Source organism: Microcosmobacter mediterraneus (genome assembly GCF_031846265.1).
Lineage (GTDB): Bacteria > Bacteroidota > Bacteroidia > Flavobacteriales > Flavobacteriaceae > Microcosmobacter > Microcosmobacter mediterraneus.
Window position 1 is genome coordinate 519,045 of the sequence record NZ_JAVRIA010000002.1, and the last position, 57,671, is coordinate 576,715.

52 protein-coding genes and 1 tRNA gene (1 of these 53 only partly in view) are annotated in these 57,671 nt (G+C 32.7%); 24 read left to right on the plus strand and 29 right to left on the minus strand.

What is annotated here, in order from left to right:
- Nucleotides 1–26 carry the 5' portion of a transcription-repair coupling factor gene (gene mfd / locus RM697_RS05765; RefSeq protein WP_311426911.1) on the minus strand. Its footprint begins 3,406 nt before the window's first position, so 26 of the gene's 3,432 nt are visible here — the first part of the coding sequence; the start codon lies at nucleotides 24–26; its stop codon lies beyond the left edge, outside the window.
- A gap of 103 nt (nucleotides 27–129) precedes the next feature.
- Between mfd and RM697_RS05770 the strand changes: the two genes are divergently transcribed.
- The gene (locus RM697_RS05770; RefSeq protein WP_311426912.1) at nucleotides 130–561 is read left to right on the plus strand and encodes a TerB family tellurite resistance protein; all 432 of its coding nucleotides are present in this window, start codon (nucleotides 130–132) and stop codon (nucleotides 559–561) included.
- A gap of 72 nt (nucleotides 562–633) precedes the next feature.
- On the opposite strand, the gene fbp is transcribed toward RM697_RS05770, so the two are convergent.
- Nucleotides 634–1,641 (minus strand): class 1 fructose-bisphosphatase, encoded by a 1,008-nt coding sequence (gene fbp / locus RM697_RS05775; RefSeq protein WP_311426913.1) that lies wholly within the window; start codon nucleotides 1,639–1,641, stop codon nucleotides 634–636.
- 115 nt (nucleotides 1,642–1,756) lie between these two features.
- On the opposite strand from fbp, the gene RM697_RS05780 reads away from it, so the two are divergent.
- Genes RM697_RS05780 through RM697_RS05800 form a run of 5 tightly spaced genes read left to right on the plus strand, consistent with a single transcriptional unit; the run spans nucleotide 1,757 to nucleotide 7,078 of the window.
- Nucleotides 1,757–2,239 (plus strand): GNAT family N-acetyltransferase, encoded by a 483-nt coding sequence (locus tag RM697_RS05780; RefSeq protein WP_311426914.1) that lies wholly within the window; start codon nucleotides 1,757–1,759, stop codon nucleotides 2,237–2,239.
- Between the two features lie 29 nt (nucleotides 2,240–2,268).
- Nucleotides 2,269–3,519: an aspartate kinase gene (locus tag RM697_RS05785; protein WP_311426915.1), complete on the plus strand. Its 1,251-nt coding sequence runs from the start codon at nucleotides 2,269–2,271 to the stop codon at nucleotides 3,517–3,519.
- A 21-nt stretch (nucleotides 3,520–3,540) separates the two neighbouring features.
- Nucleotides 3,541–5,370 carry a GNAT family N-acyltransferase gene (locus tag RM697_RS05790; RefSeq protein ID WP_311426916.1) on the plus strand — a complete coding sequence of 610 codons (1,830 nt, stop codon included), beginning with the start codon at nucleotides 3,541–3,543 and terminating at the stop codon, nucleotides 5,368–5,370.
- The gene (locus RM697_RS05795) at nucleotides 5,360–6,376 is read left to right on the plus strand and encodes a carboxypeptidase-like regulatory domain-containing protein (RefSeq protein ID WP_311426917.1); all 1,017 of its coding nucleotides are present in this window, start codon (nucleotides 5,360–5,362) and stop codon (nucleotides 6,374–6,376) included. Before RM697_RS05790 ends, RM697_RS05795 begins: the two co-directional genes overlap by 11 nt.
- A 27-nt stretch (nucleotides 6,377–6,403) precedes the next feature.
- Nucleotides 6,404–7,078 (plus strand): lipoprotein signal peptidase, encoded by a 675-nt coding sequence (locus RM697_RS05800; RefSeq protein WP_311426918.1) that lies wholly within the window; start codon nucleotides 6,404–6,406, stop codon nucleotides 7,076–7,078.
- Here RM697_RS05800 and RM697_RS05805 read toward each other — a convergent pair.
- From RM697_RS05805 to rimK, 3 genes are all read right to left on the minus strand, one after another.
- A complete protein-coding gene (locus RM697_RS05805) occupies nucleotides 7,032–7,595 on the minus strand; it encodes a 5-formyltetrahydrofolate cyclo-ligase (protein ID WP_311426919.1) in 564 nt (187 codons plus the stop codon). The two genes, RM697_RS05800 and RM697_RS05805, sit on opposite strands and share 47 nt — an antisense overlap.
- On the minus strand, nucleotides 7,592–8,560 hold the full coding sequence (locus tag RM697_RS05810; protein WP_311426920.1) for a succinylglutamate desuccinylase/aspartoacylase family protein: 969 nt from the start codon (nucleotides 8,558–8,560) through the stop codon (nucleotides 7,592–7,594). Before RM697_RS05810 ends, RM697_RS05805 begins: the two co-directional genes overlap by 4 nt.
- Before the next feature lie 64 nt (nucleotides 8,561–8,624).
- Nucleotides 8,625–9,500, minus strand: coding sequence for a 30S ribosomal protein S6--L-glutamate ligase (gene rimK, locus RM697_RS05815; RefSeq protein ID WP_311426921.1), 876 nt, complete (start codon nucleotides 9,498–9,500; stop codon nucleotides 8,625–8,627).
- 137 nt (nucleotides 9,501–9,637) lie between these two features.
- Here rimK and uvrC point away from each other — a divergent pair, with 137 nt between their 5' ends.
- The 5 genes from uvrC (at nucleotide 9,638) to hppD (ending at nucleotide 16,650) form a co-directional block, all read left to right on the plus strand.
- Complete coding sequence (gene uvrC / locus RM697_RS05820; RefSeq protein ID WP_311426922.1) at nucleotides 9,638–11,431, plus strand: excinuclease ABC subunit UvrC; 1,794 nt, start codon at nucleotides 9,638–9,640, stop codon at nucleotides 11,429–11,431.
- On the plus strand, nucleotides 11,428–13,659 hold the full coding sequence (locus RM697_RS05825) for a patatin-like phospholipase family protein (RefSeq protein ID WP_311426923.1): 2,232 nt from the start codon (nucleotides 11,428–11,430) through the stop codon (nucleotides 13,657–13,659). Before uvrC ends, RM697_RS05825 begins: the two co-directional genes overlap by 4 nt.
- Before the next feature lie 169 nt (nucleotides 13,660–13,828).
- Nucleotides 13,829–14,986, plus strand: coding sequence for a homogentisate 1,2-dioxygenase (locus RM697_RS05830; RefSeq protein ID WP_311426924.1), 1,158 nt, complete (start codon nucleotides 13,829–13,831; stop codon nucleotides 14,984–14,986).
- 14 nt (nucleotides 14,987–15,000) lie between these two features.
- Nucleotides 15,001–15,483 (plus strand): CCC motif membrane protein, encoded by a 483-nt coding sequence (locus tag RM697_RS05835; RefSeq protein ID WP_311426925.1) that lies wholly within the window; start codon nucleotides 15,001–15,003, stop codon nucleotides 15,481–15,483.
- A 6-nt stretch (nucleotides 15,484–15,489) separates the two neighbouring features.
- Complete coding sequence (gene hppD, locus RM697_RS05840; protein WP_311426926.1) at nucleotides 15,490–16,650, plus strand: 4-hydroxyphenylpyruvate dioxygenase; 1,161 nt, start codon at nucleotides 15,490–15,492, stop codon at nucleotides 16,648–16,650.
- 55 nt (nucleotides 16,651–16,705) lie between these two features.
- On the opposite strand, the gene RM697_RS05845 is transcribed toward hppD, so the two are convergent.
- Nucleotides 16,706–17,368: a 50S ribosomal protein L25/general stress protein Ctc gene (locus RM697_RS05845; protein WP_311426927.1), complete on the minus strand. Its 663-nt coding sequence runs from the start codon at nucleotides 17,366–17,368 to the stop codon at nucleotides 16,706–16,708.
- Between the two features lie 60 nt (nucleotides 17,369–17,428).
- Entirely contained in the window at nucleotides 17,429–18,367 is a 939-nt protein-coding gene (locus RM697_RS05850; protein WP_311426928.1) for a ribose-phosphate pyrophosphokinase, read from the minus strand.
- A gap of 145 nt (nucleotides 18,368–18,512) precedes the next feature.
- Between RM697_RS05850 and RM697_RS05855 the strand changes: the two genes are divergently transcribed.
- A tRNA-Leu gene (locus RM697_RS05855) sits at nucleotides 18,513–18,594 on the plus strand.
- Between the two features lie 33 nt (nucleotides 18,595–18,627).
- Here the strand turns inward: RM697_RS05855 and RM697_RS05860 are convergent.
- From RM697_RS05860 to RM697_RS05885, 6 genes are all read right to left on the minus strand, one after another.
- The gene (locus RM697_RS05860) at nucleotides 18,628–19,164 is read right to left on the minus strand and encodes a YceI family protein (protein WP_311426929.1); all 537 of its coding nucleotides are present in this window, start codon (nucleotides 19,162–19,164) and stop codon (nucleotides 18,628–18,630) included.
- 10 nt (nucleotides 19,165–19,174) lie between these two features.
- Complete coding sequence (locus RM697_RS05865) at nucleotides 19,175–19,534, minus strand: hypothetical protein (RefSeq protein WP_311426930.1); 360 nt, start codon at nucleotides 19,532–19,534, stop codon at nucleotides 19,175–19,177.
- Between the two features lie 2 nt (nucleotides 19,535–19,536).
- A complete protein-coding gene (locus RM697_RS05870) occupies nucleotides 19,537–20,385 on the minus strand; it encodes a DUF5777 family beta-barrel protein (RefSeq protein WP_311426931.1) in 849 nt (282 codons plus the stop codon).
- Nucleotides 20,386–20,392: 7 nt separating this feature from the next.
- Nucleotides 20,393–21,145 (minus strand): T9SS type A sorting domain-containing protein, encoded by a 753-nt coding sequence (locus RM697_RS05875; protein ID WP_311426932.1) that lies wholly within the window; start codon nucleotides 21,143–21,145, stop codon nucleotides 20,393–20,395.
- 11 nt (nucleotides 21,146–21,156) lie between these two features.
- The gene (locus RM697_RS05880; protein ID WP_311426933.1) at nucleotides 21,157–21,537 is read right to left on the minus strand and encodes an OB-fold protein; all 381 of its coding nucleotides are present in this window, start codon (nucleotides 21,535–21,537) and stop codon (nucleotides 21,157–21,159) included.
- A gap of 99 nt (nucleotides 21,538–21,636) precedes the next feature.
- Nucleotides 21,637–23,058 carry a hypothetical protein gene (locus RM697_RS05885; RefSeq protein ID WP_311426934.1) on the minus strand — a complete coding sequence of 474 codons (1,422 nt, stop codon included), beginning with the start codon at nucleotides 23,056–23,058 and terminating at the stop codon, nucleotides 21,637–21,639.
- A gap of 111 nt (nucleotides 23,059–23,169) precedes the next feature.
- On the opposite strand from RM697_RS05885, the gene RM697_RS05890 reads away from it, so the two are divergent.
- The 6 genes from RM697_RS05890 to RM697_RS05915 all read left to right on the plus strand — a co-directional run bounded on the left by RM697_RS05890 (nucleotide 23,170) and on the right by RM697_RS05915 (nucleotide 29,905).
- The gene (locus tag RM697_RS05890) at nucleotides 23,170–23,694 is read left to right on the plus strand and encodes an RNA polymerase sigma factor (RefSeq protein WP_311426935.1); all 525 of its coding nucleotides are present in this window, start codon (nucleotides 23,170–23,172) and stop codon (nucleotides 23,692–23,694) included.
- Nucleotides 23,695–23,741: 47 nt separating this feature from the next.
- A complete protein-coding gene (locus RM697_RS05895) occupies nucleotides 23,742–24,656 on the plus strand; it encodes a FecR family protein (protein ID WP_311426936.1) in 915 nt (304 codons plus the stop codon).
- On the plus strand, nucleotides 24,640–27,144 hold the full coding sequence (locus RM697_RS05900) for a TonB-dependent receptor (protein WP_311426937.1): 2,505 nt from the start codon (nucleotides 24,640–24,642) through the stop codon (nucleotides 27,142–27,144). The genes RM697_RS05895 and RM697_RS05900 overlap by 17 nt, the downstream gene beginning before the upstream one ends.
- A 47-nt stretch (nucleotides 27,145–27,191) precedes the next feature.
- Nucleotides 27,192–27,782, plus strand: coding sequence for a HupE/UreJ family protein (locus tag RM697_RS05905; RefSeq protein ID WP_311426938.1), 591 nt, complete (start codon nucleotides 27,192–27,194; stop codon nucleotides 27,780–27,782).
- Nucleotides 27,783–27,881: 99 nt separating this feature from the next.
- On the plus strand, nucleotides 27,882–28,313 hold the full coding sequence (locus tag RM697_RS05910) for a deoxycytidylate deaminase (protein ID WP_311426939.1): 432 nt from the start codon (nucleotides 27,882–27,884) through the stop codon (nucleotides 28,311–28,313).
- Nucleotides 28,313–29,905, plus strand: a complete 1,593-nt coding sequence (locus tag RM697_RS05915; RefSeq protein ID WP_311426940.1) for a S41 family peptidase — start codon at nucleotides 28,313–28,315, stop codon at nucleotides 29,903–29,905. The genes RM697_RS05910 and RM697_RS05915 overlap by 1 nt, the downstream gene beginning before the upstream one ends.
- Here RM697_RS05915 and RM697_RS05920 read toward each other — a convergent pair whose 3' ends face one another.
- From RM697_RS05920 to RM697_RS05930, 3 genes are read right to left on the minus strand one after another with little or no spacing between them, the layout of a single operon-like run.
- Nucleotides 29,906–30,511 (minus strand): FAD-dependent oxidoreductase, encoded by a 606-nt coding sequence (locus RM697_RS05920; RefSeq protein ID WP_311426941.1) that lies wholly within the window; start codon nucleotides 30,509–30,511, stop codon nucleotides 29,906–29,908.
- On the minus strand, nucleotides 30,511–30,711 hold the full coding sequence (locus RM697_RS05925; protein WP_311426942.1) for a hypothetical protein: 201 nt from the start codon (nucleotides 30,709–30,711) through the stop codon (nucleotides 30,511–30,513). The genes RM697_RS05920 and RM697_RS05925 overlap by 1 nt, the downstream gene beginning before the upstream one ends.
- 4 nt (nucleotides 30,712–30,715) lie before the next feature.
- On the minus strand, nucleotides 30,716–31,297 hold the full coding sequence (locus tag RM697_RS05930; RefSeq protein ID WP_311426943.1) for a MarC family protein: 582 nt from the start codon (nucleotides 31,295–31,297) through the stop codon (nucleotides 30,716–30,718).
- Between the two features lie 109 nt (nucleotides 31,298–31,406).
- Between RM697_RS05930 and RM697_RS05935 the strand changes: the two genes are divergently transcribed.
- On the plus strand, nucleotides 31,407–31,976 hold the full coding sequence (locus RM697_RS05935; protein ID WP_311426944.1) for a DUF3109 family protein: 570 nt from the start codon (nucleotides 31,407–31,409) through the stop codon (nucleotides 31,974–31,976).
- Between the two features lie 10 nt (nucleotides 31,977–31,986).
- Here the strand turns inward: RM697_RS05935 and RM697_RS05940 are convergent, their stop codons facing one another.
- Together RM697_RS05940 and RM697_RS05945 are read right to left on the minus strand one after the other, a co-directional pair.
- A complete protein-coding gene (locus RM697_RS05940) occupies nucleotides 31,987–33,915 on the minus strand; it encodes a tetratricopeptide repeat-containing sensor histidine kinase (protein ID WP_311426945.1) in 1,929 nt (642 codons plus the stop codon).
- Complete coding sequence (locus tag RM697_RS05945) at nucleotides 33,916–34,653, minus strand: LytR/AlgR family response regulator transcription factor (protein WP_311426946.1); 738 nt, start codon at nucleotides 34,651–34,653, stop codon at nucleotides 33,916–33,918.
- Nucleotides 34,654–35,491: 838 nt separating this feature from the next.
- On the opposite strand from RM697_RS05945, the gene RM697_RS05950 reads away from it, so the two are divergent.
- Together RM697_RS05950 and RM697_RS05955 are read left to right on the plus strand one after the other, a co-directional pair.
- The gene (locus RM697_RS05950) at nucleotides 35,492–36,781 is read left to right on the plus strand and encodes a ribonucleotide-diphosphate reductase subunit beta (RefSeq protein ID WP_311426947.1); all 1,290 of its coding nucleotides are present in this window, start codon (nucleotides 35,492–35,494) and stop codon (nucleotides 36,779–36,781) included.
- A 3-nt stretch (nucleotides 36,782–36,784) separates the two neighbouring features.
- Nucleotides 36,785–38,584 (plus strand): ribonucleoside-diphosphate reductase subunit alpha, encoded by a 1,800-nt coding sequence (locus RM697_RS05955; protein WP_311426948.1) that lies wholly within the window; start codon nucleotides 36,785–36,787, stop codon nucleotides 38,582–38,584.
- A gap of 68 nt (nucleotides 38,585–38,652) precedes the next feature.
- Here RM697_RS05955 and pbpC read toward each other — a convergent pair whose 3' ends face one another.
- The 11 genes from pbpC to RM697_RS06015 all read right to left on the minus strand — a co-directional run bounded on the left by pbpC (nucleotide 38,653) and on the right by RM697_RS06015 (nucleotide 54,418).
- Nucleotides 38,653–41,001, minus strand: a complete 2,349-nt coding sequence (pbpC, locus tag RM697_RS05960) for a penicillin-binding protein 1C (RefSeq protein ID WP_311426949.1) — start codon at nucleotides 40,999–41,001, stop codon at nucleotides 38,653–38,655.
- A 73-nt stretch (nucleotides 41,002–41,074) separates the two neighbouring features.
- Nucleotides 41,075–41,398 carry an antibiotic biosynthesis monooxygenase family protein gene (locus RM697_RS05965; RefSeq protein WP_311426950.1) on the minus strand — a complete coding sequence of 108 codons (324 nt, stop codon included), beginning with the start codon at nucleotides 41,396–41,398 and terminating at the stop codon, nucleotides 41,075–41,077.
- A 3-nt stretch (nucleotides 41,399–41,401) separates the two neighbouring features.
- The gene (locus tag RM697_RS05970) at nucleotides 41,402–46,981 is read right to left on the minus strand and encodes an alpha-2-macroglobulin family protein (RefSeq protein ID WP_311427032.1); all 5,580 of its coding nucleotides are present in this window, start codon (nucleotides 46,979–46,981) and stop codon (nucleotides 41,402–41,404) included.
- A gap of 41 nt (nucleotides 46,982–47,022) precedes the next feature.
- Entirely contained in the window at nucleotides 47,023–47,886 is an 864-nt protein-coding gene (locus tag RM697_RS05975; RefSeq protein ID WP_311426951.1) for an SH3 domain-containing protein, read from the minus strand.
- 334 nt (nucleotides 47,887–48,220) lie between these two features.
- Nucleotides 48,221–49,024, minus strand: a complete 804-nt coding sequence (locus RM697_RS05980) for a DUF6090 family protein (protein WP_311426952.1) — start codon at nucleotides 49,022–49,024, stop codon at nucleotides 48,221–48,223.
- Nucleotides 49,017–49,733: a DUF6090 family protein gene (locus RM697_RS05985; protein ID WP_311426953.1), complete on the minus strand. Its 717-nt coding sequence runs from the start codon at nucleotides 49,731–49,733 to the stop codon at nucleotides 49,017–49,019. Before RM697_RS05985 ends, RM697_RS05980 begins: the two co-directional genes overlap by 8 nt.
- A gap of 7 nt (nucleotides 49,734–49,740) precedes the next feature.
- Nucleotides 49,741–50,532, minus strand: coding sequence for a DUF6090 family protein (locus RM697_RS05990; RefSeq protein WP_311426954.1), 792 nt, complete (start codon nucleotides 50,530–50,532; stop codon nucleotides 49,741–49,743).
- Complete coding sequence (locus RM697_RS05995) at nucleotides 50,533–51,333, minus strand: DUF6090 family protein (protein WP_311426955.1); 801 nt, start codon at nucleotides 51,331–51,333, stop codon at nucleotides 50,533–50,535. It abuts the gene before it with no gap.
- Nucleotides 51,326–52,123 carry a DUF6090 family protein gene (locus tag RM697_RS06000; RefSeq protein WP_311426956.1) on the minus strand — a complete coding sequence of 266 codons (798 nt, stop codon included), beginning with the start codon at nucleotides 52,121–52,123 and terminating at the stop codon, nucleotides 51,326–51,328. Before RM697_RS06000 ends, RM697_RS05995 begins: the two co-directional genes overlap by 8 nt.
- Entirely contained in the window at nucleotides 52,116–53,177 is a 1,062-nt protein-coding gene (locus RM697_RS06005) for a DUF6090 family protein (protein WP_432277879.1), read from the minus strand. The genes RM697_RS06000 and RM697_RS06005 overlap by 8 nt, the downstream gene beginning before the upstream one ends.
- Before the next feature lie 176 nt (nucleotides 53,178–53,353).
- Nucleotides 53,354–54,418, minus strand: coding sequence for an isoaspartyl peptidase/L-asparaginase family protein (locus tag RM697_RS06015; RefSeq protein WP_311426957.1), 1,065 nt, complete (start codon nucleotides 54,416–54,418; stop codon nucleotides 53,354–53,356).
- 123 nt (nucleotides 54,419–54,541) lie between these two features.
- On the opposite strand from RM697_RS06015, the gene amaB reads away from it, so the two are divergent.
- From amaB to RM697_RS06030, 3 genes are all read left to right on the plus strand, one after another.
- Nucleotides 54,542–56,095, plus strand: a complete 1,554-nt coding sequence (amaB, locus tag RM697_RS06020; protein ID WP_311426958.1) for an L-piperidine-6-carboxylate dehydrogenase — start codon at nucleotides 54,542–54,544, stop codon at nucleotides 56,093–56,095.
- 103 nt (nucleotides 56,096–56,198) lie between these two features.
- Complete coding sequence (locus tag RM697_RS06025) at nucleotides 56,199–57,140, plus strand: OmpA family protein (RefSeq protein WP_311426959.1); 942 nt, start codon at nucleotides 56,199–56,201, stop codon at nucleotides 57,138–57,140.
- 26 nt (nucleotides 57,141–57,166) lie between these two features.
- Nucleotides 57,167–57,655, plus strand: a complete 489-nt coding sequence (locus RM697_RS06030; RefSeq protein ID WP_311426960.1) for a helix-hairpin-helix domain-containing protein — start codon at nucleotides 57,167–57,169, stop codon at nucleotides 57,653–57,655.
- Nucleotides 57,656–57,671 lie beyond the last annotated feature (16 nt).

Below are 57,671 nucleotides of genomic sequence, written 5' to 3' on the forward strand. Positions count from 1 at the left end.
GTTTGCGATAAAAGTGTTTTGCTCACGTATTTTATATTGAGAGTGCAAATATAAAATTTTGTATCCTAGAAAATTGAAAAAACCCTTTATAAAAATTATCTTTGTAGCAGTTAAAATTAAAAACAAAATATGTCAATTTCAGATTTATTCGAAAGCGGATTTAAAAAGCGAAATGAGGATCATTTTGCGGCTATTGTTAGAGTAGCGATGAGTGATGGAGTTATTAATGATGCTGAAAAAGAATTCTTAGATCGTTTAGCTACACGCTTAGATATTACAGAAACAGATTACAAAGAAATATTAAAAGATTATAACAGCCATCCAATCAATGCACCACATTCTTACGATAAACGTTTAGAACGTTTATATGATTTAGCACGTATGGTTTGGGCAGATCATATAGAAGGAACTAACCAAGTAGGTTTATTAGAAAAGTTATGTATTGGTCTTGGATTTAATCAAGATAATGTAAAGTATATAGCAGATAAAGCTTTAACATTGGTACATTATGAAGTTGATTTGGATGAGTTTACAGATAAAATGAAAAGAATGAATCAATAATTGATTCTTTATAATATAAAAAAACGATTGGTCACTGAGGTTATCTAAGTGCCAATCGTTTTTTTATTTATTTCATTCAGCTTTTTGCATAAATTCTTCGGCTTTTTCCACCATATTTTTACTACCGCAAATAAATGGTACTCGTTGATGAAGCTCTGTAGGTTCTACATCCATAATTCTTACAAATCCATCACTTGCTTTTCCATTAGCTTGTTCCGCCAAAAAAGCCATAGGGTTACATTCATATAATAAACGAAGTTTACCATTGTTTGCTTTAGAACTTTTTGGGTACATATAGATACCACCTTTTATCATATTTCTATGAAAATCCGATACCAAAGAACCAATATAACGGCTTGTGTAAGGTCTATCACCTTCTTCCTCTTGACAATATTTAATATAGTTTTTAATTCCTTGCGGAAAGTGAATATAATTACCTTCATTTACAGAATAAATTCGACCGTCTTCCGGGAATTGCATGTTTGGATGTGATAAGTAAAATGTACCAATTGCTGGGTTTAAAGTAAATCCGTTAACACCATCACCAGTTGTATAAACCAACATTGTTGACGTACCATAAACCACATAACCAGCAGCTACTTGTTTATTGCCTTTTTGAAGAAAATCTTCTATAGTTACAGGTGTACCAACAGGTGTAACACGTCTAAAAACCGAGAAAATAGTACCAACAGAAACATTAACATCAATGTTAGAAGAACCATCTAAAGGGTCAATTAAAACCACATATTTGTTTTGATTGTTTTCATCTTGACTATTAATAGCTATAAAATCATCTTCCTCTTCACTAGCAATACCACAAACGATATTTCTTTTGGTCATCGTTTGTATAAATTTATCATTAGCATAAACATCCAACTTTTGCTGATCTTCACCTTGTATATTAGTATCACCTGCAGCACCAATAATATCTACTAACCCTGCTTTATTAACTTCGTGGTTAACTACTTTTGCAGCAAGCCTAATAGAGTTTATTAATCGAGATAATTCTCCAGAAGTGTATTTAAAAGATGATTGGTTTTCAATGATAAATTCACCAAGCGTTTGATTTTTCTGAGACATAAATTTTAAATATACGTGCCGCAAATATCGTATTTTTTATCAAACTACAACGATTTCGTATTGATAATAAAATGTTATCTGTATGCATCTTATAACTATCTTTGAGGTTCAATTAATGAGTACAATTATTCGCAAAGCGACCATAGAAGACATACCTCGAGTTCTTGATCTTATACAAGAACTAGCAGATTACGAAAAAGAGCCAAATGAAGTAGAACTTACGGTTAAAGATTTACAACAAGATGGTTTTGGAAGCCAACCAAAATTTAACTGTTTTGTTGCTGAGGTTAACTCAAAAATTGAAGGCATTGCTTTAGTATATCCAAGATATTCAACATGGAAAGGTGAGGCCTTGCATCTAGAAGATTTAATTGTTAGTGAGTCTAAAAGAGGATTAGGTATAGGTGGTTTACTTTTGGATGAAGTTGTTAAATTTGGTCACAGCAAAGGTGTAAAACGTATAAGCTGGGAAGTGTTAGATTGGAACGAACCTGCAATTTCGTTTTACGAGAAAAAAGGAGCTAAGGTACTTAGAGATTGGGATGTTGTGCAATTAAATGAGCAAGGTATAAAGCAATATATTACAAATATTAATTAAACGATTTCTGCTTTACGCAAGAAGTAACTATGCAAGTATTTAAGTTTGGTGGTGCATCAGTAAAGGATGCAGAAGGTGTAAAAAATTTAGCAAGAGTACTCAATGAGGTAGGTTACAATAATACTTTGGTTATTGTATCTGCAATGGGTAAAACAACCAACGCCTTAGAGCATGTTATCGCTAATTATTTTAATAACAAGAAAGAGTTAAAAAGCTCTATCCAAGATATACTTAAGTATCACAATGAAATATTGTTGGATCTTTTTGAAAACGAAAGTCACCAAGTATTTAAAAAAATCAGAACCTTATTTCTAGAGCTTGAAAACTTTCTAGACAGGAATAAATCACCAGACTACAATTTTGTTTACGATCAAACAATATGTTTTGGCGAGTTAGTATCTACAACTGTAATAAGTGAATACCTTAATCATGTAGCGATAAAGAACTCTTGGATTGATGTTAGAGATTTTATAAAAACAGATGAGTATTATCGAAGAGCTAATGTTGATTGGAAACAAACGCAACAATTAATAGCTGATAATTTTAACACCAAAACATTACATATCACTCAAGGGTTTATTGGTAGTGATCCTAACAATTTTTCTACCACATTAGGACGCGAAGGGAGCGATTATACAGCTGCGATTTTTGCCTATTGCTTAAATGCACAAAGCGTAACCATTTGGAAAGATGTAGATGGAGTACTCAATGCAGATCCTAGACATTTTGAACATACACAACTCATACATCAAATATCCTACAGAGAAGCTATAGAGCTTGCATTTTATGGAGCTTCAGTAATTCATCCCAAAACATTACAACCCCTTCAAGGAAAAGAAATTCCGCTCTACGTAAAGTCTTTTCTTAACCCAAAAGGTAAAGGAACTTGTGTTAGTAAGGGTAAAACTATTGATCCTAAAACACCTTGTTTTATCGTTAAGAAAAATCAGGTTTTAATTTCATTATCATCCTTAGATTTCTCATACATTGTAGAGGAAAACATTAGTGAAATATTTAATTTATTACATCATTATAAAATGAAAGTCGATGTTATTCAAAATTCTGCTATTAGTTTTTCAGTATGTATAGATAACCTTTACGATAACCTAGAGAAGCTTGTTCAGCATTTAAAAGCAAAATTTAAAGTAACAGTTCATCAAAATGTGAGTCTTTATACTATAAGACACTATAATCAAAAATCTATTGAAACTATAGAAACTGGTAAAACCGTGTTGCTGAAACAATTAACCCAAGAAACTGTGCAGGTCGTTACCCAATAAACAATTTATTACATTTGTTAGATGCCAAAAAAGGATAATAAAGGACTCGTTACTGCTAAAGAAGTTGCAAAAGCTATACATGCAGATAAGTATGGTTTTATAGGTACTTTTTTTGGCTGGCTGCTTATGAAAGTGCTCAAAATATCGACCATTAATAGAATTTATAAGCGCAACAAACATTTGTCTGATGTTGATTTTTTAAATGGATTACTCGATGATTTTCAGATTAAGTTCGAGATTCCTGATGAGGATCTAAAACGCTTACCTAAAGATGGTGCTTATATAACCATTTCTAATCATCCCTTGGGCGGAATAGATGGTATTTTGCTCTTAAAATTAATGCTAGAGCAACGCAACGATTTCAAAATAATAGCTAATTTTTTATTGCATCGTATTGAGCCGTTAAAGCCTTATATTATGCCAGTAAATCCTTTTGAAGATCGTAAAGATGTAAAATCTAGCATAACAGGCTTTAAAAATGCCATTTTACATTTAAGAGAAGGGCATCCTTTGGGTGTTTTTCCAGCAGGAGAAGTATCTACTTATAAAGATGGAAAGCTAATGGTAGATAAACCTTGGGAAGATGCTGCGATTAAGTTAATACAGAAAGCCGAAGTGCCTATTGTTCCTATTTACTTTCATGCTAAAAACAGTCGTTTTTTCTATAGATTATCAAAGATTAGTGATACGCTAAGAACAGCTAAATTACCTTCTGAGTTGTTAACACAAAAGCGCAGAATAATAAAGGTTAGAGTAGGACGACCAATCTCAGTTAAAGATCAAAAAGAGCATGGAGAACTTAAAGAATTTTCATCTTTTTTAAGACAAAAAACTTACATGTTGTCACATGCTTTTGAACCTAAAGAAAAAATCTTAAAAAATATACAATCGTCATTAAAAGCGCCTAAAATACCTAAGCGTATTGTTACTCCTGTGAAAACCGATCTTATGGTTAAGGAAGTAGAAACTCTTAAAAAGAAAGATTTTAGACTTCTAAAAAGTAAAAACTACGAGGTGTATTTGGCTCCTGCAGAAGAGATACCTAATATTTTAAGAGAAATAGGAAGACTAAGAGAAATAACTTTTAGAGAAGTAGGAGAAGGTACTAATGAAGCTATTGACTTGGATAAGTTTGATACGTATTATCATCATATGTTTCTTTGGGATGATGACAAAAAGGTTTTGGCAGGCGCTTACAGAATGGGATTAGGATCAAAGATTTATGAACGTTTTGGCATCGATGGATTTTACCTTCAGGATTTATTTAGGTTTGAGCCAGAGCTTTATACTATGATGAGTCAGTCTATTGAAATGGGTCGTGCGTTTATTATCAGTGAATACCAACAAAAACCAATGCCTTTGTTTTTACTCTGGAAAGGCATAGTACATACAACGTTACGTTTCCCTGAACATAAATTTTTAATAGGAGGCGTTAGTATAAGTAATCAGTTTTCTAACTTTTCTAAAAGTTTAATGATTGAGTTTATGAAATCTCACTATTATGATCCTTATGTTGCCCAGTACGTACACCCTAAAAAAGAGTTTAAGGTAAAGCTTAAAGATGCAGATAAAGATTTTGTATTTGATGAAACTGAAGCCGATTTAAATAAATTTGATAAGATTATTGATGAAGTAGAACCAGGAGCATTACGTTTACCTGTTCTACTAAAAAAATACATTAAGCAGAATGCTAAATTGGTAGCATTTAATGTTGATCCATTATTTAATAATGCTGTGGATGGTTTAATGTATATTAAAATTGCAGACTTGCCAGAAAGTACTGTTAGACCTGTTATGGAAGAGTTTCAGGCAGAGTTAGAACGCAAATTTTCTGGTAACCATGATAAATAAATGGCTTTGCATTATTGTTTTATGTTGTTGTTTTGTTTTAAATGCTCAGCAAATAACAGGAACTGTTTTAGATAAAACTACAAAACAGGCTATTGAAAGCGCTTCGATATATTTTGATAATACCACAATAGGAACCTCAACAAATCCTAAAGGTGAGTTTAGTATTCCGTTTAAAGAAGAAATTAAATCACCATTAATTATTTCTTTTTTAGGCTACAAAGATGTTATCATAGGTAATTATAAGAACAATGATAATCTAAACATTCTGTTAGAGGAATCTATTGATAATTTAGGTGAAGTTGTTATTAATTATGATGATGGTTTAACCAGACGACAAAAGCTAAGACTTTTTAGAAAAGAATTTTTAGGCTCTTCAGAATTTGCATCGTCTTGTAAAATTCTTAATGAAGGCGATTTAATTTTACGATATAATAGAGAAGAAAAAGTCTTGTCAGCAAACGCAAGGGCACCAATTATTATCAGAAATAAAAAATTACAATATATCTTAGAATATGATATTATTGATTTTGATATCTATTTTAGATATGCAGATCTTATAAAACAGCAATTTAGTGTTAATGGTGTGACGTTTTCTGGTACTACGTTTTTTAAAAATTTAGAAGATTCTCAAAAAAAGAAGATAATAAAAAATCGTAAAAAAGCATACAAAGGTTCCGTACAGCATTTTATGAGAGCTTTGTATGCTAAAAATTTAGAAAACGAAGGTTATCAAATTTTCCGTGATAAGTTTATAGTAAATCCTTGGGAACACATTACAGTAACGAACCTAGAAGAAAGCGATTGGAGAAAAGTAACATTTAAAAACAAGCTTACTATATTGTTTGATAAAGATGTACAATCTAGTATTCAATTAATCACAGATTTTTTTTATGTGGATAAATATGGAAACTATTCGCCAATTGAAGGTGTTTTATTTAGTTTGGAAATGGGAAACCAACGCTTAGGCGATGCTTTACCTTCGGATTATAATGTAAACTCTAATTAACCTATTTTTGAAATTAGAAGCTATAACATGTCTCTAAAGAAAACACTTTTATTTATTGCTTTTATACTTATAGTAGATCAGATATCTAAGGTATATATAAAAACCAATTTTATGCTGAGTGAAAGTGAATATGTCTTTGATTGGTTTCATATTCACTTTGTAGAAAATGATGGTATGGCTTGGGGAACAAAAATTAGTGATTTCGTTTCTTTTATTTCAGATAGAACAGCAAAACTAATACTTACATTATTTAGAATAGTAGCTGTAACAGGTATTGGTTTTTGGCTCCACAGAAGTATTAAAAACAAACAATCTAAAACACTTATTATTGCAGTAGCATTAATTTTTGCAGGTGCCTTGGGTAATATTATTGATTCTATGTTTTACGGTGTTTTATTTGGTGAAAGCTATCTAACAGTTGCCAAATTTTTGCCTGTAGAAGGAGGCTATGATAGTCTATTTCATGGTAAGGTTGTAGATATGTTTTATTTTCCGATTTGGAGTGGTGTTTTGCCAGAATGGATTCCTTTTTTTGGAGGTAAAATCTTTAGTTTTTTCGATCCTGTTTTTAATGTTGCAGATGTTGCTATAAGTACAGGGATTGGAATACTCCTTTTTTTTAATAAAAAGATTTTTTCAAAAACTGATAAAGACCTTAAAACTGATGTAATGTCAGAGGAGTTACACAATAATTTAGTTTAATATCATTTTTTAACGCCTCAATTTTTAGATCTTCAGCCTCAAAAAAAGATAAGCCAATTTTTAAAGTTTCAGGGTTACATTCAGCGAGAAATCTATCATAAAATCCTTTGCCATAGCCAACTCTATTTCCAGTTTTATCGAATGCTAAAAGCGGAATAAAAACAACATCTAATTGCTGAGGTAGAATTTCGATGCCATCAATAGGTTCGGGAATATTATAGCTGTTTTTTTTTAGTTTTGTGGCATCAGTTAATAGAACATGCGTCATACTAAAATCTGAAAAATTACTTTTAGAAACAACACTGTTTTTGTCTTTTCCTGCAAGTATATTTAAGACATATTCTGTATTGATTTCTTTCTGTTCTTCGATAGTTAAAAACAAATGATAAAAGCTCCAATCCCAAATGTTTAGTTGCAATAATTGATTGGCAATGGCTAGGCTATAATCTTCGATTTGAGTTTGAGAAAGCTCTTTTCTCATCAATTTGTATTTTTTCCTAAGCTCAGCTTTTGTCATTTTTCAAGCTTAGTTGAAATGTGAAATATAGCATCACCTTGGTAGACCAAAGGAGAATGGTTAATATTAAAAATATAACCATCATTTGGCGCTTTCACAAAATGATTAAAACTACCATAAGGGTCAGTTATATGACCAATGACGTCACCTTTTTTTACTATAGCATTCAGTTTAACAGAAGCTTTAAACATGCCAGAATAATTAGCTCTAATCCATTTACTCTCAGAAATGTATACACATGGTTTTTTTGGCTTTGAGACTTTAAATTTCTTAGTCAACATATCGAGATGATTGAGAACTCGTTTAGCACCATTTACAGCAGTATTTGTAATTGTTGAATCTATATGAAACGATTTCCCACCTTCAAAAAGCAACATAGGAATACCACGTTTATAACAGGTGTTTCTAAAGGATTTATTTAAGTTCTTTGAATAAAACACAAAAGGAGGACCAAAAATATTAGCTAATTCGTCGAGTACTACTTCCCCTTTTACAATCCTTATTTGAGCAGCATTAAATCGATCAGCTCCACCAGTATGAAAATCCATAATCAAATCAGCATGTGGTACAATTTCAGACATGAGTTTGTGAGCAACTCTACTGGCTAAAGAACCACTTTTACTTCCAGGAAAAACGCGATTAAGGTCACGACCATCTGGAAACTCTCGATCCATATGAATAAATCCAAACACATTAATTACTGGAATACAGATAATGGTACCCTTTTTTGGTTTATTAATACCTTTAGCAATAATTTGTCTTACGATTTCTACACCATTAATTTCATCGCCATGTATACCTGCTGTTATTAAAACTGTTGGGCCAGGGTTTTTAGAACGTTCAATAATTACAGGAACATCAATTTTGTTTTGAGTGTGCAACTTAGCAACATTAAACTTTACAGTTTTGCTTTCTCCTAAAGCAACCTTTTCTCCTAGAATTTCTAATACTTCTTTTTCACTCATATTTATTTCCCGTGAAAACGGGAATCTTTTTACTTACTGCAAAAGCAGTTTTTTCATTTTTTACTTACTTTCTGTTTCTCTCAATAAAGGTGATAATTGCTCTAGCAATATTCTTTTGAGTAGCACGCTCAATACCTTCTAATCCTGGTGTTGAATTAACTTCCATGAGTAAAGGACCTCTGTTAGATTGTAGCATATCTACACCACAAACAGGAAGTTTTAAAGCTCTAGCTGCTTTTATAGCAAGTTTAAGTTCGGGTTCAGATAATTTTATATAATCTGCAGAACCACCTCTGTGTAAATTAGATCTAAACTCACCTTCTTTACCTTGTCTTTTCATTGCACCAACGACTTGCCCATCTACAATTAGTGCTCTGAGATCAGAACCTTTGGCTTCACCAATATATTCCTGCACTAGTGCTCTAGCTTGTAATCCGTTAAATGCTTCTAATACAGATTCGGCAGCGTTTTTTGTTTCGGCTAAAACAACACCTAAACCTTGTGTACCTTCAAGTAATTTTATAATCACAGGTGTTCCACCAACACGCTCAATAACTTCTTCAACATCTCTAGAGTAATTAGTAAACACCGTTTTTGGCATACCAATTCCTGCTTTAGATAAGCGCTGGAAACTGCGTAATTTGTCTCTGGATCTTATGATAGCATCAGAAGTAACAGTGGTGAAAATATTCATCATTTCAAACTGTCGTACAACAGCACAACCAAAAAAGGTAACAGATGCACCAATTCTTGGAATAATGGCATCGACATAGTCTAAATAACGATCTTTGTAGTATATGGTTGGCTTTTCCTTTTCAATAATTAAATCACATTTTAAAGGATCAATAACTTCTATATCGTGGCCTCTATTATCAGCCTCCTCTACAAGTCGTTTTGTAGAATATAAGTTCTCATTTCTTGATAGGATAACAATGTTCATATTAATTCTTAAAATGCTAAAGTTAAGAAGTATAATTGAATTTGAAATCGAAACCGAAGAAGGAAGTTGAAAATGAAAACTATGAACTACTACTAACTGCGTTCTGCGACTAAAAACTTTTACATACCTTTGATTATATGAGTAGCTCAGCACTAGACGTACAAATAAAATCACTTCCAAATCAGCCTGGAGTTTATCAATATTTTGATAGTGAGGAAAAAATATTATACGTTGGAAAAGCAAAGAACATAAAAAAGCGTGTTAGCTCATATTTTACTAAGCAACATGATTATGGTAAAACCAAAGTTCTGGTAAAAAAGATTGCAAGTATTAAGCATATAGTTGTCAATACAGAGACAGATGCATTGCTGTTAGAAAATAATCTTATAAAAAAATACCAACCACGCTATAATGTTCTTCTAAAGGACGATAAATCTTATCCTTGGATTTGTATAAAAAAAGAACGTTTTCCTAGAGTGTTTTCTACACGACGAGTATTTAAAGATGGCTCAGAATATTTTGGACCTTACACTAGCATGAAAACAGTTAAAACCTTATTAGAATTAATAAAAGGGTTATATCAATTACGAACATGTAATTATCATCTTTCAGAACAAAAAATAAATTCAAGGAAATACAAGGTTTGTTTAGAATATCATTTAGGAAATTGTAAAGGTGCCTGCGAAGGCTTGGAAACAGAAGCTAGCTATCATAAGAACATTGAGTCGATAAGAGATATTTTGAAGGGTAATTTTAAAAGTTCACTTCAGCAATTTAAAACGCAAATGAAAAACTTTGCAGAAAGTATGCAGTTTGAAGATGCGCAGCGTATTAAAGAGAAAATAGAGGTTTTAGAAAATTATCAAGCTAAATCTACAGTAGTTAATCCTAAAATAAGCAACGTCGATGTGTTTTCTATAGTTAGTGATGAGAGTTATGGCTACATTAATTTTTTACAATTGGCTTATGGCTCAATTATTAGATCGCACACGCTAGAGATTAAGAAAAAATTAGATGAAACTGAAGAGGAACTCCTTACATTAGGTGTTACCGAAATACGTCAACGATTTAACTCGCAATCTAAAGAAGTCTATTTGCCAATACCATTAGATTTAGGAGAAAACTTAAAGATTACGATCCCTAAATTAGGTGATAAAAAACACATTTTAGACTTATCTAAACGAAATGCAATGTACTACAGAATGGATCGTTTAAAACAAATTAAAATTACAGATCCAGATAGACATGCTAATAGGATTATGGCTCAAATGAAAGCCGATTTAAGATTAACTGAAGAGCCAAGGCATATAGAATGTTTTGATAATTCTAATATCCAAGGCACCAACCCTGTAGCTGCCTGTGTGGTTTTTAAAAATGGAAAACCTAGTAAAAGAGATTATCGTCATTTTAATATTAAAACTGTAGAAGGACCAGATGATTTTGCATCGATGGAAGAGGTGGTTTATAGACGTTATAAACGTTTATTAGATGAGGAACAAAACTTACCTCAACTAATAATAATAGATGGAGGTAAAGGACAACTGTCTTCAGCCTTAAAAAGTTTAGAGGTGTTAAATTTAAGAGGAAAAATAGCTATCATCGGAATTGCAAAACGTTTAGAAGAATTATTTTATCCAGATGACCCAATTCCATTATATTTAGACAAGAAAAGTGAAACATTAAAAATTATTCAGCAGTTGCGTAATGAAGCACATCGTTTTGGAATTGAACATCACCGAAACAGACGTAGTAAAGGTGCACTACAAACCGAGTTAGAGAATATTCCAGGCATAGGAGAACAAACCATTGTTGAACTTATGAAGCAGTTTAAATCTGTAAAACGAATTTCAAAAGCCACAAAAACGGAGTTAACAGAGGTTATCGGAAACTCTAGAGCTCAAAAAATTATAAATTACTATAACAAAGAATGAAAAACCTACTTCTTATAATCCTTTGTTTTGTTATACATATTAAGTGTTTTTCTCAAGATACTAAAAATGAGAATCCAAAAATAGGTTTAGTTTTAAGTGGAGGAGGAGCAAAAGGATTTGCACATATAGGAGCTTTAAAAGTCATAGATAGTTTAGGTGTTAAGATAGATTATATTGCTGGTACAAGTATGGGAGCAATTGTAGGATCGTTATATGCTTCAGGTTACTCAGGTATTCAGATAGATTCACTGTTTAGAAATGTGGATTTTGATGAGGTTATTAATGATAAGTTGCCTAGAGAAGCTAAGACTTTTTATGAGCGCGATCAGTCTGAACGTTATGCCTTATCGATTCCTTTTGATGATTTTGAAATAAGCCTACCACGATCTCTCTCAAGAGGACAAAACGTATTTAATCTATTGTCTAAAACTATGCTCCATGTTAATGGGATAAAAGATTTTAGCAAACTCCCAATCCCATTTTTCTGTATAGCAACAAATATTGAAACTGGAGAAGAAGTGATATTAGATTCTGGCAATCTGCCGAAAGCGGTTTCAGCCAGTGGTGCGTTCCCTTCTTTATTTCAACCAGTGATTATAGACGAAAAAGTTTTACTTGATGGAGGAATAACCAATAACTACCCTGTAAAGCGCCTTAGATCTAAAGGCATGGATATTATTATCGGAGTTGATGTACAAGACGGATTAAGAGATAAAGATAATTTAAAAGCAGCAACAGATATTTTACTTCAAATTAATAATTTTAGAACTATTAATGATATGAAGGATAAAGCTCAATTAACAGATGTCTATATAAAACCAGATATAAAAAAATATACTGTTATTTCCTTTAGTGAAATAAGTAACATCATTGAAGAGGGTTTAAAAGCTGCTCAATTTAAAGTTGGCGAACTCTCAAAATTAGTGAGTAACGAACAGCCTATTCATAAAATTAAAAACAGAATCAAAGCTGTAGATAGTATAACCTTTAATAATATTGTAATTAATGGAAATGAAAAATATACCTACTCCTACATCTCAGGTAAATTAAAAATTAAAAAAGGTGAGACAATAAGCTATTATGATTTTAATAGAGGTGTAAATAACCTTATGGCAACCAATAATTTTGATATGTTTGATTACGAGCTAGTTCCAAATGGAGACGCATTTGATTTAATCGGACAAATTAAAGAAACTAACAACAGAACATTTCTAAAACTAGGTATTCATTACGATGACTTATATAAAAGTTCAGCCTTAATTAATTTAACTCGAAATAGATTTTTATTTAATAACGACGTAGCATCTTTAGATTTTATAATAGGTGATAATGTTCGTTATAATTTTGAATATTATATCGATAAAGGTTTTCATTGGAGCGTAGGCCTCTCGTCGCGTTATAATAATTTTGATAAAGGTGTAAGCCCTTTATTGTTTTTAGATCAGAATGTAGTTCAGAATTTTCAGGTAAATGTCATAGATGCCGATGTTAATGACATTACAAATCAGTTTTTCCTTCAAACATTATTTAAGCAAGATTTTCTTCTAACATTAGGTTTGGAGCATAAGCGTTTAAAAATTTCTACAGAAACCTTACTTACTCAAAATTCTACTGAGAATGAAACCATTTTTGAAAAATCAGATTTTATAAGTACTTATGGTCAACTAAAATTAGATTCGTTTACAGACAGATATTTTCCTAAACGTGGATTTCTGTTAGATTGTGATTTTCATTTGTATCTCTCTTCATCAGACTTTAATAATAGTTTTTCTAAATTTTCAATTGCCAAAGGAGATTTTGCCTTTGCCTTTGGTATAGCCAATAAGCTTCATGCTAAAGTTGGAACAGCTGGAGGATTCAAAATAGGAAATGACGACACTAAATCTTTAGATTTTGCTTTAGGAGGTTACGGAAATGACTTTATTAATAATTACATTCCATTCTATGGATACGATTTTTTAGCCATTCCAGGTAATAGTTTTGTTAAAGCTTATACAGATTTAGATTACGAAATATTTAAAAACCATCATATCATTGCTAGTGCTAATTTTGCTAATGTTGAAAGTGGTATTTTTGAAACAGGAGAATGGGCAACATCACCAGATTATTCGGGTTATGCTTTGGGTTACGCTATCGATACTTTTTTGGGTCCAATAGAAGCTAAATGGACATTCTCTGGAGAAACTAAACAGAGTATTTGGGTCTTTAATCTTGGATTTTGGTTTTAATGATTTTATTTAACTTTGATGCATGATTAGTTTCTGGAAATATTTAAAATTATTACTACACGTTCTTATCAAAAGAAACCCAGAATAAACTCGCTTTTTTTGTACCTTTAAAAACAGTTAGTATTATACAGATTGTTGTATAAATAAATCAATTTTTAAATATTTTTAAATGCCATTTTATCATAAATTAGGACAAATACCTCCTAAACGCCATACACAATTTAGAAAACCAGACGGAAGCTTATATGCCGAACAGCTATTTGGCACCATTGGCTTTGATGGTATGTCAACAAATTCATATCACCAGCAACGGCCAACACAGGTAAAAAGCATAAAAAAACAATATAGTGTTGCACCAAAAATTGCTAAAGCAAACCATATTCAATCTTACAGACTTAGAGGTTTTCAGGTACAACCAGAAAATGATTATTTAAAGAGTAGAAAAGCTATACTTACCAATAGTGATTGCACCATAATTTTAGCTGCTCCAAAGCAATCTACAAAAGATTATTTTTATAAAAACACAGATGCAGACGAATTAATTTTTATTCACAAAGGTTCTGGTAAACTAAGAACACATTTAGGTAATTTAGATTTTAAATATGGTGATTATTTGTTGGTTCCTAGAGGAATTATTTATAAAATAGATTTTGATACTGAAGATAATAGATTGTTTATTGTAGAATCTAGAAGGCCAATATACACTCCAAAGCGTTATCGTAATTGGTTTGGTCAATTGTTAGAGCATTCACCTTTTTGTGAACGAGATATTAGACAACCTCAAGAGTTAGAAACCTATAATGAATCTGGAGAGTTTTTAATAAACGTAAAGAAACAAGATGATATTTTTGAAATGATATACGCTTCACATCCTTTCGATGTGATTGGCTATGATGGTTACAATTATCCATATGCATTTTCTATTCACGATTTTGAACCTATAACTGGTCGTATACATCAGCCACCACCTGTGCATCAAACCTTTGAGACTGATGCCTTTGTAGTATGTAGTTTTGTACCACGTTTGTACGATTATCATCCAGACTCAATTCCTGCACCATACAATCATAGCAACATAGATAGTGACGAGGTTTTATATTATGTTGATGGCGATTTTATGAGCAGAAATGATATTGATGCAGGACATATTAGTTTGCATCCAGCAGGTATACCTCATGGCCCACATCCTGGAGCAACAGAGCGTAGTATTGGGCAAGTAAAAACAGATGAATTAGCAGTGATGGTAGATACATTTAAACCATTGCAAATAACTGAAGAAGCATTAAAAATAGCAGACGAAGATTATTACAAATCTTGGTTAGAATAACTAAAAATTAATTGATGAATTATAATAAATTACCTGCAGATCCATCTGCCATGACTTTAGGAATTATAGCCTTGTGTATAACAGTCCTTGGTTTTTGTTGTGGGCCAATTGCATTTGTAGCAGTTATATTAAGTATCATAGGATTAGTGAGTGCTAATAAGAGTATGCGTGAGTATCAACTAGATCCTAATGCTTATGACGTTCGTAGTAAAAGTAATGTCTCTACAGGAAGAGTATTGAGTATTGTAGGGCTTTGCCTTAGTGGATTAGTCTCACTATTTTGGATTGCATATTACATCTTCTATGGTGCTGTTTTAACCACAGTATTTTCTGAAGCGTTTAAACAGGCGCAAAGAAATAACCACGATTATTATGAGTATGAAGAATGGGAAGATGATTCCTCTGAAGACACCAATGAAATTGAACGCGATACCATTCATATAGATTCAGTAAATATTGATAACATTAGAGAACGTGAAAACGACTCTATAAAATAAATAATAATGGCAAAAGAAGTAAAAAGTGTCGATTATGGCCTAGAAAAAATATTTGAAGGAGCTCAAGATTTTTTACCCTTATTAGGAACCGATTATGTGGAGTTTTACGTCGGAAATGCTAAACAATCAGCGCACTTTTATAAAACCGCATTTGGATTTCAGTCCTATGCTTATAAAGGATTAGAAACTGGCTCAAGAGATAGTGTAAGCTATGTATTAAAGCAAGATAAAATTAGATTAGTTCTTACAACACCACTAAATAGTAAGTCACCAATTAATAATCATATTGTTAAGCATGGTGATGGTGTTAAAGTTGTTGCATTATGGGTTGATGATGCTTGTAAATCTTATGAAGAAACAACAAAAAGAGGTGCAAAATCTTACATGGAGCCTATTGTTGAGAAAGACGAATATGGTGAGGTTGTTAGAGCAGGAATTTATACCTATGGAGAAACAGTACATATGTTTGTAGAACGTAAAAACTATACTGGTGTTTTTATGCCTGGTTTTGTGGAATGGAAAAGTGATTACAATCCAGTACCTGTTGGCTTAAAGTACATAGATCATATGGTAGGAAATGTTGGTTGGGGACAAATGAATACTTGGGTAAAATGGTATGAAGACGTCATGGGATTTGTAAACTTTTTATCATTTGATGATAAACAAATTCATACGGAATACTCCGCATTAATGAGTAAAGTAATGAGTAATGGTAATGGACGTATTAAGTTCCCTATTAACGAGCCAGCTAAAGCAGCAAAAAAATCTCAAATTGAAGAATATCTAGATTTTTACGAAGATTCAGGTGTGCAACATATTGCTGTGGCAACAGATGATATCATTAAAACCGTTGCGAAATTAAAAGCAAGAGGCGTAGAATTTTTACCACCACCACCACAAGCGTATTATGATGATATTCCTAGACGATTAGGTGTTCATATGGATATGATGAAAGAAGATATAAAAGAGCTTCAAAAACTATCTATATTAGTCGATGCAGATGAAGAAGGTTATCTACTTCAAATTTTTACTAAACCAGTAGAAGATAGGCCAACTTTATTCTTTGAAATTATACAAAGAATGGGAGCTCAGGGTTTTGGTGCAGGAAATTTTAAAGCACTCTTTGAATCTATCGAACGAGAACAAGCCAAAAGAGGTACCTTATAAAAACAAAAAAGTCCTGATTAAATATCAGGACTTTTTTTATTGTATTAAACTCATATTATTCTTGATTAGCATCTGCTGCAGGTGCATCTCCTCCTTCTGCTGGAGCAGTAGCTTCAGCACCTTCAGTAGTTTCACCATCATCTTCATCTTCATCTTCTTCATCAAGGACAGCAGTACGAGCAGTTTTAACTTGTACAACAACTTGACTGTCTGGATGTAAAATCGTGAATTCATCTTTTTTCAATTCCTCTACAGAGATATTCATTCCAATTTTTAATTTAGAAATATCTACCTCAAAGAAGTCAGGTAAATTATCAGGCAAGGCCTTAATAGCTAATTTACGCTTTCTAAATAATAAACGTCCACCATTTCTAACACCTGGAGAGTTTCCTTCTAATCTTACAGGAATATTCATAGTTACTGGTTTGTCGTCGAACAATTGATAAAAATCTATGTGTAAGATTCTATCGGTTACAGGATGAAACTGAATGTCTTGCATTACTGCTCTTAAAGTTTCACCATTATCTAAGGCAATCACAACTGTATGCGCATTAGGCGTATATACAAGTTTAGAGAAAGCCAATTCTGGTGCAGAGAAATGCATTGGCTTGTCTCCTCCGTATAATACGCAAGGAACCTGACCAGCATTACGTAAGGCTTTTGTTGCTTTTTTGCCCACGCTTTCTCTTTGAGATCCGTTAATTGTAATTGATTTCATTTGTGTTTATTAATATTAATTTATTTAGTATTCTTTTTTAGGTAGCCGAGTCTGTTGAAGCTACATTATAAATTTTGAACTGATTGATTCGTTGTGGTGTACATTATACATTACACTAGCAAATAAATCGGCACAACTTAAAACTTTTATTTTACTTGAAGGTTTAGAAGGAATTGAATCGGTTACGATTAACTCTTCTAACTTCGAATTTTCTAATCTTTCATAAGCACTACCAGATAACACAGGATGCGTACAAATTGCACGAACACTAAGAGCTCCGCGTTCTATCATTAAATCAGCAGCTTTGGTTAAAGTTCCTGCAGTATCAACCATATCATCTACAAGTACTACATTTTTACCTTGTACATCACCAATTAGTTCCATGTGAGAAATAACGTTTGCTTTGGCACGTTGCTTATAACAAATTACTACATCACTTTGTAATGCTTTAGAATACGCATAAGCGCGTTTAGATCCTCCCATATCTGGAGAGGCAATTGTTAACTTATCTAAGTTTAAAGCTTGTAAGTATGGTAAAAATATAGTTGATGCAAATAAATGATCTACTGGTTTTTCAAAAAATCCTTGTATTTGATCAGCATGTAAATCCATTGTGATAATACGAGTTGCTCCTGCTGCCTCTAGCATTTTTGCAACAAGTTTTGCAGCAATTGGCACTCTAGGTTTATCTTTACGATCTTGTCTTGCCCAACCAAAATATGGCATTACTGCTGTAATATGCCTTGCCGAAGCACGTTTTGCAGCATCAATCATTAACAATAATTCCATTAAATTTCTTGGCTCTGGATTTGTGGAACCAATAATAAAAATGCGACGTCCTCTTATAGACTCCTCATAAGATGGTTGAAACTCACCATCACTGTAGGTCGATGTAATGACGTTACCAAGAGGTACTCCATAAACTTCTGCTATTTTTTCAGCCAAAGCATTGCTTTGTGAGCATGTAAAAATCTTAGCTTCCGGATTAGAATGTGGCATTTATTTATTATGGTTTAAAATGGTAATGATCTACCTTATTTTAAATGAGGTGCAAATTTAGGAATTTATTTGAGTTTTAAAAGCAAAAACCCTTTATTTTTAGTTGGTTGCAGGGATTATTTTTTTAATTTTGCTGTCCTAATTTGCTCAAGTGGCGGAATTGGTAGACGCGCTGGATTCAAAATCCAGTTTCTTCGGAAGTGTGGGTTCGATTCCCACCTTGAGTACTAAAAAGGTTGAATATTAATATTTAACCTTTTTTACTTCTCTAGGAGTTCAAAATTAAATGTAACGTCTACCTCTTCAGATAGTTTATTTCTAACAATTTTTGGAATCTCTATGGCGAAGTCAGATACAAGGACTTTGAAATTTCCTTTTAAGATTATGGCTTCTCCTTTTTTTGTAATATATAGTTTTAAATTCTGATAGGTTTTTGTTTTACCATGGAAAGTAAGCTCACCAGAAATGGGATAAGATGTATTATCACTTTGGAGGTCAAACCCTTCTATTTTTCCTCTAAAGGTAGCTTTTGGGAAAGTATCTGATTCAGCATAGTTTTCATTAAAATGTTCCTCCATCAAAGCATTTTTAAATCTAAATGCTTTAACGAAAGCCAAAGCTGCAAATTCGCCGTTGTCAGTATTTAGAATAGCAGTGACCGAATTATTTTTTGCAGCAACTTCTTCAAAAGAAGGTACAGAAGCTTCAAAATTTAAGGTGCCAGTTTTTGTAATGTATTTAGTTTGTGCTATTACAGTTAAGTTAACACATAATAGAATATAAAAAATAGTTTTCATAGTTTGTTTTTTAGTCTTCAAGAAGTCCGTTTTCTTGCCATTCGATTACTGCGTCAATAAGATTTTGAGGTAGCCTTGGACCACCAAAAGGCATTAAAAATGCTAAATCTTCAGAAGATATTCTTTCAATTAACCCTCTCATTTCAACAGCGATTTTTACATCATCAAACGTTGTTAAAGACATTGGCGCTCCGTTTACTGGTGGATTACTATGACAGAGGATACAGTTATTATCTATTATAGCTTTTACTGTATTATTATAAGTTACAAGCTCAGGAGGAGGTGTGTCGTCTATTAAATCTATTTCACTAACATTGGTACAGCCAAACGTTAATATTACTACGATTAGGAGAAAATAGGTTGCTTTCATAATTAAAATACTCTACTTAAATTAAATCCAAAAAAGATGTCTCCATCGCTCCAGTCTCCTGACGATTGACCTAAGAATGTATTGGTATTCATGCCTTGAGCATTTGTGAAATGCAACTGGAACACATGACCACCTGTTTCTAAATCAAAACCAATAGATAATGGGTTTTTAAAAGGTGAATCTGAAGCTCTATTGAGATGAAAACCATAATCAATATTTAAAGACCAACGCTTACTTAATTTATGTCTTCCACCAAAACCAATAGCAAATTGTGAATTATCTTGACTATCTATGGCTACAAAATTATCGTGGAAAAAAGTTGGCGCTAATTCTAAAGATAGATTTTTATTTATTTTTCTAGAGATTAGGAGTTGTGCAGTATAACCTAAACGATGTTTGAACTCAAGTTTAGGTAAATTATTTTGATCTAAAGCAGTATTAATAAGAATGGAATTATAACCTACTAACGTTACAGGGAAACCGTTAGTTTTTTGAGTAACTAACTTATATTTAATACTAGACTCATAGATTTTTTGAAATGAACTTCTAGATATGCTCACGTTGAAATTATCCGAAATTCCATAAATAAAATTAAGCCTAGTAACAGCGTCATCTAGACCAAAGAAAGTATCAAAACCGTTTTCTAAACTTCCAAACCTGTGAGCAACTACAAAAGTTAGTTCCTTTTTAGCAACTAACTTTGTAGACTCAAAGTTGACTATTTTTAATCCTTTAAAAACAGCTGAGATATTATTCTCAATTATAGAATCTGTATCTATTTCGCTTAACAAATCGTCTTGCGAGTACAATACAAATGGCAAACAAAATAGAATACAGATAAAATGTTTCATTATTAAACTATTGTTTTACAAAGCGTTTTACTTGCGAGCTTTCGCCAGAACTAATCTTAATTATGTACACACCTGCAGACCAATCTGAGATATCTAAGTCTCTAGATTCTGAATCGACAACAGAATTATAGACACGTTTTCCGAGTAAATTAAATACTTCTATTGTTGCATCTGATAGTCCTTGAGAAAACTCTAAGGTTAAATTTGATGTGGCAGGATTTGGATAAACATTAAAGGCAGAAATTTCAAAATCATTGACACCTAATAGTGTTTCCCAAAATGCAGAACCGTTTTGAGCACCATTACCAATATATTCATAAGGAGGAGTGACCTGAACATTATCTCCTGCAGACCATATACCTTTAGTTACAGCAACATCTTCTCTACCAGCCGGAAACGGAAAACTTCCATTCCATTGCAGAAAATCTTGCATTGCAGTATCTGATCCAAAACTACTAGAGTTAAATAAACCTAAATCTGAAGCGGCAGCTAAATTTACAGAACTTGTCACAGTAACTTCCTCACCATTTGAAAGGTCTAAATCGCCTTCAGTAACTGTCATTAAACCAATTCTTCCATATGAGATCTGAGCGCAAAACCAATAGTTGTCAACGGGTTGTTGTGAGCCAAAGTTTTTTAACGTTACTGAATTAGTTGCTGGGTCAACTTTTACAATACGCACTTGCGCATTTAAAAGTGTACATACCACTGAAAACATTAGACATGTCATCAGCATTTTTAAAGTGTAATTGTTTTTCATTTTAATTGATTTTAATTGTTAATAATATAGCATTGATCAAGCTTTATTTGCTCCAGCAAATCATCATAACCAATAACTCGTCCTTTTAATTGAATTGAATCCTTAACTTTTAAGGTATTTGTGGAATTTAATTGACAAAATAATGTATTATCTATAGTAATATCACTTGGATTAGATTCTGTAATTACGCCAAGAACCTCTATTACTTTATCTAAATAAATTTCTTCAGCAGTGGTGGAGTTTTCTAAAAACTCTTCAGCTATTTCTTTTGTTGTAACCATAAATGCTGAGGCTTCATTTTCAATATCTCTATGGTCTTTATAGATATAATTATAGCCAATAATTGCTGCAATTATTAGGACTACTAATGCTATATATAGTTTCTTCTTCATTTTACCTGATAATAAGGATTACTGTTTTAGAGAACCTTATCTAAAACAGCAATCCAAGGTGTGAAATTCTTCTTTTTCATAGACTTAATTTCACGGTTATTATAGTTTTTCAAGAGTTAAAAAATCTTCGGTTCCATCACCTAAATCAATTTCTCTTAACATAATTGTTGTAGCGCTAATACTTACGACTTCCCAATCTTCAATTAATCTAAATAAAGGTGCTATTGGATCACCAAAATTTATGTTTAATTCTAAGTCTTCTTCCTCTCCTGGTAAGGTAGACCACCAACCATAATATGTAATGACTGAATCTTCGACTTCAAGTGAGCCATTGCTCAAAAAATTTAGAGTAAACACGTTAAAATCAGAGGTAAGATCAGAATCATCAAAATAATATGAAACTTCCCAACTACCAGTTAATAATGTTGAAGTTAAAATAGTATCATCGAAACTATCACAAGTGGCGACATAGCGTATTTTATCATCACCAAGATTCAAATCAAATTTTGTTTGATCATTGTCTGTTGTAATCTCATGTAAAATCCAATCATTATTGCAATCTGGTAGACTTGGGACATCTATCGTAACTATTATGTTATTGCCAGAGCCACTAGCTTGCCATGTTCCTGGATAAGACCAAATAGCATAATCAGCAACCATAGTACCATCAGATGAAAATGAGAACTCATAACCAACATAATAATCTTCATCATTAACGTTACGTTCTAAATTATCAACTGTCCAAAGGGAACAGTTGGCTAAAAGAGTTTCCAATTGAGTAACTGTACAGTCATTACAATCATCATCGTTGTAATTGTAATCATCATCTTCATCACAGGTATCTAAATTGTTCTCAATAGTAGTTTCTAATTCATCAACAGTGGTAACTTGTATCGTAGAATTATCATACAGAAAAACGTTTACAGGCAACTCTAGGCTAATTATATCCTCAGTAGTTATGGTACTTATGAAGGTATGAAACTCTTGATCATTAAAAAATGTGTAAGTGTCTAGTGCTTCACTAATAGTATTAAAAACAGATGTTGTAATAGGATAGTCAAAATCTATGCATTCAATATCTTCATCAAAAATATTTTCGCCATTGCAATTAGACCTAATGGCGTTTAGTTGCGATTGGTTTTCAACTTGGAGTGTATTAAATTCAGTAGTAATTACAGTGATAGGATATACAATATCTACATCATCTAGATCATCATCAAAAAGATCTAATATATCTTCAACTGTGTCTAAATCATTAATGGACTCAATAGTAATGTCATGTCCATTTACAGTAACATTTATTGGCCATTGTATAGATATACAGTTACCTTGATCTATAATATTATCTATGGATCCATCATTTAAAGGCAGACGCTGCAACATATTTGCAACAATTGAGCCTGAAACAATGGCATTATCTTTTGGAGGTTGAATAATTTCTATTTCTTCTTTCCTACAAGATGCTAAGCACAATACTACAAGGAAAAGTGGTAATATGTTGGTTTTTATATGATTTATCATTTTAAACGCGTAAAAAATCGCTTTTATATACATTAAACAACTAACTTTTAAAATCTCCTGAAATTATTTAAAAAAATATTTATTTACCTTTAGGCATCTTAAAAATAAACCTTGTCAGAAGACCTACACCATTCCGTTTGCGAAAAAAGAATTTTTGAACGTATTTATAATAAATACGCAAAAGACTTACATGACTTTTTGTATTACAAGTTTGGAGCACAATACAGTCCCAACGATAAAGCACAGGATGCGTTTGTAAAGCTTTGGAATAATTGTAAAAAAGTATCAGTGTCTAAGGCAAAATCGTTTTTATTTACAGTTGCTAATAATATGGTGTTAAACGATATAAAGCACCAAAAAGTAGTTTTAAATTACGAAAAAAGAGACCATAAAGGCCATACTAACGAAACACCAGAATTTCTTTTAGAACAAGATGAATTTTTACAACGATACCAACGTGTTTTAAGTAGCTTAACCGAAGAACAACGCGTGGCTTTTTTATTAAGTAAAGCAGAAGGGAAAACACATGCTCAAATTGCTGAAGAATTAGGTGTTACAAAAAAGGTTGTAGAATATAGAATTTATTCAGCTTTTAAAATTTTAAAAGACCAATTAGAAGGATTCAAATTAAAATAATCAGGAGATTTTAAAAGTTAGTTGTTATATAGGTAACAGAAGAGATTATGAACACCGAAGAATTATTAGAAAAATGGTTATCTAACACACTAACAGATGCTGAACAAACAGCATTTGATAGGCTTGATGATGCCTCATTAAATAAGGCTATTGTTGAAGGTGCCAAACATTTTAAAGCCTCTAATTTTTCTGAAGTTAATGATTTTATGAGTTTTGAAAATTCATATTTAAATTCTACTGATCTTAATCCTAAACCTAGGATTTGGGAAACCCCTTTATTTAAAATCGCAGCAGTATTTTTAATTTCCTTAGGTTTATTTTTTACTATTTTTCAAAAAAATGAAATTGAGATTAAGACACTTGCAAGTGAAAAAATAGAACTGTCCTTACCAGATCAATCCTCAGTTAAATTAAATGCATTATCTGAGTTAACATATAATAAAAAAACATGGTCAGAGAAAAGAGCGCTTCAATTAAAAGGTGAAGCGTATTTTAAAGTCACCAAAGGCAGCACATTCGATGTTATTACAGATGATGGTACTGTTACAGTAGTAGGTACTGAGTTTAACGTTAAACAACGCCTTAACTATTTTGAAGTTACTTGTTATGAAGGTATTGTAAAAGTTACAACTCCAACAAACGAAAAACGTCTTAATGCTGGCGATAGCTTTCTATTGCTTAATAATAACTTTAAAACGGCTAAGACGTTTTCTACTGTTCCTGACTGGACAGAAAACAGAAGTACTTTTAATGCAATTCCACTGTCCGAAGTTTTACAAGAAATAGAGCGTCAGTATACTATAGAAATAACGTCTCTTAATATTGATACTAATAGATTATTTACAGGATCCTTTACACATAACAATCTTGAGGATGCGCTCAAATCTGTAACCTTACCAATGAACATGAGCTTTGAGTTAAGTAAAACTAAGCAAGTTATCATTAATGGGAATAAAGATTAGAAAGACTTTTCTGCTCACATCTATCTGTGTTTTTTTCTGTTTTAAATTAAATGCACAAGATCAACAATCGCTTAAAACGGTTTTAGTTCAAATAGAAGAACAATTTGCTATCAACTTTAATTATGCGGAAGACGCTGTTAAGGATATTGTTATTACAACGCCTAAACAATCACAATCACTTGATACCATTCTTCAGTATTTACAAAATGAAACCGGTTTAGTATTTATAAAAATGAGTGAGAACGTAGTCCTCATTCAGGTTAAAAACGATTTGTCTTTATGTGGTTATTTAAGAGATAAAGACACCAATACTCCAATTCCTTTTGCGACAATTAAAAGCTTAAATATATCAACAATTACTGATGATAATGGGTTTTTTAATATCACTGTAGCTAATGAAAATAATATCATAGAGATTAGGCATATTGGTTACAAAACCATGGAGCAGTCTTTAAAAGATTTTAAGCAAACCAAATGTTCTGATGTATTTTTACAACCCGATATTGAGGTACTCTCAGAAATAGTATTATCTAATTATATAGTTAACGGAATCACTAAAATAAATGATGGATCCTTTAAGATAGATTTTAAAAATTTTGATATACTTCCAGGTCTTATCGATACAGATGTGCTCCAAGCAGTACAGGCTTTCCCAGGAATTATTAGTAGTAACGAAACTGTTTCTAATATTAACATTAGAGGTGGAACTAATGATCAAAATCTTATACTTTGGGATGGTATAAAAATGTATCAGTCTGGACATTTTTTTGGTCTAATATCCATGTATAATCCTCAGATTACCGAACGCGTTTATCTAAAAAAAAACGGAACTGGTTCGGATTACACAGATGGTGTTTCTGGTTCCATTTTAATGGAAACAGCAGAGAAAGTTAATACTGAATTTAAAGGTAACATAGGTGTTAACTTAATTGATGTCAATGGTTTTGTAGATGTAGCATTAAGTTCTAAATCCTCCATTCAGGTTGCAGCTCGTAAATCTATAAGTGATATTGTACAAACACCACTTTATAAAGCGTATTTTGATAGAATTTCTCAAGACACAGAACTTGTAAGCACGACGAGCATAGTTAATTCTGATCAGGAATTTAATTTTTATGACACCTCTCTTAGGTGGATTTACAACATAAGTGATAAGGATGAACTACGCGTTAACTTCATTAATGTTGCCAATCAATTAAAGTTTAACGAATCTGCTCTAATTGATGTGCAATCAACATCTAAAGAAAGTAGTTTAAGTCAGAATAGTATTGCAGCAGCTATTCACTATAAAAGACAATGGAATACTAATTTTAGTTCAGATATTCATGTATATGAAACGGATTATAAGCTTAAATCTATCAATGTAAATATTTTAGATTCTCAGCGGTTTCTTCAAGAAAATAAAATTTCTGAAACCAGTATTAAACTTAACACAAACTATGCTATTAGTGAACATTTAAATCTATTAAATGGTTATCAGTTTGTTGAAACACAAATCACTAATTTAGATGACGTTGATTTACCTGTATTTAGAATTCTAATTTCTGAAGTTGTAAGAACACATGGATTGTACTCTGAGGTAAATTACAAATCACCAAATAAAAACACCTCTTTAAATGGTGGTCTTAGATACAATTATATTGGTAAGTTAAAAAAATCTATTCTAGAACCTCGTTTAAGTTTTAACCAACGCTTATCAGATCATTTTTCGTTAGAAGTCCTTGCGGAATTTAAACATCAAAATACATCACAGATTATTAATTTTCAGAATGATTTTTTAGGTGTAGAAAAGCGACGATGGCAGCTTTCTAATGATATAGATATTCCTATACTTAGAAGTAAACAAATTTCAACAGGACTTAGTTTTAGTAAAAAAGGATGGTTACTAAGTTTAGATGGGTATTACAAGTTTATAGATGGTATTACTTCTCAAAGCCAAGGATTTCAAAATCAATATCAATTTATTAGAGCTAATGGAAGTTACGATGTTAAGGGTTTAGACATGTTATTGCGTAAACAGTTTAAGACCTTTAATACTTGGTTAAGTTATGCTTATATGTCTAATAATTATACATTCAATAGTTTGGAGTCCAATCCGTTTCCCAGTAATTTAGATATTACACATGCTATTGCTTTTGGAGCAGCGTATAGTAAAAACCAATTAAAGATTTCGTCTGGTTTAAATTGGCATTCTGGTAATCCAACCACAAGGCCAGTTCCAAATAATGATATTATTAATAACGCTGTAAATTTTGGTCCTACAAATACATCTAGTGTAAGAGATTATTTACGATTAGATGTTTCAGCCACCTATGATTTTTATTTAGGACAAACAACTAAGGCTAATATTGGTCTTTCTATTTGGAATCTATTAGACAGAGAAAATCAAATAAATAATTTCTATCGTATTAATAATGATGTGGTTAATGAGACTATTCAACGCTCACTAGGTATTACACCAAATCTTTCCTTTAGAGTTTATTTTTAATTATTGGGTTTAAATTGTAATTTTGAATTAAACCCAAACCACACGCTATGCTTGACGAATTTTGGTTTAATATAAAATATGGCATCAACCATGTTCTAGATCCTAATGGATACGATCATGTACTTTTTTTAATGGTGCTTGCTATACCTTATCTCTATAAAGATTGGAAACGTGTACTAATTTTAGTGTCTTTATTTACATTTGGACATACTTTATCACTTGTCTTAGCAGCCTATGGAGTAGTCAGTGTTAATGGCGAAGTCGTAGAGTTTTTAATTCCTGTTACTATTTTAGCTGTTGCCCTGTATAATGTATTTACAGCTGGTAAAACGTCTAAGAATCAGAATATAAATCTTATAGGACTTTCAACTTTATTTTTTGGGTTGGTACATGGATTAGGTTTTGCCAGAGAATTTGCAATGTTTGCAGGAGAATCAGACAACAAACTTGTACTATTAATTGAGTTTGCATTAGGTATTGAAATTGCTCAAGTTATCATTGTATTTGTAGTTTTATTTTTAGGCTTTTTAGGGCAAACTATCTTCAGGTTCTCTAAACGCGATTGGATTATGGTAGTTTCTGCAATTGTTGTTGGGTTATGTATTCCTATGATTCTTGGGAGTGATCTCTTATCTTAAAATTCTTTAGATTTTTCATTACATATTGGTAAAACTTTAACTTCAAACACATTGTATAAACAACACTAACCAACTATATTCGTTAATTCAATACATCACATGTCTAAAGACAAACAATTACGTTACGATAAAGCCTATTTAAGGATTGCGAAAGAATGGGGAAAATTATCGCATTGCAAACGCAAGCAAGTAGGTGCGTTAATTGTAAAAGATCGTATGATAATTTCTGATGGTTATAATGGAACACCAACAGGATTTGAAAATTACTGTGAAGATGATGAAGGATACACTAAATGGTATGTTTTGCATGCAGAAGCTAATGCTATTTTAAAAGTAGCAGCATCTACACAATCGTGTAAAGGTTCAACGTTGTATATTACCTTGTCACCTTGTAAAGAATGTAGTAAATTAATTCATCAGGCAGGAATAATCAGAGTTGTATATAGTGAAGCCTATAAGGATGATTCTGGATTACGATTTTTAGAAAAGGCAGGCATTGATTTACAAATAATTGAAGATTTAAAAGCATAATGGCAGCAGATCACAAAAAATATATACCACTTTGTATTGGCATTGCCGCTGCTATAGGAATTCTCATAGGAGGAAAGTTAAATTTCACAGATTCCTCAGATAAATTATTTGGGAATAATAGTAAAAAAGACAAGCTTAATAGATTAATTGATTACATCGATCATGAGTATGTTGATGAAGTTAATACAGATAGTATAGTTGATGTTACTGTAAATGGAATCCTTGATAACTTAGATCCACATTCTACTTATATTCCTAAAGAAGATTTACAACGGGTTACTGAGAATATGAAAGGTGATTTTGTAGGTATAGGTATAAATTTCTACACTTATAAAGATACCATTGTTGTTATAAGACCAACAGAAGGAGGCCCAAGTTTTAAAGCTGGTATTAAATCTGGAGACCGAATTGTAATGGCTAATGGTGATTCTATTTTTGGCAGACAATGGTCTAATGATGATATTGTTAAGAAACTTAAAGGCGAGCGTAACACCAAAGTTAACCTTAAAGTAAGACGAAAAGGCGAAAAAGAATTGCTTAGCTTTGATATAAAACGCTCAGATATTCCTATTAAAAGTGTTGAGGCAGCTTATATGGTTACGGATCATTTGGGCTACATCAAACTCAATAGATTTGCAGAATCATCATACAAAGAATTTAAAAAAGCTTTGACTAAGCTACAAAATCAAGGCGCTACAAAATTAGCTTTAGACTTAAGAGATAACCTTGGAGGATATATTGGTGTAGCTGAACAAATCATTGATGAGTTTTTAGAGGACGATAAGCTTATTTTATTCACAAAAAATAAAAAAGGCAAGATCGAAAAAAGCTACGCTACTCAACGAGGTGATTTTGAAGAAGGTGATATCTATGTTCTTATGAATGAGAATTCTGCCTCTGCAAGTGAAATTGTTGCAGGTGCACTTCAAGATAACGATAAAGGAACTATAGTTGGTAGACGCTCTTATGGAAAAGGGTTAGTACAACGCGAAATGGCTTTGGGAGATGGAAGTGCTGTGCGTTTAACAGTGTCTAGATATTATACACCAACAGGACGTTCCATTCAAAGACCATATGATAATGGTAATAAGCGCTATTACGAAGACTATTATAAACGTTTAAGATCAGGTGAGTTAAGTAATGACGAAAATATTAAAGTTGCCGACTCTTTGCGTTTTGTTACACCACAAGGTAAAGTGGTCTATGGAGGAGGAGGTATAATACCAGATATTTTTGTGCCTTTAGATACAAGTGTACAGAATGAAACCTTAAGTTATATAGAAGAACGTGGTTATATTAGTTATTTTGTATTTGAAGAACTCGACAAAGATAGAGACGTTTACCAAGATGTATCTAAAGAGGATTTTATGAAGCACTTTGAGGTTAGTGACGATGTTGTTATTAGATTTCAAGATTATCTCAATTTCAGAGAGCGTACACGAGTTAGTTTTGTAGCTTACCATGACCAGATAAAACTTATGATTAAAGCCGCTCTTGGGCAGCAATTATTTGGAGATGAAGCGTATCATCAAATTCTAAATAGCTCAGATGACATGATTGAAGAGGTGTTGTTGTTGAATAAGGGCGAATAGTTAAATCTTATCATGTATTTTGGTATGCTTTCCATCATTCCAAAGGGTTAAAATATCTGTTGCTACTTGTGCACCACTTCCAGAGGCTATGGCAAACTGACTACGCCAACCTGCTAATGTTCCGGCAACGTAAAGATTTTCAGTAATTATGTGGTCTGTATTTTTTAACCAAATCCTGTTTTTTTCGCTATTAGCTCTAGGATGAGATTCTATATAAGCTTCTAAACCTTTTATATTTAATAGATTTGTATAACCAACAGCAACTACAGCAATTTTTGAGGTATAATTAGTCTTGTTAGTACGTATTAAAAAACCATCAGTTGTCTGATCTATAGCGATTACTTTTTCCTTTAAAATTTGGTTAACATGAGGATAAAGATGTTGTAACTGTTTTGGGCCATTTTCTAGGATAGAAGCACCAGTTGTACCAGGTTCTAAGCCAAGTACGTTATTAAATATGGCATTTTGTAAATGTGATGTTTTTTGATGTAATATAATACCTATCTTTTTATTTTCAGCAAAGGGTTTATTTACTGCAGAGCCTAAGACTAAGGCACAAGACATACCTGCTGCTCCACCACCAATAATTAAAACGTCATAATCCATTATTTCCCTTTAGACTTTTCCTCTATTCGTCTAGAGATCATTAGAATTTGAACTACTAAAATAGCACATAAACCTGCTACAATAGTAATAATAGCAACCATACTATCTCCCTTAAAAGGCGCATTAAAATTTATTTTTGTAGTATTAAATACAATAAGCGCAATTGCTACTAATGTAAAGATGATATTAAATAGTTTCATACAATTAAATTAACATGGCTTTTATATTGGTTGCAAATAATTTTACGGCTATAGCAAGCAAAATTACACCAAAAACTTTACGTATGATACTAATTCCATTTTTACCAATAAAACGCTCTATTCTAGCAGACGTTTTTAAGACCAAATAAATGAATATAACATTTATAATAATGGCTATGATAATATTTTGAGTCTGAAATTCAGCTCTCAAAGACAGCAATGTTGTAAGACTTCCTGGTCCTGCAATAAGCGGAAAAGCTAATGGGAAAACTGACGCTGTAATACTACCTTCTTCATCATCTTTGTAAAGTGTGATACCTAATATCATTTCTAGCGCAATAAAGAAAAGTATAAATGCTCCAGCGACTGCGAAGGAGTTTACATCAATGCCAATAAGAGATAATAAACTCTGTCCAACAAATAAAAACACCACCATAATTACACCAGCAATTAATGAGGCTTTTTCACTTTGAATGTGACCAGCTTTTTTTCTTAAATCTATTATTATTGGTATATTTCCAATGATATCTATTACGGCAAATAAGACCATAAAAGCCGTAAATATTTCCTTTGGATCTAACTGCATTATGCTTAGGTTTTAATTTCGCCGCAAAGATGGGACTTAATTGCAGATATTCAATATTAAATTACAGTAAAGTTTAACTATTTTTACTTAGTATTAGAAATAGTAATTTATGTTTCAACTAGGAAAGACTATAGTTTCAGAAGATATAATCGATAAAGATTTTGTTTGTAATCTCTCAGCATGTAAAGGTGCTTGTTGTATACATGGTGATGCAGGAGCTCCCTTAGATAATGAAGAGACTAAAATTTTAGAAGATATTTATCCTAAAGTAAAACCGTATTTAAGAAAAGAAGGTGTTAAAGCTATCGAAGCGCAAGGTGTTTTTGTAACCTCAGATGATGGTGACTTGGAAACTCCTTTGATCAATAATGCAGAATGTGCTTACGTTATTTTTGACGATAAAAAAACAGCACTTTGCGGTATTGAAGAAGCTTATAACCAAGGCGATATTAGTTGGAAAAAGCCAGTATCTTGCCACTTATATCCAATTCGTGTAAAGGACTACACCGAGTTTTCTGCTGTTAACTATCATAAATGGCAATTGTGCGATGATGCGTGTACTCTAGGCAAAGAATTACAAGTGCCTGTTTACAAATTTGTAAAAGAAGCACTAATAAGAAAGTTTGGAGAGGATTGGTATATGGAACTCGAGAAAATTGCAGCAGATAAAAATAGATAACCAAATAATGCTAAGCCGTTTTAAGATTTATTTGCATTAAAGGAATCTTTAGATTAACTCTTGTTCCTAAAGCGTTTCCTGAAGCATCTACCAAGTCTACTATATCTAAATTATAATCACCAAAAAAGTCTTTAGAAAAGTTTGCCAACCTTGCTTTGGTGATTTCTATTCCAATAGATTTTTGTTTTAATATTTTAGCTTTTTTAATACGCTGAGCTTCTTTTCGTCCAACACCATTATCGGTTATAGAAATAGTCACATAGTCGTTCTCTGACATTACTTTTAAATGAATTTGCTTATCCTCTTTTTTAGTGGATAATCCATGCCACAAAGCGTTTTCCAAAAATGGTTGTAAGACCAAAGACGGTAATTTAATACCATTTGCATCAACATTTTCATCAATATCAATAGAAAATTGGATAGCGTTTGAGAATCTAATATTTTCGATATTAATATATAACTCCATAGTGTCTAACTCATCTTTTAAACTAATAACTTTCTCAGTAGAAGCGACAAGTATTTTTCGAATTAACTTAGAGAATTTGTTGAGATAGTAGACTGCATTTTCTTTCTCATTGTTAATGATATAAAGTTTTATAGAGTTGAGAGAATTAAAAATAAAATGCGGATTCATCTGGCTGCGAAGCATATCTTGCTCTAAAGTAAGAATCTGTTTTTCTTTTTTTAATTGTTGAGTTCGGTTATAGGCAATAATTACTGCTGCAAAAAATACTAAAGTAAGCAAAGCATACCAAAACACTTTTTTATTTTGTTCTAACTTATCGGCTAAGACTTCAATCTCCCTATTTTTAGCTTCCGTTTCGTGCTGAAGTATAATATCATTAGCATACTGAACATTTCGCTCATTAGCTATAGTATTTTCAGTAGAAATAGCTGCTTTATAATGATTAAATGCTAATTTGTCATTTCCTTTTCTAGTATTAAAGTCTGATAAGAGTTTGTTGGCTTCAACTATTGAAGATTTTAGGTTGTATTGAGTTGCAGTTTTTAATCCGAGATCAAGGTATTGTTTTGCCTTATTTAGTGTGTTATTTTCTAATTTTAGGCGACCTAAATTAAGATAGGTCGATGATATATAGTACTGATCTCCTAAAAGCAAGGCCTTTTCTAGAGCATCTTCAATAAGTAACTCAGCTTCTTTATATTGTCCTTGTTGAATATAGATTTCACCAATACTATTATGACAAATAATTCGGCCAAGATCAGAGTCAATTTGGTTGTTATACTCCAATGATCGCTGGTAGTTGATTAGCGCATCCTCTAAATTACCTTTAGATTCTTGAGCATAACCTATATTGTGGTAATTAATAGCAAGGCCAAGTTTGTTTTCTTCTTCAATTTCAATAATTAGAGATTTATTAAATTGTTCAATAGCAAGGTCATATTGTTTAAGCGCTAGGTAAATATTTCCCATACTGTTTTGAGATACAGCAATGCTTAATTTTAGGCGCTTACTTTTGTTATCAACTGTATTGGCAAGCTCTAACGCTTCAGAGTGATAATCTAATGCAGGCTTAACAACATCCATTCTTCTATACACAACGCCAAGCATATTTAGACTAATAACCTGCAGCTCTATATTGTCGTTTTGTTTTGCAAGGTCTTCTGCATTTTTATGATAATCTATGGCTCTCTCATAATTAGATATATCTCTATGTATAATTCCTAGAGCATTTTGCGCATAACTCTGTAAGTTTAATTTTTTGTTAGTCTTGGCCATATCCAATAGACTTAACATTTTAGTGCTATCTCTTTTAAAGTCTCCTAAAACCGCATCTATTTCCTCGTAAGAATTTGTTGATGCTTCTAATAAGGTATTAACTGAAGAGTTAAAAGCATCATCATTCTGAGCAAAAGATAACATTGCAAAAAATTGGAAGAGAATAAGTGCAATATGTCGTTTTAGAACCTGAGTCATTTACAATTTTTCTAAGAAGTCAGATTTTCGTTGTCTAGCCACAGGGATTTTATGATTAGAAGACATTATAACATAACCTTCATTTTTAATAAAGGCTTTAATTTTATTTAGATTAATAATAAAAGAATTATGAATTCTGAAAAAGTAATGATCTGGCAAAATACCATTAACTTCCTTAAGCTTTTTAGTAACAACAATTTTTTGGTTATTTTCTAGTATTAAAGTACTGTAATTACCATCAGACTCTACCAATATAATGTCATCAATGTCAATAAAAATCAGTTTCCCGTCTGTATTAATAGTGATTTTCTTTTTGCCAAATTTTGAATTAAAATTCTCTAAAGCATCAACAATTTTTGTAGAATTCACCAATCGATCATTGAATTTTTTAATTTTTGAAATAGTGAGTTTAAGATCGTCAGAATCTATAGGTTTTAGAAGATAGTCTATAGCTTCATGTTTAAGAGCTTTCATGGCATATTCATTATACGCAGTGGTTATAATGACAGCAAACTCTGTATTATGCAACTTATCTAGAAACTGAAAACCATCCATAGAAGGCATTTGGATATCTAAAAACAAACAGTCTGGTTGGTTGTTGTTAAGATATAGTATAGCTTCTTCTGGATTAGAAAACGTGGCGACAACTTCAATTTCACTACTAAAATTGCTAAGCTCCCAGGATAAACTTTGGATTGCTTTAGGCTCGTCGTCTACTATTACTGCTTTGATACTCATAATCAATTCAAATATAATAATATTAGGTTGGGCAACTGTTTTTTATGTATAGTAGGTTTGTTTTTATGTGTAGAATGAGAATCTTCAATATCTTAAGAATAAGAATATAAAAATGGGTCATCCAGTTATACAACTTTTATAACCAACCATACAAATATGAATTATTCACCCAAAGTAATTGAGATATTTGTAATTCATTTAGTACTGACCAAAGTATATTATGTAAAGTGATCGTGGGGACTCACTTATAATTTATTAGCTATTAATAGAAAAAAGTCAGTAAACTATCTTGATAATTTGAATTTAAGTTTTAGTTCAAAACCTAAGAGTTTTATTTAAATAGTTTTAGTTAGTTTAGTTAATTATTGGGGAAAGAGAGCTGTTTCAGCTCTCTTTTTATTTGTATATAAGCTAAACAAAATCATACACTAAAAGCGTAGTATTTTAGGTAATTACGAGAACATTTAACAGGTTTTTTCTTACTTTTTAAATAATCTTCGATTTTCGATTAAAGTTCTGATATACAGTAATATAAACTAATTTTTGTTTCGCGTAGATCAAAATTCATTCCAAAAATTTTGTTAAAAACTTGTTGACAACGTTTATGACATTGTCTTTTAATTTTAAGCACAATTAGTAATCTTTGCTCAGGGCAAAATAAAAAATGACTTTTGGTATCAAAGTTAAAATTAGCTTATAAAAGCATTTTTTAAAATTCAGGCCTCTTTTTATTTCTTTTAAAGAAAACAATAACACATTTTACAGTATCTGCTATAGAAATCTAGAATGATTTTTACCATTCTATAAACTCTTTAGCCTCAAAATTTAAAGACAACTCATGGAAACGACGCAATTAGAGATTACAGAGATTATAAAAAGAGATTACGAAACAAGTCCGTTTGTTTTAAATAAAATTTCTAATGCTGTTGAAAAAGCGATGATGTCTGTAGGTAATGGGACAAAAGAAGATGCTAATACTATTGCTGTTAATGTGCTGCAAGATTTATTAGATAGAAAAAGTAAAGATTATAAATACGTACCAACTGTAGAAGAAGTTCAAGATCTTGTTGAGATTAAATTAATGGATAGCCAGTTTTTGGATGTAGCTAAAGCATACATCTTATACAGAGATGAGCAAGCCAGAAACAGAAAGACTAATATTTTTGAAAAGCGTATTAATTTAAAACCTTATGAGTATCCTGCCCTTAACGACTATGTTGATGCTATACGACACTCGTATTGGATACATTCAGAATTTAATTTTACCAGTGATATCCAAGATTTTAAAACGCGCTTAACCATTGTTGAGCAAAATGCTATAAAAAATACCATGTTAGCAATTTCTCAGATAGAAGTTGCGGTAAAATCATTTTGGGGAGATATTTATCACAAAATGCCAAAACCAGAAATTGGAGCAGTAGGAGCAACCTTTGCAGAAAGTGAGGTACGTCATCATGATGCCTATTCTCATTTATTAGAAATTCTTGGTCTTAATAATGAGTTTAAAAGACTAAAGAAAAATCCTGTCATAATGAGACGAGTTCATTATTTAGAATCTGCTTTAAAAAATGCAAAAAGCGAAGATAATAAAGAGTATGCGGAATCTATTTTACTGTTCTCACTGTTTATAGAGCACGTGTCATTGTTTTCACAGTTCTTAATTATCATGGCATTTAATAAACACAAGAACATGCTAAAGGGTGTTTCTAACGTAGTGGAAGCAACCTCTAAAGAAGAACAAATACATGGTGATTTCGGAATTGATATTATCAGAATTATTAAAGACGAAAACCCAACTTGGTTTGGTGATGAGTACAAAACCATTGTAAAAGTAATGTGCGAAGAAGCTTTTGAATCTGAAAGCAGAATTATCGACTGGATTTTTGAAGCAGGTGAATTAGATTTCCTTCCTAAAAACGTAATTAACGAATTCATAAAAAATAGATTTAATAATTCATTAGAAAGTATCGGTATTGAAAAAGTATTTGATATTGATAACAGCCTACTAGAACAAACCGAATGGTTTGATGATGAAATTATTGGGACCAAACATGGCGATTTCTTCGTGAAACGCTCTATCAACTACAGCAAAAGAACTAAAAGTATAACTAGCGACGACTTATTTTAAACCATGAACGAAAACACTAACTTAAACCTCGAAAAAAACGTAGTTAACCCTCAAACTACAACAACTTCTCCACAAGATCAATTATTAAAAGCCAGAAAAGAAGCCATTAAAGAGGCCAACACTGAGCCCGAAATTAAATGGTTAACAGACCATAGTCGTAAATTTTTATCCTCAGGTTATCTTACAGAAGGCACCACACCAGAAGCAAGAATTAGAGAAATAGCCAACAATGCAGAAAAAATCTTAAAGATTCCTGGGTTTGCAGATAAGTTTTATGGTTACATGGCAGAAGGGTTTTACTCATTAGCATCACCAGTGTGGTCTAACTTTGGTAAAAAACGTGGTCTACCTATTAGTTGTTTCGGTTCACACATTTCTGATGACATGGGAGATATCCTTTACACACAATCAGAAGTTGGAATGATGTCTAAATTAGGAGGTGGTACTTCTGGTTACTTTGGTAAATTACGTCACAGAGGAGCACCAGTAAAAAATAATGGTGAATCTTCAGGTGCTGTACATATTATGCAATTGTTTGAAAAAATGGTTGATGTTGTTAGTCAAGGTTCTGTAAGACGCGGTCGTTTTTCTCCATACCTACCAATAGAACATAATGATATACATGAGTTTTTAGAAATTGGTACTGAAGGTAATCCAATCCAGGAGCTAACACATGGTGTTACTGTTGGTAATGAGTGGATGCAAGACATGATTGATGGTGATACTGATAAACGTGCTATTTGGGCAAAAGTATTACAACGTAGAGGCGAAATAGGCTACCCTTATATCTTCTTTAAGGATAATGCTAACAACACCGCGCCAGAAGTGTATCAAGAAAATAAGCACGAGATTTACGCAAGTAACTTATGTTCAGAAATTATGTTACCAACAAACGACAGATGGTCGTTTGTTTGTGTACTATCTTCAATAAACTTATTACACTACGATAAGTGGAAAAATACAGATGCAGTAGAAACGATGATCTATTTCTTAGATGCTGTACTAGAAGAATTTGTAACGAAGCTAGAGGTATACAGAGACTCTCCAGATCGAGACGATCAACAGACCTTTATGTTTATGGAGAAAGCGTATAATTTTGCTAAAGAAAATAGAGCTTTAGGTATGGGAGCTCTAGGATGGCATTCATTGTTACAATCTAAAATGTTACCATTTGATAGTGCTGAAGCCTATAATCTTAACAGTGAAATTTTTAAAACTATTAAAGAAAAATCTGTTAAAGCATCAGAGGAGTTAGCAGAAATGTTTGGTGAGCCAGAGGTATTAAAAGGTCATGGTAGACGTAATGCAACGCTAAATGCTGTAGCGCCAACAACATCTTCAGCTTTTATCTTAGGGCAAGTATCACAAGGTATTGAGCCAATCTGGTCTAACAGTTATGTAAAAGATATCGCAAAAATAAAAACAACGATCAAGAATCCGTTCTTAAAAGCGCTATTAGTAGAAAAAGGAATGGATACACCAGAAATTTGGAAGAGCATACGCGATTATGATGGTTCGGTTCAACATTTAGAAGGTCTTACAGATCTTGAAAAAGATGTGTTTAAAACCTACTCTGAAATAGATCAAATGACGATCATTTATCAAGCAGCCAACAGACAAAATCATATCGATCAAGGGCAATCTTTAAACATTATGGTACATCCAGATATGCCAGTTAAAGACATTAATAAAATCTATGTTACAGCATGGCAACTAGGTGTAAAGTCGTTGTACTATCAACACAGTATGAACGCAGCACAGAAATTCAAACAAAAGAAAGAATGTGCTAGTTGTGAAGGGTAAACAAATTCCTGTGTAAGCAAGATTCTTATAAATACTAAAAAAAGCATCTCATTTTTTGAGGTGCTTTTTTAATTTGTTATGGTAATCTTTCGTTTAGCTTCATTACCATCAGCATCTAAAACATAAATAATATGTTCGCCTTCTTCTGGTAATATGGCTAAATCATGGATATCTTTTGTAGTACCTAAAAACGTATTATCTAAGTACCAAAAGACATCTTCTTCAGGTTTAGAATGAGCTAACTTTAAAATGAGTTCATTAGTTGTACCATCAAAATCTTTAGGCAAAAAAATGGTAGAATTAGCTTTAGGATAAATAAAGTCTATAACGTTTTGTTCATTACTATAGCAGTCCTCACGACGAGGTGGTAGCACTTTATAAAATGGATTTTTACGTTTGTAATAATGAGCCATTAAAGGTGGTAAAACAAACCATGATTTATTTTTAATAGTAGTCACGTCTTCGCAAGAGGTATTTACCTGATAGGTTTCGGAAGCATCTAAATGCATCAAAACGTGATAAGGACAAGGTGCTGTTTTTAAACCACTTTTTTGGATGTACTCTAATGTAGCGTTCTCACAATAAGGATTGGCTCTAAATCCACTTTCACTACAAATGGAGACCTCGCTCATTTCATCATAAGGTTTTGCAAACCAATCACTGTTAGGTAATAAATCAAACACATCAAACATTACAGGAGCAGCAGTTTGCACACCAACCAATCCAGGTCGCCCTTCACCATCTGCATTACCTACCCAAACGCCAACTACATAATCTTTAGTAATACCAATAGACCATGCATCTCTAAAACCAAAACTGGTTCCTGTTTTCCAAGCGATTTGTTTAGAGTCATCATAGAATTCCCAGTTCTCATCACCTTCAGGTCTATTGACATTTTTTAGGCTCTCAAAGGTGAGGTAGATTGAAGCCGCGTCAAATATTATTGTCTCTTGTTGTTTTTCATCTTTTGAAGACTTCTCAGAATAGAAGAAACTAGGTTCTATAAATTCATCTTTGAAGTATTCGCTAGAACTTTCACTGTAGTGGTTTAGAGTAGAAGCCATATTCATATAGCTTTTAGATAAATCCCATAAGTTACTTTCGGCACCTCCAAGAATTAGAGACAAACCATAATGGTTAGCGTTATAACGAATATCTTTTAAATTCAAGTCTTTTAAATAATGATGAAAACGATCGAGTCCAAATTTTTGAAGTAATTTTACAGATGGAACATTTAGTGACCTTGACAAAGCTTTACTTGATGGTACAGCACCATCAAATTCTTTATTAAAATTCTCAGGATTATAATTACCAAACTGCGTTGGCACATCTGCCACTAAGGTATTTGGTAACAAATCTCCAGCATCTAACATAGCAGCATATAAAAAGGGTTTTAAAATACTGCCAGTGCTGCGTGGTTTATTAATAATATCTACTTGATTTTGATGCGTTCTATCTGTAGGTGAGTTGCCAACATAGGCTAGTACATTTTTGGTGTTTACTTCTAAAACTAAGACAGCCATATTGTGAATCTCATTTTGCTTGAGTAATTTATGATGTTGGGCAACTATAGCATTGATATCCTCTTGCAATGTTTTATTAAGTGTTGTGGCGACATAGCTACCTTTATGAGTTTGCGTAATGCGCTGCAATAAGTGAGGCGCAATTTGTGGTAAAGGATATGGTTTTTGCGGAAGTGATTCCACTACAGATAAGTTATACGTTAATGAGTCTATAACACCTTTCGTTAATAATTTTTTTAGTAATCTGTTTCGTTTTTTAAGCAAGCGTTCTTGATTTTTACCAGGATATATAAGACTAGGCGCATTTGGTAAAACAGCTAGTGTTGCACTTTCAGACCAAGACAGATCTTTTGCAGGCCTATTAAAATAACGCCATGCTGCTGCGTCTAAGCCCACAACATTACCTCCAAATGGTGCATGACTTGCATAATGTGCAAGGATCTCATCTTTAGAGGCTCTAAATTCCAAACGTGTAGCTAAAATAAGTTCAATAACTTTCTCAAAGTAGGTTCTAGATTTACCTTTTCTAGATAATCGGATGACTTGTTGTGTAAGTGTACTTCCACCACGTTTAACATGACCAGAGCTTAAGTTTTCCTTTAAGGCTTTTACTATTGATACTGGATTAAATCCAGGATGTTTATAGAAGTATTCATCTTCAAAATGAACGATACACTGTTTAAATTTTTCTGGGACGCTATCATTAACAGGAAAACGCCATTGACCATCATCAGCAATTAATGCACCAAGAAGCTCATTGTCTTTACTAGCAATAACTGTAGAGGTTGGATCAGAGAATAAATGATGAGGTAAACAGAAATAATAGGCAATAAGAAGCACAGCTATTGTAGCTGATTTTATTTTGTGATGTTTTATATAGCTTATTAATTTCATGTGTTTACCCTTCCGTCTTTGATTTCTATTCTGAAATCAAATCCACCTTCCCTATTTTAGGGAAGGAGTTTTTTTAATTAATTATTTTTTTGTTGAACTCATACTCACGTTCAACTTTACAAATTCTAACATGATACCAACTGTACCAGTCCGAACGTCCTTTTTGTTGAGCTATAAGATGATCAGATTGTTCTTTCCAGTTTCTAATGGATTCTAAATTCTCCCAATAGCTAATGGTAATGCCTAGTTGACTTTTAGCACTTTCAATACCTAAATAGCCTTTTTGCTGTTTAGCTAGCTCTTCCATTTCCTCTGACATTTTAGAATATCCTTCAGTTGAACCTGCCTGTTTTGATGTAAATATTACTGCGTAATATGGTTTAAAGCTTGAATTCATTTATTATTTTTCAATAGTTATCCATTGTCCTTTTCCTCTTACAAGATACTCATTATCGTACATGGCTTCTGCTTGAATTCCTGGTAAATAGTAAGTACCAAGATACGCTGCATTAAGCATCACATTAAAGGTTTTAGTCCCTTGTTTAGTGCTCTTTTTATATAGATCGAAATAGAAATTAACACGATCGTCTCTAATATCTGTATAACGTGCAGTGCTTGTTACTGTGCTTCCAAAATCAGTAAAGCGTGTGTTCACAATTTCCCAACCAGACGGGAAAATTTGTGTTAATGCCACGTCTTTAATAGGACTATTCTTTAAATTGTAAATGGTAATACTAGCTACAAAATCTTGTCCTTGTTGCAATTTAGTAACATCAATTTTATTACCTTTTAAATCTTTATACTCCACATAGACGCTTAATCCTCGTTGTTCTGTAAGTTCTTTGCCAAGTGGTAATTTCCCAGAATTCAGAACACGAGCATAGACAACATTTGCTTCCTTATTGGTAAGCGTTATAGTATTAGTACCTTCTTTTATAACAAGATCGCGTTGTGCAATGGCACTTTTGGTTTTAATTGCTGAAGTTTGTCCAGCATTGGTAAACTCTAAATGCAAGGTTTTTCCACCATTGGCTTCGACCATTTTAGCCATTGCGAGTAGGCTATAGGCTGTGGTTTGTGTACTCATCCAACGGTTGTCTGATAGCGCTTTAGCGATAACCTTTGCTAATTCACGTTGACGATTATCTTTGGTTATAACCATCGTCTCTAATGCCATAGCTCTATTTCTGTTTATAGAACCATAAGTGTAATAGTTGGAGTTTGGAGGTTTAAATTCTACATTGGCAGTTTGCGAAATTGCATTACTTGCTTCTTGTTGCCCTGCTAAAGCATAAGCTGCTGCCAATCGCCATTTAGCTTCGTTAGACAACTCTGTAAATTCTCGTAAACGATTCATTGCAGCGAGGTCTGGCTGTCCTGCTAAGGCTAAAGTATAGAGTCGGTAAGCCTGCGCTAAATCTGAGTTGTAATGACGATAACTTGGTCGCCATTTACGTGAAGCTTCTTTCTGATAGGATAACCAATTACTCTTAAATGTTAATGGTAAAACATAGCCTTTCTTTTCTGCTTCGATCATAAAATGGCCTGCATAACTTGTTCCCCAATCATTAACATTAACTTCTCCCATCCAATAGCTCATGCCTCCATTTGTTCTTTGGAAGTTGCCTAAACGTTTTATGCCATTGGTTATATTACTCTGAATATCTTGCTTTTTGTCAGCTGGCAAATCGAAAATATCCATGAGATACAACTGCGGAAATACACTAGACGTCGTTTGCTCCACACATCCATGAGGATATTGCACCAAATATTGTAAACGACGCGAGAAATCCATCGGTGGCATGGTTGAGAATTCTACTGTTGCAGCGTTAGTTCCAGTTACGCCAAAAGTTTCAAAATTGAAGGTTTCCGTAGCATTTGGGTTTAAGGTTAACTCTATAACTTTTGAGGATATTGGATTAGGGTTTATAACATCTAGTTCTACTTTATAAGATGAAGTTTCACCATGTCCTTTAGATATAACTTCAACCGTGTTAATCCCTTTTGCTTTGGTAACATCGAGCTCAAAGAAGACCATTTTTTCATCAGGTTTGGCAAAATTTAAGGTCTTGGTAGAAGTGCCAATAACCTTAATGCCATCAGATAATTTTAGGCTAATATCTACAGTTTTAATGTGCTTTTCTGTGGCAAATACTGTAACTGGCAAAGTTACCTTTTCGCCAGGACTTAATTTACGTGGTAAGGTGGCTAACACCATGAGCGGTTTTTTTACTGGTGTTGTCTCTTCTGTACTTCCATAGGCATCTGTAACAGTATTACCAGCAATAACCATGGTTCTTACTGAACCTATATAATTTGGCATTTTAATAGTATGAGATTTGTCTTCACCAGCGTTTAATGTAAAGGGCCCTAAGTAGGTAACAACTGGTTTAAAGCGGTTTGCTTTTTTCTTTTTGCCACTAGCAGCACTACCATCACCTCCAATAGCAAATACCTGATCAATGCTTCCGCCATAGGCTCCGATAATATCATCAAAAACATCCCAAGTTTTTACACCTAGAGCCTCACGTTTATAAAACTCGTTCCAAGCATTTGGTGTTTTAAAGCGTGTAAGATCTAATAAGCCTTCTTCTACAACAGCAATAGTGTAGGTCATGGATTTATTGTTCTTTTCCGAGACTCTAACCTTAAAGTCTTCTTTAGGTCTTAAGGTTTTAGGCATGCTAATTTCTGGCTCTAATTTTGTTTTAGGATCTTCAACCAGTAATGGAATAACACCATATAAGCGAATAGGTAAATCGTTTGCAGTAACCGCATGTGGCTGCAAAAGCGAAATATTGACAAAGATATTAGGCGCCATTTCTGGTAAAATAGGAATGTTGACTTTGGTTTCGCCTTTAACCGTTTTTACCCAACGATGTTCTAATACTTCCGAACCATTTTCTATACTTATTAATGCTCTACCTTCATGTCCTGAAGGGAAGGTTATTACAGCATTATCACCAACATTATAGCGTTCTTTATCTGCTGAAAAGATGAGCATTTTGGCGTTTTCACTGTTTTGAGCAGAAGCATTTTGCCACCAATATTTGTAAAAGTACGCTGTGGTTCCTGTGGCATGACCACTTTTAGGATCATAAACTCTAATGAGATAACGTCCTTTTTCAGCATCTGGAACATTAACTGTAAAATTGGCTTTTCCGTTACTATCTGTATCTAGCTTAAAATTTTTGAAGGGTTGATGATAGGAATTAGATACATAAGAAGCCAAATCGTCGTAGGAGGAATTCCACCACCAACGCCATTGAACTTTGTAAATTTTCACCTCTAAACCTTCTCGTTTAAGTGGTTTACCGTTTTTATCAACCACTACAATATCGAACTCCTGGTCTTCATCTGTAAAATAAGAACCATAGGCTCTGCGTTTTGGTGAACGCAATCCAACAAAGCTATCGTAAGGTGCATAAGTTTTTGTAAAGGCGTCCATTGAGAAATCGCCACCATTTTCAAAAGCTCTGACTAAAAACTGTACGTTTAATAATCCTGGTGCATTTTTACCAATAGTTAACGCTGTATTGACATCTGCTATGCCTTCTTCATTTACGGAATTTTCAAAAATGGTGACGTCTTCCGAATTAAATTTTCGAGTTGGATCTCTAAATATATAGTCCTTATAATTCTTAAATCCGGAATACGAATTACTGAACTTCGCTTTAATTTCAGCTTTAATGTTTTTAGCTGGTGCACCATGTAACCATTTAACATCAAGTATTCCTTCTAAGTTTTTATTAGCCGTTAGAATCTCGTCTTCAAAATCAATTTTTATTTTTAATCGGTTTGGCTTTACAGTTTCTACTTTTAAGGTTTTATAAAACGTTGCGCCACCAACAGACACTTTAGCATTGTAGTTTCCGGTTTTACTTTCTGGTGTTGTAGGTACTGAGAAGGCGAAGAAATTATTGGTGTTATCTGGCGTTACTTTTTTGTAAACCAATTTACCAGCAGGATCTGTTACTTCTAATTTTACAGGATGATTTTTCGGTAATTTATTAGCATTGTCATTTAAAATAAATGTAAGATGTAACGAATCTCCAGGTCGCCATACACCACGTTCGCCATAAAGGTAACCTTTAAGGCCACGCTGCAAGCGCTGACCAGATACATCAAATTTACTTAATGATAGCGCACTACCATCACTAAGTTTTACGTAACTGGTTTGGTTACTTTTCTTAACAATAGCAAAAGCTGCATGCTTAGTAATATCTAGTTGTGCTAAGCCTTCATTATCTGTTATAGCCGAAGCTAATTCTTGTTGTTGATAGTTGTAAAGCGTTATTTTGGCATTAGCTTCTGGCTTTGTATTGAGCACATTTGTAATGGCAAAGTAATAGTCGTTAGCACCACCTTTTTTAGCAATAACTCCAAGGTTGGAAGCGATGAGATTTTGGCTAATGGTTCTGTTGTCATTATAAAAGGCGTCATGACATGGATTATCACGATATCGCCAATTGTAATACCTGTTATTTCTGTAACTGTAGCTTAGATTATCCCAATACTGTTCTTCAAGAAGATCTTCGTCTGCTGTAGACTGCTCTGTATAATCATAATAGTCCTCTTCGTAATACTCATCTTCATAGTAATCTTCATTATCTTCGGAATTAGTTATGTTGGCACTAACGTCACAATTATAAAGCGAGTAGTCTTTTTTTATGCTGAGTTCAACACGATAAATAGCACCAGGATCTGCAGTAAAAAACTTAGACAAATCAATACTATATGCTTTCCACTTCCCAGTATTTTCTGAGGGTTCTTGAAGCTCAATTTTCTGTTTAGCTATACGACGACCAACTTGTCTAATGTTTCGTCTGTTGTTGCTGTTGAGGTTATTATTCTGAAGGAATTGCAATACATTATCTTCAAAAATCTTTATGATTCTTACATCAACTGCGCTAAGGTTAACCGCTTCAAAATTAAAATTAAGGTCTTTGGAGTTGGGTAAAATAGAACCGCTGCTTAGCAAACGTACTTGTGGTTTAATATCCTCGAAAGTGACCAATTCTGAAAAAGGGACTTTTAGCTTAAACCCTTCAGAATTTTTTATGCCTTGAAAAACATCAACTTGCAGGTTACCAACTAATTTAGAGTTTGGATACACTTTTAGCACATTCCCTTCTACAATAAATTGTGGTGATTGGGTATTTTGAATACTCACCAAGCCATCAAAATTTTGCTGCTCTTGTAATGGGTCTGAGAAATTGAGTAGTAAATATTGTTCTGGTGATTGAAATACTTCTGTTTTGGTAATTATAAAGTTGTTTTTTCCAGGAATTGTAATGGCATTAGACCCTTTATTATCTGCACTTATTTTTTTCCCGTTCCAAGCAACTGTTATCTTGCTATCTTCAGTGTTACGTTTAATACTGTCTATTTTAAATTCAAAATATTTAGAACGTTCGTAACCTTCATTCCAAACCATATTTAAGGAGTTCCCGTTTTGTGATGCTGAGACTAATTGCTTTGCATCCTCTAAAGAGATGACATCTGCAGAGCGCATAACAGCGTCTATATATTGCCATTCTTTAGAATAGGATTGCAAGGCATTGGTAACAATATTAAAATTAGGTGTTATGGTTTTAAACTGAAAGGTATAGGTTTTGTAATCTTTAGGAATTGCATCGTAAAGCTTTCCAAGATTAACAACTACAGCATATTCTGTATCTGCATCTAAAGCTTCGTCTGGTGTAAATTGTAAGCTATGTTTGTTTACAGCAACGAGTTTACCAGAAACATGAGGTTTTATTTTAAGTATATCTGAAGGTAAATCGTTTTCTAGATTTAAACTCTCAATAGGATTAGCTAAGGTGATTTTTATAGGTTCTACAACTGAAACTCTCCCAGAAGTAGTATAACTTATATAATCTCTAAACCTAAAGATATTGTCGGTTTCTGTAACTTGTTTTTTACACGAGATCGCAAATGCTAAGAGTATGGCAAAAACGAATAGCTTTCTGTTGTGCATCATAAGAATAGTACTGTATTATGTTGTTAAGTTGTAAACCATTATCCTTCTAAAGGTAATTCAAAAATGATAATTTTCTCAGTCTTGTAACCATCAATATCGGTCATTACTACTTTGAGTTGTATTTGACTTGGCATGATGGTATATGGAATATTCTTTAGAGCTTTGGTTTCTGATGTAAGTGTATTACAATCTGTGCAACATTGCGTTTTAATAAACATGTTTAACTCTTGTTTGTTAATCTTACCAAACCGCTTATACTCTTTTTTAGAGAATGTAATGGTTTTAAAGATGTTACCAGAAGATGGTAACATTTTTAGTGGTCTCCAGCTAGAGTTGTAATGCTGGTAATCGATTAGTTTATTTTCCTTTCCTTGAGTGACGACAATACTATTTCTATGACGTTGAAACACCTCGATAGTTCTGTAGTTTTGATGATGTTTTACTTTAAGGTATCTATTTTCTGGTGATACACCTTGCTCTATTTTAAAAATAGGTGTAGTGTCGTCATTTAGTTCTGCATTTTTTAAAGAGGAGTCTTTAGCCAGTTCATCTACGAAGACTGTAAAGGCATCAAATTTTATTTTTAAAGGACTATGAATTTCACGTTCGGTTAAGTAGCCATTAAAGACATAACCTTCTTCAAAAAACTCGTCTGTTGTTCTGCCTTTTATCTTAACCCATTGGCCAGTGATTTTTCCGCTATTGTCTTTAATATCTAAAGACAAATTGGTGTGCTCAATAATTTCTACTGCTGTACCATAATCTAATAAACCTACTTTAACTGCGCCTTGATTTGGTTTTTCTCTTACTACTAATCCGTTTTCTGCAAAAACGTACTGAATGTCTTGGGCTTGCGCTACGCTAAGAGCGAAGCATGCCACTACTAAAATTCTAAAAATCATAATATTGTGGATTTTAAATTAATACTTAGTCTCTTTTCTAACTGTCGGACGACAGGTTCTTGAGAACTGATTGAAACATCAAGAGGTAGGCCTATTCTTGTTAAAATAGATACGCTGAGGTTTTTAGGTTTAGATTTTTAGGTGTTGTTAAATTGTTCTTAAAATTGGTAGAGGGCTAGTTTTTATAGTAGTTCTCGATACTATTCTGACAGAGCATATTCATAGTTGATGATAGGTTTTTGTCACTTCGAGTGATTTCAACTTGTTGAAATTGTATCGAGAAGTTGTATTTTAAATATTAATAATGTTTAATAACGACTCGAACTGATAAGACCTATTGAATTAGCTTGTTTAATTCATCCAGTAGTTGTTGTGTTTCGGTCTTTTTGGTTAGCATAATTTGTGTGTGAAACCAGCCATAATCGTAACGGCTTGCAACCAAATTAATAAATTGTAGTAATGTGTTTTTATCTTTAAGCTTATTTTGTGTAATCTGCATTAAAGCACTAATTTTTTCAACTGATATACCACCTTCATAAGGCATGGCATTTTTTGTATAGTAATCATAGTTAGCTGGTTCTGCCCAATAAGTAGGAACTAACGTTCTTATTTTGGGACCAAGTTCTGTATCAATAAAATAACTATTATTAAGCTTTATAACCTCTTTAATACGATCTATTTCTTGATAATACGAGACAAGTCTGTTTCTAAAAGATTCATTGCTGATAAGCTTCATGTCTCCAGTATTAATTAATTCTGTGTAGGTTGGGTTTACAATTTTAAACGTTCTACGATCTTGAAGCATATTAGCAGCCTTAAGTATAGTAGAATCGAACACAAACACTCTAGTGTTATTAAAAGCGTCTAGTATAATCTTACTGTTAGAACAAAAACCTTGTTCGCTGTTTATTTGTACATCGATCACTTGTATTTGATCATTGAGATCAATCACTAAATTATTGAGGTACTGTTCTTCTTTTTTACTATTTCCTTGATCTGTATTCCAATTATTAATCTGTAGTGCTATCAGGATTCCTATAACGACCAGGATAATTTCTCCTATAGCGTATTTAAAGTATTTACCTGTTTTATTTTCCATAAGTAAGTTTTGACGAATATGACGGAAGAATTTAATCATCTAATTCATCTTTAAGTTTTTCGTTTAATTCGCTTACCAAATTAAGGCGAACATTTAAAGTCTCTACATATCTAATTTTCATTGCTTTCAATGATTTTAGAATACCTTTATAAGTAGTGTCTTTTTTTAACTTTTCATAATTTGTAGGCTTCATTTTATTTAAATTGTAGTAATCGAATAACGATAGACAATACGGTTGAACAATAGTCGTATTGTAATCTTGCCATCTACTTTCCAATACTTTAACATAATCATACCAATAGGTATTCACTTTTGCCAAGTTAAATCTTATAGAATCATTTTTAATAAAATATAATCCTTCTGTTTTAGCGGTTTCAAAAGCGGTCGAATTTGGAGATAATGACCAAAACCTTAATGCATATGCAAAATGAGTATCCATTGAGTCTGTATAAGCTAAATTTTTATCAAAAGCGTTTATTATGTATTTATAAGATAAATCGCTTTCATTTATACTTTTAATGGCAATTTTCATTTGTTTAATGTCTTCTTCAGTATCAGATAAAATTTCATTCAGAACTTTTCTTTCAAATACATTTTCTTTTTGTTGCTGATTCCAATTATTAATCTGTAGCGCAATGAGAATACCAATAACAACGAGTATTATTTCACCAATAGCGTATTTAAAGTATTTTCCCATTTGTTTTTTTTCAATTAACGATTTACGTATATGTCTAAAGAATTTAATCATACTTCTTTTAATACTGGGATTCTGATTTTAAATCATAAGTTTTTGATAGGAAATTAATTATTCGTTCTGTATTCTTTAGGTGCGGTTTTAATTCACCAGCTAAATAAAGTTCTGAAACTCCTTTCAAAATTGTTATCTCATTAAATAATAGTTGTTTTAAACCATGGTCGTAATTAGCTTTTGGAAATTGTTTCCCAGTGTATAATCTAGTATTGTTTTTTAGTATAAAATACGTTGTATCAATAAACACAGTATAGTCAAAAACCTTTTTTGAGAGTTCCATATTATCATCATAGGCATTTTTATAAAACCGACCTTGACTTAGAACCGAATTGTAGGATAATTCATTAACTATAATACTATCTCTAATTTGCTCATCAAATAAAACTAAATCTCCAGTATTTTTTATTTGTGTGAGAGTGTTTTGATTACTTTCAAATTCAGCAATATTCAAGCAATTTAAACGAAATAGCTTATATACAGAATCGTTGACGCTAGTATTATTTAAATCTTTGTCTTTATGTCTAATTAGCGCATTTAATCCAGAGATAGTTCGTTCATGGAATTTTATATAATTATTCAATTGCGAGGTATCTAGAGATAGGTCTCTAACTAAGCCTATTGCATAATTTTTAGCAAGTTTGTTGCCTTTTTGTGTTTCATTCCAATTATTAATCTGTAGCGCAATAAGTATTCCTAGAACGACTAAGATGATTTCGCCAATGGCGTATTTAAAGTATTTACCTGTTTTATTTTCCATGAGCAAGTTTTGACGAATATGTCTAAAGAATTTAATCATTTAATAGTCTTTAATAGCTTCTAATAATTTTTGTGTTTGAATTTTAAATTCTGTTAAGAGTAAAATATGGACCATTGCATACCCTTCCCTAGATGCTAAGTGGTTAATAAATAACAACTCGTTTTCTTCATTTTGAAGTACTCTAGCACTTATGCCTAATAAACGCTTCATATTTTCCTTGGTTAAGGGGTTTGGACTACTATATTGTCTCCTATAACTTCTAAAAATATTTTTCCAGTCTTCACTAGCATCCATGACACCAAATTTAAGTGCAGTCGGTATAAATTCTTGGTCTGTATACAATGAATTATTGCCGTCAATTACTTTTTCAATGCGCTCTAACTCTTCGTAATAATTAATGAGCTTATCTTTAAAGGTTTCATTTTTTAGAAGCTCAATATTACCTGAGGAAATAAGCTCTATATAAGCAGGATTAGGATTAAGAAAAGTTCTTCTTGTAGATATGGATCCTAAGGCAACGGCAAATGTGCTATCTATTTTTAATGCATTAGTGTCGTTATAGGATTTAAGAGCTAGTTTACAATTATCCGCTACTTCAGCTTCAAAGTCTATTTGTGTTTGAATGGCTTTTAGCTGATTATTAAGGTCGCGCTCAATGTTTTTTATATAATTGGCCTCACGTTTAGCATCGATGCGATTGTTGTTCCAATTATTGACTTGTAAAGCAAGAAGTATTCCTATCATTACAAGGATAATCTCGCCAATGGCATATTTAAAGTATTTGCCTGTTTTTCCTGTTTCCATGAGGTTATATCGTATTTTTCTAAAAATCTTAATCATCTAGCTTATCTAATTCGTTATTAATTAAGTCTAATAGTCCTGTTATTCTGTTTCGTAAGCTAAAGGATTGGCTATTGGTAAGTTTAGCAAATGAGGCGCATTGAGCCATATGAGTTTCAAATTGTGGATCGTCTATTAGATCATCTAAGCTTGTTGCAGATTTTGATTTACCCAAGAAAAATTGTGTTTTTGTACCATCATCTAAATGAAAATTTTCTATAATATTGTTTTCCCAATATTTATTTACCATCTTTCTGAATACATGGTGTTTTAATATTATGGGAGTATAATGGTTATTTCTGTAAGTTAACCACACTTGTTCTTCTTCTGTAACTTGAATGATTTCGCTAGTCCAACGTGATAGCTTTTCTTTTAGCTCAGGGTTTTTTAGTAATTGTATTCTACCAGAACTATTTATATCGTTAACAATAGGATCAAAAGTAGGTGCCAGAAATGTGTACCCTAGATTACTTAATATACTATCTGCTTGTCTCTTTTCGGGATTGTCCACATAATAAAGTAGTTTAAGGCAAGATGCAACCATTTTTTTTCTAATCTCAATCTTTTGGTCTAATTGCTCTAGATTACTTTGAAACTCTGATTGTAATTGCTCAAGCAGTTCTTTTTCTTGGGCTCTTTCTTTTTTATGCTCATTCCAATTATTAATCTGTAGAGCTATCAAAATCCCTATAACCACAAGGATAATTTCACCAATAGCATATTTAAAGTATTTTCCTGTTTTGTTTTCCATGAGGAGGTATTGACGGATTTTACGAGAGAATTTAATCATTCTCAATAGGTATAAATTGATAGTTTTTTTTCAATAAATCTAGTCTAATATGGTAATAACCAGCTTCTTTTACTTCAATGTTATCTCCAAAATAAATGCATTCTCCTTTTGGAAAAGTCTCGCCTCCCCAATTAGTTGTCCAGCTTTCGTTGGTTCTAAATTTTACACCGCCTTCTTTCAATACTATTTTTATCTCCCAAATATTTAGTTTAGCATCTATAAGTGTCATTGGAATACTTTTTTCCCAACCATTGGTTGTAGCCGAACCTAAAACACCAACATTATTATAAAATAATTTCACACCTGGTTCATAGTCTTTAACCGATTTCATATTGTAATAAATATCGTCCATGTAGTCCGAAATAAAAATCAGTATTAACTCATTTTGCCTGTTTGTTGAAATAAGCGCATTTCTAAAAGATTCGGTTTGTATTAACTCCAGCATTTGCTCTTGGTGCTGAATATTAAAGAATGAATTATTTACTGATGAAAAATTATTTAATGCCGAAAAACCAAATATTAAAACTGGATTGGCAACGTTAATCTCCTTTAAAAAGGGCGCTATAAAATTAGCTTCATTATCATTAAAATAATCGGTCTGAACTTGAGAACCATATGATGATATGTTTTTGATTAAGTTACTTTCCTTTAGATTATTGGTGTCAAATTCTAAATTATCTAAGTAAAAATTAACCTCAGATTTAAATTGATCACTTGGTTTAATCTGTGAATAAAACACATAAAACGGAAGTAGTTCTCTATTGACCTTTAGAGGGTGATAAATGAGACTGTCTATAAGTTTCATTTGATAACCTAGATTAAAATGAGATCTTGAAAAATAATTGTAATCGCTATCTAATGCATTATAAACCTGTTCTATCGTATTTGTAAATTTAGCTTTAGCTTTTCTTTTTTCATTCCAATTGTTAACCTGTAGAGCTATCAAAATTCCAATCACTACAAGGATAATTTCACCAATGGCATACATAAGATATTTCGAAAATTTATTTTCGGAAAGAAGTTTTTGACGGAGTCGTCTAAAAAATGTAATCATTCACTTTCTATTTGAAAGCAAATTAGGTTGATGGTAGTCGTTGAGGTTGGTTAATTATAAGTGTATGAAGATAGTGAAATGTTACAAAAATAAACCACCTCGACTTCTAACCTTTTAGGTCAGAACCCACTCCTCTCTTTCATGGAGGAGAATTCCTTCTCTTAAAAAGGGAAGGGTTATTGCTCATAAATGCCAATTTCCAACTCACCCTTATCGTTCATTGTTGCTCTGTACATACCAGCAGTATTAAACTCAGCAACCATATTGCCATGTTTATCGACTGCGACGATTCCACCATTACCACCTAAAGCTTTAACCTTATCCAAAACTAGTTTTGAAGCCTCTTTTAAGCTCACACCTTTGTAATCCATTAATGCAGAGATATCATGCGCAACTTGAGCACGTATAAAAAATTCGCCCCAACCTGTGCTAGATACTGCACATGTAGCATTATTGGCATAAGTGCCAGAACCTATAATTGGTGCATCGCCAACGCGTCCCCAACGTTTATTGGTCATTCCACCTGTAGAGGTGCCAGCGGCAAGATTTCCATTTCTATCTAAAGCTGCGCAACCAACAGTTCCAAATTTTGAATCTTTAATGTCGTGATCATAAAATGCAGATTTTAAATTAGTATTTGTTTCGGTTTCCATCACAGCTTTTACGCGTTTTAAAGATTCCATTCTATTTTCAGTATAAAAATATGAAGGATCTACAATCTCTAAACCACGTTCTTTCGCAAACTGTTCTGCACCAGAACTTGCCAGCATTACATGTGGTGAATCTTCCATAATAGTTCTTGCTAAATTAATGGGATTCTTTACATTAGTTGTTCCTGCAGATGCTCCAGCATCTAGAGATTGGCCATCCATTATTGAGGCATCTAATTCATTGGTTTCAGCATTTGTGAATACAGCACCTTTTCCAGCATTAAACAATGGAGAGTCTTCCATAACATTAATGGTTTTGGTTACTGCATCTAAACTTGAGCCTCCGTTTTTAAGTACATTATAACCAACTCTAATAGCCTCTTCCAGTTTCGCTTTGTAGGCGGCTTCTTTTTCTGGAGTCATATTTTTTTTCAAAATGGTTCCAGCACCTCCATGAATAATGATAGCAAATTCAGGCTTCTTTATGGCAGTTTCTTCTTGTGAATTAGATCTTATGTCTTCTGGAGTAGAGTCTTTTTTACAAGACCATAAAAGACTGATGCATAAAACAGAAAAGATGAAATTTTTCATAATAAATGAGGTAATAAAGAATGAATTCTAAAGGTAATGTTTTAAGAGTTATTTCTAATAAAGAACTCTACTAATTTAGTATCTTCGCGACGAATTATACTAATTTTTAAAATTAAAATATATATGGAAGCAGTTGCAACTGATTTCGGAATCCAGGAAGCGCTTAAGCAATTAGGAGTTAAGGATATAAACAACGGAACATCTACAGGTTCTCATAATTTTTCTAATGGAGAGATTATTGAAAGTTACTCTCCTGTTGATGGTAAATTAATCGGGAAAGTAAAAACTACTACAAGAGAAGATTACGATAAAGTAATGAACGCTGCAACAAATGCTTTTACAACTTGGAGAGCTGTTCCTGCACCTCAGCGAGGAGAAGTTGTGCGTCAGTTTGGTAATAAATTAAGAGACTTAAAAGAGCCTCTAGGAAAATTAGTCTCTTACGAAATGGGAAAATCTTACCAAGAAGGTTTAGGTGAGGTTCAGGAAATGATTGACATCTGTGATTTTGCTGTTGGTTTATCTCGTCAGTTAAACGGACAAGTTATTCCATCTGAAAGACCAGGACACGTTATGCGTGAGCAATGGCACCCAATAGGTGTTGTAGGTATAATTTCTGCTTTTAACTTCCCTGTAGCAGTTTGGGCTTGGAATACAGCATTGGCATGGATTTGTGGTGATGTTTGTGTTTGGAAAGGTTCTGAGAAAGCCCCTTTATGTTCTGTAGCTTGTCAAAACATTATTGCAGAAGTTTTAAAAGCAAACGATTTACCAGAGGGTATTTCTTGTATTGTAAATGGCGATTATAGAGTTGGAGAGTATATCACAACAGATACACGTATTCCTTTAGTTTCTGCTACAGGTTCTACAAGAATGGGACGTATAGTCGGAGCTACTGTAGCTGAACGTTTTGGGAAATCGCTATTAGAATTGGGAGGAAACAATGCTATTATTATTACTCCAACTGCCGATTTAAAAGTTGTGGTTCCTGGTGCTGTATTTGGCGCTGTTGGAACTTGTGGTCAACGTTGTACTAGTACACGTCGATTAATTATTCATGAATCGGTTTACGATAAAGTACGTGATGCAATTGTCGGAGCTTACGGACAAATTAGAATTGGTAATCCTTTAGATGAAAATAATCATGTAGGACCATTAATTGATAAAGATGCTGTTAATACTTACTTAGCTGCTATTGAAAAAGCTAAAGCAGAAGGAGGGAAGGTATTAGTTGAAGGTGGTGTTTTAGAAGGAGAAGGGTACGAAAGTGGTTGTTACGTTAAGCCAGCTATTATTGAAGCTGAAAATCATTTTGAAATCGTTCAGCATGAAACATTTGCTCCAATTTTATACTTAATGAAGTATTTAGGAGATGTTGAAAATGCAATTACTATGCAAAACGGAGTTGCTCAAGGTTTATCATCGTCTATAATGACAGCCGAAATGAAAGAAGCCGAGAAGTTCTTATCATATGCTGGATCAGATTGTGGTATTGCTAATGTAAACATAGGAACTTCTGGAGCAGAAATTGGTGGCGCTTTTGGAGGAGAAAAAGAAACAGGTGGTGGACGTGAGTCTGGATCTGATGCTTGGAAAGTGTACATGAGAAGACAGACGAATACTATAAATTATTCAGATGAATTGCCTTTAGCACAAGGTATTAAGTTTGATTTGTAATTAAATTTATCATTTAATAGAAAAGTCACATTTTTAAAAATGTGACTTTTTTTTTATTCGTGTTTCATATTTATGGTAAACTATTAACTTAAAACACTAACACATGAGTAAAAAAACGACTTACCTCTTAGGTATTTTGCTCACTATTATTCTCGGAACATTTTTGTATTGGAAATTCTGTTGTGGTTGTTGCAAAGAAGATTCTTGCGATCGCAAAGACAAAATAGAAGAGACAGTAGTAGACAACAATTTTGTTGAAACAAAAAAAACCACAGTAAACCCTTTTGCATTTAAGGATGATAATGGTGATTTTTCTTTAAACATTGATGATAATTTTAACTTTAATGCTTCTCAGTTTAGTCTCCTTGATTCTATTTCTGGAAACGTTAACGATGGTATTATACAATTAAAAGATTATTTAGACACTAACAATCTTAAGCGATTAAATATCACAGGATATTATACCAGTGAAGAAACTAATAATTCTGCGTTTCCAAATTTAGGATTAGCAAGAGCTAACGCTGTTAAGAATCATTTTATTTCTAAAGGAGTTTCGTCTCGACTAATTAATACTTACGGAAAATTAAATGACGATTTAGTGCCTAATGCAGACAATGTATTCTTTGGGCCTTTAGATTTTGGAATTAGTACTCGAGTAGAAGGGAATACTGCAGATGGCGATGCACTTAAAGCTTCTTGCGAGGCTATTAAAGCAAATCCATTAGTATTGTATTTTAATACTGGAGAAGCAGCGATAAACCTTACTGTAGAGCAACGCCAAAAAATTGCAGACATCTCTCGATGTGTTGATAAAATGGGAGTAAAAGTTCAAGTAGTTGGTCATACAGACAATACTGGTGATGCCGCCAATAATGTTGTGCTTGGTCAACAACGTGCAGATTTTGCTAAAAATTATCTAATCAGAAATGGTATTTTAAGTGGCAATATTGTAACATCTTCAAAAGGCCAAACAGAACCAATTGCTGATAATACAACAGAAGAAGGTAAAACTAAAAATAGACGTACAGTCGTAACCATTAACTAAACTAAAACTTATTAAAATATAAAATTATGAATACATGTTTATTAATTCCAATACTTACAGGATTGATTTCAGCTTTATTGGGATATTTACTAGGAAGATTATTAGGAGGAGAAGGAAACAATGATAGAGTTGCTCAGTTAGAAGCCGATTTAGAGGCTTGTCGTGCAAGTAAATCTGCAAACTTAGCATCATCTTTTGCAGCAGGTGCTACAGCTATTGCTTTTGATGCTGATGCAGCTAAGGCAATATTTGGCAAGAAAATTAAAGAGAATGATTTAACTATTGTTGAAGGGATTGGCCCAAAAATTCAAGAGTTATTTCATAATCATGGTGTGCATACTTGGAGAGAACTATCTCAATGCAGTCAAGAAAAATGCCAATCTGTTTTAGATAGTGGAGGAGAGCGTTATAAAATCCATAAGCCAGGAACTTGGCCAGAACAAGCACGTTTGGCATACGAAGGTCAGTGGCAAAAGCTTTGGGACTGGCAAGAAGAATTAGATGGAGGAGTTTAATTTATTTATACTATAA

What these genes read in the sequence shown, in the direction of transcription:
- RM697_RS05865 (WP_311426930.1), bottom strand. Translation starts at nt 19,534, where the DNA reads ATGAAAGCAACCTATTTTCTCCTAATCGTAGTAATATTAACGTTTGGC.
- RM697_RS05950 (WP_311426947.1), top strand. Translation starts at nt 35,492, where the DNA reads ATGGAAACGACGCAATTAGAGATTACAGAGATTATAAAAAGAGATTAC.
- rimK (WP_311426921.1), bottom strand. Translation starts at nt 9,500, where the DNA reads ATGAACATTGTTATCCTATCAAGAAATGAGAACTTATATTCTACAAAA.
- RM697_RS05910 (WP_311426939.1), top strand. Translation starts at nt 27,882, where the DNA reads ATGTCTAAAGACAAACAATTACGTTACGATAAAGCCTATTTAAGGATT.
- RM697_RS05945 (WP_311426946.1), bottom strand. Translation starts at nt 34,653, where the DNA reads ATGAGTATCAAAGCAGTAATAGTAGACGACGAGCCTAAAGCAATCCAA.
- RM697_RS05930 (WP_311426943.1), bottom strand. Translation starts at nt 31,297, where the DNA reads ATGCAGTTAGATCCAAAGGAAATATTTACGGCTTTTATGGTCTTATTT.
- RM697_RS05965 (WP_311426950.1), bottom strand. Translation starts at nt 41,398, where the DNA reads ATGAATTCAAGCTTTAAACCATATTACGCAGTAATATTTACATCAAAA.
- RM697_RS05985 (WP_311426953.1), bottom strand. Translation starts at nt 49,733, where the DNA reads ATGATTAAATTCTTTAGACATATACGTAAATCGTTAATTGAAAAAAAA.
- hppD (WP_311426926.1), top strand. Translation starts at nt 15,490, where the DNA reads ATGGCAAAAGAAGTAAAAAGTGTCGATTATGGCCTAGAAAAAATATTT.
- RM697_RS05980 (WP_311426952.1), bottom strand. Translation starts at nt 49,024, where the DNA reads ATGATTAAATTCTTCCGTCATATTCGTCAAAACTTACTTATGGAAAAT.
- RM697_RS05830 (WP_311426924.1), top strand. Translation starts at nt 13,829, where the DNA reads ATGCCATTTTATCATAAATTAGGACAAATACCTCCTAAACGCCATACA.
- RM697_RS05770 (WP_311426912.1), top strand. Translation starts at nt 130, where the DNA reads ATGTCAATTTCAGATTTATTCGAAAGCGGATTTAAAAAGCGAAATGAG.
- fbp (WP_311426913.1), bottom strand. Translation starts at nt 1,641, where the DNA reads ATGTCTCAGAAAAATCAAACGCTTGGTGAATTTATCATTGAAAACCAA.
- RM697_RS05845 (WP_311426927.1), bottom strand. Translation starts at nt 17,368, where the DNA reads ATGAAATCAATTACAATTAACGGATCTCAAAGAGAAAGCGTGGGCAAA.
- RM697_RS05795 (WP_311426917.1), top strand. Translation starts at nt 5,360, where the DNA reads ATGATAAATAAATGGCTTTGCATTATTGTTTTATGTTGTTGTTTTGTT.
- RM697_RS05905 (WP_311426938.1), top strand. Translation starts at nt 27,192, where the DNA reads ATGCTTGACGAATTTTGGTTTAATATAAAATATGGCATCAACCATGTT.
- RM697_RS05785 (WP_311426915.1), top strand. Translation starts at nt 2,269, where the DNA reads ATGCAAGTATTTAAGTTTGGTGGTGCATCAGTAAAGGATGCAGAAGGT.
- RM697_RS05805 (WP_311426919.1), bottom strand. Translation starts at nt 7,595, where the DNA reads ATGACAAAAGCTGAGCTTAGGAAAAAATACAAATTGATGAGAAAAGAG.
- RM697_RS05790 (WP_311426916.1), top strand. Translation starts at nt 3,541, where the DNA reads ATGCCAAAAAAGGATAATAAAGGACTCGTTACTGCTAAAGAAGTTGCA.
- RM697_RS05970 (WP_311427032.1), bottom strand. Translation starts at nt 46,981, where the DNA reads ATGCACAACAGAAAGCTATTCGTTTTTGCCATACTCTTAGCATTTGCG.
- RM697_RS05925 (WP_311426942.1), bottom strand. Translation starts at nt 30,711, where the DNA reads ATGAAACTATTTAATATCATCTTTACATTAGTAGCAATTGCGCTTATT.
- RM697_RS06005 (WP_432277879.1), bottom strand. Translation starts at nt 53,177, where the DNA reads ATGATTACATTTTTTAGACGACTCCGTCAAAAACTTCTTTCCGAAAAT.
- RM697_RS05880 (WP_311426933.1), bottom strand. Translation starts at nt 21,537, where the DNA reads ATGAAGAAGAAACTATATATAGCATTAGTAGTCCTAATAATTGCAGCA.
- RM697_RS05940 (WP_311426945.1), bottom strand. Translation starts at nt 33,915, where the DNA reads ATGACTCAGGTTCTAAAACGACATATTGCACTTATTCTCTTCCAATTT.
- RM697_RS05975 (WP_311426951.1), bottom strand. Translation starts at nt 47,886, where the DNA reads ATGATTTTTAGAATTTTAGTAGTGGCATGCTTCGCTCTTAGCGTAGCG.
- RM697_RS05955 (WP_311426948.1), top strand. Translation starts at nt 36,785, where the DNA reads ATGAACGAAAACACTAACTTAAACCTCGAAAAAAACGTAGTTAACCCT.
- RM697_RS05850 (WP_311426928.1), bottom strand. Translation starts at nt 18,367, where the DNA reads ATGCCACATTCTAATCCGGAAGCTAAGATTTTTACATGCTCACAAAGC.
- RM697_RS06000 (WP_311426956.1), bottom strand. Translation starts at nt 52,123, where the DNA reads ATGATTAAATTCTCTCGTAAAATCCGTCAATACCTCCTCATGGAAAAC.
- RM697_RS05800 (WP_311426918.1), top strand. Translation starts at nt 6,404, where the DNA reads ATGTCTCTAAAGAAAACACTTTTATTTATTGCTTTTATACTTATAGTA.
- pbpC (WP_311426949.1), bottom strand. Translation starts at nt 41,001, where the DNA reads ATGAAATTAATAAGCTATATAAAACATCACAAAATAAAATCAGCTACA.
- RM697_RS05900 (WP_311426937.1), top strand. Translation starts at nt 24,640, where the DNA reads ATGGGAATAAAGATTAGAAAGACTTTTCTGCTCACATCTATCTGTGTT.
- amaB (WP_311426958.1), top strand. Translation starts at nt 54,542, where the DNA reads ATGGAAGCAGTTGCAACTGATTTCGGAATCCAGGAAGCGCTTAAGCAA.
- RM697_RS05895 (WP_311426936.1), top strand. Translation starts at nt 23,742, where the DNA reads ATGAACACCGAAGAATTATTAGAAAAATGGTTATCTAACACACTAACA.
- RM697_RS05915 (WP_311426940.1), top strand. Translation starts at nt 28,313, where the DNA reads ATGGCAGCAGATCACAAAAAATATATACCACTTTGTATTGGCATTGCC.
- RM697_RS05995 (WP_311426955.1), bottom strand. Translation starts at nt 51,333, where the DNA reads ATGATTAAGATTTTTAGAAAAATACGATATAACCTCATGGAAACAGGA.
- RM697_RS05810 (WP_311426920.1), bottom strand. Translation starts at nt 8,560, where the DNA reads ATGAGTGAAAAAGAAGTATTAGAAATTCTAGGAGAAAAGGTTGCTTTA.
- RM697_RS06030 (WP_311426960.1), top strand. Translation starts at nt 57,167, where the DNA reads ATGAATACATGTTTATTAATTCCAATACTTACAGGATTGATTTCAGCT.
- RM697_RS05885 (WP_311426934.1), bottom strand. Translation starts at nt 23,058, where the DNA reads ATGATAAATCATATAAAAACCAACATATTACCACTTTTCCTTGTAGTA.
- RM697_RS05825 (WP_311426923.1), top strand. Translation starts at nt 11,428, where the DNA reads ATGAAAAACCTACTTCTTATAATCCTTTGTTTTGTTATACATATTAAG.
- RM697_RS06025 (WP_311426959.1), top strand. Translation starts at nt 56,199, where the DNA reads ATGAGTAAAAAAACGACTTACCTCTTAGGTATTTTGCTCACTATTATT.
- RM697_RS05860 (WP_311426929.1), bottom strand. Translation starts at nt 19,164, where the DNA reads ATGAAAACTATTTTTTATATTCTATTATGTGTTAACTTAACTGTAATA.
- RM697_RS05990 (WP_311426954.1), bottom strand. Translation starts at nt 50,532, where the DNA reads ATGATTAAATTCTTTAGACATATTCGTCAAAACTTGCTCATGGAAAAT.
- uvrC (WP_311426922.1), top strand. Translation starts at nt 9,638, where the DNA reads ATGAGTAGCTCAGCACTAGACGTACAAATAAAATCACTTCCAAATCAG.
- RM697_RS05935 (WP_311426944.1), top strand. Translation starts at nt 31,407, where the DNA reads ATGTTTCAACTAGGAAAGACTATAGTTTCAGAAGATATAATCGATAAA.
- RM697_RS06015 (WP_311426957.1), bottom strand. Translation starts at nt 54,418, where the DNA reads ATGAAAAATTTCATCTTTTCTGTTTTATGCATCAGTCTTTTATGGTCT.
- RM697_RS05780 (WP_311426914.1), top strand. Translation starts at nt 1,757, where the DNA reads ATGAGTACAATTATTCGCAAAGCGACCATAGAAGACATACCTCGAGTT.
- RM697_RS05920 (WP_311426941.1), bottom strand. Translation starts at nt 30,511, where the DNA reads ATGGATTATGACGTTTTAATTATTGGTGGTGGAGCAGCAGGTATGTCT.
- RM697_RS05870 (WP_311426931.1), bottom strand. Translation starts at nt 20,385, where the DNA reads ATGAAACATTTTATCTGTATTCTATTTTGTTTGCCATTTGTATTGTAC.
- RM697_RS05875 (WP_311426932.1), bottom strand. Translation starts at nt 21,145, where the DNA reads ATGAAAAACAATTACACTTTAAAAATGCTGATGACATGTCTAATGTTT.
- RM697_RS05835 (WP_311426925.1), top strand. Translation starts at nt 15,001, where the DNA reads ATGAATTATAATAAATTACCTGCAGATCCATCTGCCATGACTTTAGGA.